This is a genomic window from Streptomyces sp. NPDC043853 (assembly GCF_056436025.1).
This window is the reverse complement of the sequence record NZ_JBWKDJ010000008.1, coordinates 331,864-383,446: the sequence shown is the minus strand read 5'-3', so window position 1 is coordinate 383,446 and position 51,583 is coordinate 331,864. Positions and strand designations below refer to the sequence as shown.

General features: G+C 72.0%; 52 protein-coding genes, 1 rRNA gene and 3 pseudogenes. 32 read left to right on the top strand and 24 right to left on the bottom strand.

Features of this window, described 5'->3' with window-relative positions:
* The 9 genes from rrf to AC067U_RS23155 all read left to right on the top strand — a co-directional run.
* Positions 1–75, top strand: a 5S ribosomal RNA gene (rrf, locus tag AC067U_RS23195); the annotation flags it as partial.
* 72 nt (positions 76–147) lie between these two features.
* Positions 148–801, top strand: coding sequence for an HAD family hydrolase (locus AC067U_RS23190; RefSeq protein WP_478831627.1), 654 nt, complete (start codon positions 148–150; stop codon positions 799–801).
* A gap of 51 nt (positions 802–852) precedes the next feature.
* Complete coding sequence (locus AC067U_RS23185) at positions 853–2,082, top strand: MFS transporter (RefSeq protein ID WP_478831657.1); 1,230 nt, start codon at positions 853–855, stop codon at positions 2,080–2,082.
* The gene (locus AC067U_RS23180) at positions 2,033–3,202 is read left to right on the top strand and encodes an acetoin utilization protein AcuC (RefSeq protein ID WP_478831626.1); all 1,170 of its coding nucleotides are present in this window, start codon (positions 2,033–2,035) and stop codon (positions 3,200–3,202) included. Before AC067U_RS23185 ends, AC067U_RS23180 begins: the two co-directional genes overlap by 50 nt.
* Positions 3,203–3,327: 125 nt before the next feature.
* Positions 3,328–4,140, top strand: a complete 813-nt coding sequence (locus AC067U_RS23175) for a phosphatase (RefSeq protein ID WP_478831625.1) — start codon at positions 3,328–3,330, stop codon at positions 4,138–4,140.
* Between the two features lie 141 nt (positions 4,141–4,281).
* Positions 4,282–4,494 (top strand): helix-turn-helix domain-containing protein, encoded by a 213-nt coding sequence (locus tag AC067U_RS23170; RefSeq protein ID WP_365117787.1) that lies wholly within the window; start codon positions 4,282–4,284, stop codon positions 4,492–4,494.
* Between the two features lie 121 nt (positions 4,495–4,615).
* Positions 4,616–4,714, top strand: coding sequence for a 30S ribosomal protein bS22 (locus AC067U_RS23165; protein WP_003948845.1), 99 nt, complete (start codon positions 4,616–4,618; stop codon positions 4,712–4,714).
* A 92-nt stretch (positions 4,715–4,806) separates the two neighbouring features.
* Positions 4,807–5,931: an NAD-dependent epimerase/dehydratase family protein gene (locus tag AC067U_RS23160; protein ID WP_478831624.1), complete on the top strand. Its 1,125-nt coding sequence runs from the start codon at positions 4,807–4,809 to the stop codon at positions 5,929–5,931.
* The gene (locus tag AC067U_RS23155) at positions 5,931–6,935 is read left to right on the top strand and encodes a lysophospholipid acyltransferase family protein (protein WP_478831623.1); all 1,005 of its coding nucleotides are present in this window, start codon (positions 5,931–5,933) and stop codon (positions 6,933–6,935) included. The genes AC067U_RS23160 and AC067U_RS23155 overlap by 1 nt, the downstream gene beginning before the upstream one ends.
* 158 nt (positions 6,936–7,093) lie before the next feature.
* On the opposite strand, the gene AC067U_RS23150 is transcribed toward AC067U_RS23155, so the two are convergent.
* From AC067U_RS23150 to AC067U_RS23140, 3 genes are all read right to left on the bottom strand, one after another.
* A complete protein-coding gene (locus tag AC067U_RS23150; RefSeq protein WP_478831622.1) occupies positions 7,094–8,302 on the bottom strand; it encodes a DUF5667 domain-containing protein in 1,209 nt (402 codons plus the stop codon).
* A gap of 196 nt (positions 8,303–8,498) precedes the next feature.
* Entirely contained in the window at positions 8,499–9,311 is an 813-nt protein-coding gene (locus AC067U_RS23145) for an ECF subfamily RNA polymerase sigma factor, BldN family (protein WP_478831621.1), read from the bottom strand.
* A 308-nt stretch (positions 9,312–9,619) separates the two neighbouring features.
* Positions 9,620–10,570, bottom strand: a complete 951-nt coding sequence (locus AC067U_RS23140) for an HAD family hydrolase (RefSeq protein ID WP_478831620.1) — start codon at positions 10,568–10,570, stop codon at positions 9,620–9,622.
* A 127-nt stretch (positions 10,571–10,697) separates the two neighbouring features.
* Here AC067U_RS23140 and AC067U_RS23135 point away from each other — a divergent pair, with 127 nt between their 5' ends.
* The 7 genes from AC067U_RS23135 to AC067U_RS23105 all read left to right on the top strand — a co-directional run bounded on the left by AC067U_RS23135 (position 10,698) and on the right by AC067U_RS23105 (position 19,450).
* Positions 10,698–10,976, top strand: coding sequence for a glutaredoxin family protein (locus AC067U_RS23135; protein ID WP_478831619.1), 279 nt, complete (start codon positions 10,698–10,700; stop codon positions 10,974–10,976).
* Positions 10,977–11,250: 274 nt separating this feature from the next.
* Entirely contained in the window at positions 11,251–12,093 is an 843-nt protein-coding gene (locus tag AC067U_RS23130) for a redox-sensing transcriptional repressor Rex (RefSeq protein ID WP_478831618.1), read from the top strand.
* Entirely contained in the window at positions 12,090–13,811 is a 1,722-nt protein-coding gene (locus AC067U_RS23125) for a glutamyl-tRNA reductase (RefSeq protein ID WP_478831617.1), read from the top strand. The genes AC067U_RS23130 and AC067U_RS23125 overlap by 4 nt, the downstream gene beginning before the upstream one ends.
* Positions 13,808–14,776, top strand: coding sequence for a hydroxymethylbilane synthase (gene hemC / locus AC067U_RS23120; RefSeq protein ID WP_478831616.1), 969 nt, complete (start codon positions 13,808–13,810; stop codon positions 14,774–14,776). Before AC067U_RS23125 ends, hemC begins: the two co-directional genes overlap by 4 nt.
* A complete protein-coding gene (locus AC067U_RS23115) occupies positions 14,773–16,440 on the top strand; it encodes a bifunctional uroporphyrinogen-III C-methyltransferase/uroporphyrinogen-III synthase (protein WP_478831615.1) in 1,668 nt (555 codons plus the stop codon). The genes hemC and AC067U_RS23115 overlap by 4 nt, the downstream gene beginning before the upstream one ends.
* A 169-nt stretch (positions 16,441–16,609) precedes the next feature.
* A complete protein-coding gene (locus AC067U_RS23110; RefSeq protein ID WP_478831614.1) occupies positions 16,610–17,647 on the top strand; it encodes an alpha/beta fold hydrolase in 1,038 nt (345 codons plus the stop codon).
* 141 nt (positions 17,648–17,788) lie between these two features.
* A complete protein-coding gene (locus AC067U_RS23105; protein WP_478831613.1) occupies positions 17,789–19,450 on the top strand; it encodes an FG-GAP repeat domain-containing protein in 1,662 nt (553 codons plus the stop codon).
* 1 nt (position 19,451) lies between these two features.
* Here AC067U_RS23105 and AC067U_RS23100 read toward each other — a convergent pair whose 3' ends face one another.
* Positions 19,452–19,736, bottom strand: a complete 285-nt coding sequence (locus AC067U_RS23100; RefSeq protein ID WP_478831656.1) for a DUF397 domain-containing protein — start codon at positions 19,734–19,736, stop codon at positions 19,452–19,454.
* Between the two features lie 45 nt (positions 19,737–19,781).
* Positions 19,782–19,946: pseudogene (locus AC067U_RS23095) on the bottom strand (helix-turn-helix domain-containing protein); the annotation flags it as partial.
* Between the two features lie 203 nt (positions 19,947–20,149).
* On the opposite strand from AC067U_RS23095, the gene hemB reads away from it, so the two are divergent.
* Together hemB and AC067U_RS23085 are read left to right on the top strand one after the other, a co-directional pair.
* Positions 20,150–21,151: a porphobilinogen synthase gene (hemB, locus tag AC067U_RS23090; RefSeq protein ID WP_478831612.1), complete on the top strand. Its 1,002-nt coding sequence runs from the start codon at positions 20,150–20,152 to the stop codon at positions 21,149–21,151.
* Positions 21,152–21,327: 176 nt separating this feature from the next.
* The gene (locus AC067U_RS23085) at positions 21,328–22,029 is read left to right on the top strand and encodes a TetR/AcrR family transcriptional regulator (protein WP_478831611.1); all 702 of its coding nucleotides are present in this window, start codon (positions 21,328–21,330) and stop codon (positions 22,027–22,029) included.
* A gap of 18 nt (positions 22,030–22,047) precedes the next feature.
* Here AC067U_RS23085 and AC067U_RS23080 read toward each other — a convergent pair whose 3' ends face one another.
* The gene (locus AC067U_RS23080; RefSeq protein ID WP_478831610.1) at positions 22,048–23,070 is read right to left on the bottom strand and encodes a hypothetical protein; all 1,023 of its coding nucleotides are present in this window, start codon (positions 23,068–23,070) and stop codon (positions 22,048–22,050) included.
* Between the two features lie 144 nt (positions 23,071–23,214).
* Between AC067U_RS23080 and AC067U_RS23075 the strand changes: the two genes are divergently transcribed.
* The 4 genes and pseudogenes from AC067U_RS23075 to AC067U_RS23060 all read left to right on the top strand — a co-directional run.
* Positions 23,215–23,757, top strand: coding sequence for a DinB family protein (locus AC067U_RS23075; protein WP_478831609.1), 543 nt, complete (start codon positions 23,215–23,217; stop codon positions 23,755–23,757).
* 97 nt (positions 23,758–23,854) lie between these two features.
* Positions 23,855–24,151, top strand: coding sequence for a hypothetical protein (locus AC067U_RS23070; RefSeq protein ID WP_478831608.1), 297 nt, complete (start codon positions 23,855–23,857; stop codon positions 24,149–24,151).
* Between the two features lie 124 nt (positions 24,152–24,275).
* Positions 24,276–24,548, top strand: coding sequence for a DUF1876 domain-containing protein (locus tag AC067U_RS23065; RefSeq protein WP_478831607.1), 273 nt, complete (start codon positions 24,276–24,278; stop codon positions 24,546–24,548).
* Positions 24,549–24,704: 156 nt separating this feature from the next.
* Positions 24,705–25,604, top strand: a pseudogene (locus AC067U_RS23060) (lipase family protein); the annotation flags it as partial.
* Here the strand turns inward: AC067U_RS23060 and AC067U_RS23055 are convergent.
* The 6 genes from AC067U_RS23055 to AC067U_RS23030 form a co-directional block, all read right to left on the bottom strand.
* Entirely contained in the window at positions 25,601–26,062 is a 462-nt protein-coding gene (locus AC067U_RS23055; protein WP_478831606.1) for a hypothetical protein, read from the bottom strand. The pseudogene AC067U_RS23060 and the gene AC067U_RS23055 sit on opposite strands and share 4 nt — an antisense overlap.
* Positions 26,059–26,601 carry an RNA polymerase sigma factor gene (locus AC067U_RS23050; RefSeq protein WP_478831605.1) on the bottom strand — a complete coding sequence of 181 codons (543 nt, stop codon included), beginning with the start codon at positions 26,599–26,601 and terminating at the stop codon, positions 26,059–26,061. The genes AC067U_RS23055 and AC067U_RS23050 overlap by 4 nt, the downstream gene beginning before the upstream one ends.
* Positions 26,598–27,947, bottom strand: coding sequence for an alpha/beta fold hydrolase (locus tag AC067U_RS23045; RefSeq protein WP_478831604.1), 1,350 nt, complete (start codon positions 27,945–27,947; stop codon positions 26,598–26,600). The genes AC067U_RS23050 and AC067U_RS23045 overlap by 4 nt, the downstream gene beginning before the upstream one ends.
* Before the next feature lie 101 nt (positions 27,948–28,048).
* Complete coding sequence (locus tag AC067U_RS23040) at positions 28,049–28,855, bottom strand: VOC family protein (RefSeq protein ID WP_478831603.1); 807 nt, start codon at positions 28,853–28,855, stop codon at positions 28,049–28,051.
* Positions 28,856–28,948: 93 nt separating this feature from the next.
* A complete protein-coding gene (locus tag AC067U_RS23035; protein WP_478831602.1) occupies positions 28,949–29,194 on the bottom strand; it encodes a DUF397 domain-containing protein in 246 nt (81 codons plus the stop codon).
* Positions 29,191–29,970: a helix-turn-helix domain-containing protein gene (locus AC067U_RS23030; RefSeq protein ID WP_478831601.1), complete on the bottom strand. Its 780-nt coding sequence runs from the start codon at positions 29,968–29,970 to the stop codon at positions 29,191–29,193. The genes AC067U_RS23035 and AC067U_RS23030 overlap by 4 nt, the downstream gene beginning before the upstream one ends.
* 158 nt (positions 29,971–30,128) lie before the next feature.
* On the opposite strand from AC067U_RS23030, the gene AC067U_RS23025 reads away from it, so the two are divergent.
* Complete coding sequence (locus AC067U_RS23025) at positions 30,129–30,542, top strand: ATP-binding protein (protein ID WP_478831600.1); 414 nt, start codon at positions 30,129–30,131, stop codon at positions 30,540–30,542.
* Between the two features lie 68 nt (positions 30,543–30,610).
* Here AC067U_RS23025 and AC067U_RS23020 read toward each other — a convergent pair whose 3' ends face one another.
* Entirely contained in the window at positions 30,611–32,149 is a 1,539-nt protein-coding gene (locus AC067U_RS23020; RefSeq protein WP_478831599.1) for a hypothetical protein, read from the bottom strand.
* A gap of 261 nt (positions 32,150–32,410) precedes the next feature.
* On the opposite strand from AC067U_RS23020, the gene AC067U_RS23015 reads away from it, so the two are divergent.
* From AC067U_RS23015 to AC067U_RS23005, 3 genes are all read left to right on the top strand, one after another.
* Positions 32,411–32,653 (top strand): type II toxin-antitoxin system VapB family antitoxin, encoded by a 243-nt coding sequence (locus AC067U_RS23015; RefSeq protein WP_478831598.1) that lies wholly within the window; start codon positions 32,411–32,413, stop codon positions 32,651–32,653.
* Positions 32,650–33,054, top strand: a complete 405-nt coding sequence (locus AC067U_RS23010; protein ID WP_478831597.1) for a PIN domain-containing protein — start codon at positions 32,650–32,652, stop codon at positions 33,052–33,054. The genes AC067U_RS23015 and AC067U_RS23010 overlap by 4 nt, the downstream gene beginning before the upstream one ends.
* A 753-nt stretch (positions 33,055–33,807) precedes the next feature.
* The gene (locus AC067U_RS23005) at positions 33,808–33,969 is read left to right on the top strand and encodes a hypothetical protein (protein WP_478831596.1); all 162 of its coding nucleotides are present in this window, start codon (positions 33,808–33,810) and stop codon (positions 33,967–33,969) included.
* A gap of 839 nt (positions 33,970–34,808) precedes the next feature.
* Here AC067U_RS23005 and argS read toward each other — a convergent pair.
* Positions 34,809–36,584, bottom strand: a complete 1,776-nt coding sequence (gene argS, locus AC067U_RS23000) for an arginine--tRNA ligase (RefSeq protein ID WP_478831595.1) — start codon at positions 36,582–36,584, stop codon at positions 34,809–34,811.
* Between the two features lie 240 nt (positions 36,585–36,824).
* Between argS and lysS the strand changes: the two genes are divergently transcribed.
* Positions 36,825–38,558 carry a lysine--tRNA ligase gene (lysS, locus tag AC067U_RS22995; RefSeq protein ID WP_478831594.1) on the top strand — a complete coding sequence of 578 codons (1,734 nt, stop codon included), beginning with the start codon at positions 36,825–36,827 and terminating at the stop codon, positions 38,556–38,558.
* Between the two features lie 224 nt (positions 38,559–38,782).
* Here the strand turns inward: lysS and AC067U_RS22990 are convergent, their stop codons facing one another.
* The 4 genes from AC067U_RS22990 to AC067U_RS22975 form a co-directional block, all read right to left on the bottom strand.
* Positions 38,783–38,977 (bottom strand): DUF1918 domain-containing protein, encoded by a 195-nt coding sequence (locus tag AC067U_RS22990; RefSeq protein ID WP_478831593.1) that lies wholly within the window; start codon positions 38,975–38,977, stop codon positions 38,783–38,785.
* A gap of 122 nt (positions 38,978–39,099) precedes the next feature.
* Positions 39,100–40,728, bottom strand: coding sequence for a DUF2637 domain-containing protein (locus AC067U_RS22985; RefSeq protein ID WP_478831592.1), 1,629 nt, complete (start codon positions 40,726–40,728; stop codon positions 39,100–39,102).
* Positions 40,729–40,797: 69 nt separating this feature from the next.
* A complete protein-coding gene (locus AC067U_RS22980) occupies positions 40,798–41,556 on the bottom strand; it encodes a DUF3558 domain-containing protein (protein WP_478831591.1) in 759 nt (252 codons plus the stop codon).
* A 100-nt stretch (positions 41,557–41,656) separates the two neighbouring features.
* A complete protein-coding gene (locus AC067U_RS22975; RefSeq protein WP_478831590.1) occupies positions 41,657–42,571 on the bottom strand; it encodes a DUF3558 domain-containing protein in 915 nt (304 codons plus the stop codon).
* Between the two features lie 181 nt (positions 42,572–42,752).
* Between AC067U_RS22975 and AC067U_RS22970 the strand changes: the two genes are divergently transcribed.
* Positions 42,753–43,946: an RtcB family protein gene (locus AC067U_RS22970; protein WP_478831589.1), complete on the top strand. Its 1,194-nt coding sequence runs from the start codon at positions 42,753–42,755 to the stop codon at positions 43,944–43,946.
* A 103-nt stretch (positions 43,947–44,049) separates the two neighbouring features.
* Here AC067U_RS22970 and AC067U_RS22965 read toward each other — a convergent pair whose 3' ends face one another.
* Entirely contained in the window at positions 44,050–44,883 is an 834-nt protein-coding gene (locus AC067U_RS22965; RefSeq protein ID WP_478831588.1) for a hypothetical protein, read from the bottom strand.
* 156 nt (positions 44,884–45,039) lie between these two features.
* Positions 45,040–45,609, bottom strand: coding sequence for a Uma2 family endonuclease (locus AC067U_RS22960; RefSeq protein WP_478831587.1), 570 nt, complete (start codon positions 45,607–45,609; stop codon positions 45,040–45,042).
* 275 nt (positions 45,610–45,884) lie between these two features.
* Between AC067U_RS22960 and AC067U_RS22955 the strand changes: the two genes are divergently transcribed.
* Positions 45,885–46,430 carry a polysaccharide deacetylase family protein gene (locus AC067U_RS22955; RefSeq protein WP_478831586.1) on the top strand — a complete coding sequence of 182 codons (546 nt, stop codon included), beginning with the start codon at positions 45,885–45,887 and terminating at the stop codon, positions 46,428–46,430.
* A 176-nt stretch (positions 46,431–46,606) separates the two neighbouring features.
* On the opposite strand, the gene AC067U_RS22950 is transcribed toward AC067U_RS22955, so the two are convergent.
* On the bottom strand, positions 46,607–47,368 hold the full coding sequence (locus AC067U_RS22950; RefSeq protein WP_478831585.1) for an SDR family NAD(P)-dependent oxidoreductase: 762 nt from the start codon (positions 47,366–47,368) through the stop codon (positions 46,607–46,609).
* Positions 47,369–47,485: 117 nt separating this feature from the next.
* Positions 47,486–47,821 carry a YnfA family protein gene (locus AC067U_RS22945; RefSeq protein ID WP_478831584.1) on the bottom strand — a complete coding sequence of 112 codons (336 nt, stop codon included), beginning with the start codon at positions 47,819–47,821 and terminating at the stop codon, positions 47,486–47,488.
* Between the two features lie 182 nt (positions 47,822–48,003).
* On the opposite strand from AC067U_RS22945, the gene AC067U_RS22940 reads away from it, so the two are divergent.
* Positions 48,004–48,528 (top strand): hypothetical protein, encoded by a 525-nt coding sequence (locus tag AC067U_RS22940; RefSeq protein ID WP_478831583.1) that lies wholly within the window; start codon positions 48,004–48,006, stop codon positions 48,526–48,528.
* A gap of 76 nt (positions 48,529–48,604) precedes the next feature.
* Here AC067U_RS22940 and AC067U_RS22935 read toward each other — a convergent pair whose 3' ends face one another.
* Positions 48,605–49,357: a Mut7-C RNAse domain-containing protein gene (locus tag AC067U_RS22935; protein WP_478831582.1), complete on the bottom strand. Its 753-nt coding sequence runs from the start codon at positions 49,355–49,357 to the stop codon at positions 48,605–48,607.
* An 85-nt stretch (positions 49,358–49,442) separates the two neighbouring features.
* Positions 49,443–49,871: a winged helix-turn-helix transcriptional regulator gene (locus AC067U_RS22930; RefSeq protein WP_478831581.1), complete on the bottom strand. Its 429-nt coding sequence runs from the start codon at positions 49,869–49,871 to the stop codon at positions 49,443–49,445.
* Between the two features lie 181 nt (positions 49,872–50,052).
* On the opposite strand from AC067U_RS22930, the gene AC067U_RS22925 reads away from it, so the two are divergent.
* Positions 50,053–50,949: an NADP-dependent oxidoreductase gene (locus AC067U_RS22925; protein ID WP_478831655.1), complete on the top strand. Its 897-nt coding sequence runs from the start codon at positions 50,053–50,055 to the stop codon at positions 50,947–50,949.
* Between the two features lie 214 nt (positions 50,950–51,163).
* Positions 51,164–51,583, top strand: a pseudogene (locus AC067U_RS22920) (collagen-like protein); the annotation flags it as partial.

The following is a 51,583-nucleotide window of genomic DNA, read 5'->3' as shown; positions in this document are numbered from 1 at the left end:
AACCCGGAAGCTAAGCCTTTCAGCGCCGATGGTACTGCAGGGGGGACCCTGTGGGAGAGTAGGACGCCGCCGAACAATCATTGCGGGAAGCCCCGGACCTTATGGTCCGGGGCTTTTCTGCGTTCAGGGTCCGTTTAGGGTCAGGGCATGGAATATGAGCTGGTCATCTTCGACAACGACGGTGTGCTCGTGGACAGCGAGCCGGTCGCCAACAGCATCCTCGCCGGCTACCTGACCGAACTGGGGCATCCGACGTCCTACGAGGACTCCCTGCGCGACTACATGGGATCCGCGGTGCACCGGGTGCACGACCTCGTGTACGAGCGGTACGGGCAGCGGCTGCCCGAGGAGTTCGACGAGACGCTCCTGGCGCGGACGCTCGCCGCGTTCGAGCGGGAGTTGGAGGCCGTGGCCGGGATCGAGGACGTGCTCGCCGGGCTGCGAGGGGCCGGCCTGCCGTACTGCGTGGCCTCCTCGTCCGGGCACGCGCGGATCCGGGCCGGGCACCGGGCCGCCGGGCTGAGCCAGTGGTTCGAGGACCGGATCCTCTTCAGTGCCGAGGACGTGGGCAAGGGGAAGCCCGCGCCGGACCTGTTCCTGCACGCCGCACGGGAGATGGGCGTGGAGCCGGCCCGGTGCGTGGTCGTCGAGGACAGCCCGCTCGGGGTGCGGGCCGCCCTCGCGGCCGGGATGGACGTCTACGGGTACACCGCGATGACCGGGCCCGCGAAACTCGCCGGGTCCACCGGGCTGTTCGGAGAGATGAAGGAACTTCTCGGTCTGATCTCTACCCACCGGTAGTCACCGGCCCTACGCTGTGCCGCCATGACCATGGCCATGACCACCACGGAGATGCGGCGCGGGCGCGGGGCGCTCGGGTTCAGCTTCTTCGTGCAAGGGGTCACCTTCGCCCTGCTCGTCACCCGGATCCCGGCCATCCAGGACCGGTACGGGATATCCGACGGGCTGCTGCCGCTCTTCCTGGCCGCCGTGCCCGTCCTGGCGGGCGTCTCCAGCGTGGTGACGGAACGGGTGGTGAAACGGGTGCCGCCCAGCGCCGTCCTGCGCTGGTCGCAGCCGGTGGTGCTGCTCGCGCTCCTCGGTGTCGGGGCCGGGAGCGAGCTCTGGCACGTGGCCGTGGCACTCGGCGCCTTCGGGCTGGCCGTCGGCGCGCTGGACGCGTCCATGAACATGCTCGGGGTCAGCCTGCAGCGGGCCTACGGGCGGAGCATCATGCTCGGCTTCCACGCCGCCTACAGCCTGGGCGGGATCGTCGGCGCCTCCGCCGCCTGGCTCGGGGCGCACTGGCACCTGGGGCTGGGGGTGTCCTACCTGCCGGCCGTGGCGCTGCTGCTGCCCCTGGCGGCCGCGGGGAGCCGGTTCTACGTCGACCAGGACGCGGCGGCCGGATCCCCGTCCGCGGCCGATGCCGCCGGCGGTACCGGGGCGGTGAAGTTCGCGCTGCTGTGGCCGCTGTGTCTGGTGATGGCCTGCGCGTACATCGGGGACTCGACGGTGGCGAACTGGAGCGCCAAGTACCTGCAGGACATGCTCGGGAGTTCCGAGCAGCTGGCCACCGTTCCGTACAACGTCTACATGGTGACCACGCTGCTGGGGCGCGCCGTCGGGGACCTCGGGGTGCGGCGCTTCGGGGCCGCGGGCGTCGTGCGGGGCGGGACGCTGGTCGCGGCCGGCGGGTTCGCCGTGGTGGCGGTCGCGCCCGGGGCCTGGGTGGGGATGGCCGGGTTCACGCTCCTCGGGTTCGGGCTGTGCGTGATCGTGCCGCAGACCTTCGCCGCCGCCGGGCGGCTCGCTTTCGAGAATTACGGCCCCGGGTCTTCCGACAGCGCGATCGCCCGGCTGAACATCTTCAACTACGTGGGCTTCCTCGTGGGTTCGCCGCTGGTCGGGGCGCTCGGTGACGCCTGGAGCTACCGCGGGGCCATGCTGGTGCCGATGCTCCTCGTCCTGGTGACCCTGCTCCAGGCCCGCTCGTTCGGCACCGCGGAAGGCGCCCGCTACGGTGGCGGGCATGAGCGGGCGCGGATTGCTGATGTGGGACGAGGCGGTCACGGGGTATGACTTCGGGCCGAGCCACCCGATGGACCCGGTGCGGCTGGCACTGACCATGGGACTGGTCCGGGCCTTCGGGCTGGACCGGGAGATCGAGGTGCGGGCCGCCAGGGCTGCCGGGGACTCCACCCTGCGGCTGGTCCACCGCGAGGACTACGTGGCCGCCGTACGCGCGGTCTCGGCCGATCCCGGTTCTGCGGACGGCTCGTACGGGCTCGGGACGCTCGACGACCCCGCGTTCGCCGGGATGCACGAGGCGTCCGCGCTGATCGCCGGGCAGTCCGTCGCTGGGGCGGAGGCCGTCTGGCGGGGCGAGGCCGGGCACGCGGTGAACTTCGCCGGCGGCCTGCACCACGCCATGCCGGGCGGGGCCGCCGGGTTCTGCGTCTACAACGACGCCTCCGTCGCCATCGCGCGGCTGCTGGAGCTGGGCGCCGAGCGGGTCGCGTACGTGGACGTGGACGTGCACCACGGCGACGGCGTGCAGGCCGCGTTCTGGGACGACCCCCGGGTGCTGACCGTCTCCCTGCACGAGCACCCGCGCACGCTGTTCCCGCAGACCGGCTGGCCGGAGGAGACCGGCGGGCCGGCCGCCGAAGGCGGCGCGGTCAACGTGGCCCTGCCGGCCGGGACCGGTGACGAGGGCTGGCTGCGGGCCTTCCACGCCACCGTGCCGGAGCTGCTCGCCGACTTCCGGCCGCAGGTGCTGGTGACCCAGCACGGGGCCGACACGCACTTCGAGGACCCGCTCGCGCACCTCGCGGTGTCGCTGGACGCGCAGCGGGCCGTACAGGAGGCCTGCCACGCCCTGGCGCACGAGTACGCGGACGGGCGCTGGCTGGCGCTCGGGGGCGGCGGGTACGCCGTGGTGGACGTCGTACCGCGGTCGTGGACGCATCTGGTGGCGATCGCCGCGCACCGGCCGGTGGATCCCGGGGCGATGGTGCCGGACTCCTGGCGGGACGAGGTGTACGCGCGGACCCGGCAGTCGGCCCCGCTCCGGATGACGGACGGCCGGAGCCCCGAGTGGCGGGACTGGGAGGCCGGGTACGACCCGGCGGACCGGCTCGACCAGGCGGTGCTGGCGACCCGGCGGGCGGTGTTCCCGCTGCGCGGCCTGCTGGTCTGAGAGCCGGCACCCCAGCCGTGGCCCGTTCACCTGACGGCCCGTCCGGTAAAGGCGTTGTTAGGCCAACTGTGGGGCTGTTCCCGGGAATTGGTGTTCGCCGGAGCGGGCTGCGGCAGCATCGGAGGGTGTTGAGCACCGGCGCCCTGCGTGCGCATCTGCTGGCGGCCCGGCTGGCCGGGCCCGTGGCCACGTCCCGGGAGGAGAGCCTGCGGAGCTACCGGCTGTTCGCGGCCCGGGACCCGAGGGTGCTGCTGGGGCTGGACCCGGAGGACTGGGCGGTGCCCGACGTGTTGCGCCTGATGGCGGACAAGTGCGGGGTATCGGCGAACCCGTTGCAGGTGAGCGGACCGGACGTGATCGATCCGGAGCGGACCCTGGACCGGCTGGAGGCCTTTGCGGCGCGGCTGCGGGGGGCGGTCGAGACGCGGGCACCCGTGTTGTTCGGCACGGGTCATCCGCACCGTCTCCTGGCGTTCTACGCCAGTTTGGCCGGGGCGCTGTCGGCGGCGGGCTGCGCCGTGCTCACTCCGGCGCAGGGGTGCGGGGTCGACGTGGCGACGAGGTTCGGCGTACGCACCCACACCCTCGACTACGTACGGGGGGTCGCCATGGTGCGGGAGCCCGGCGCGCGAGCGCGCGGGGATACCACCGGCGCACACTCCCATTCGCCGCTGCCGGTGAGGGTGGCGCTGGGGGCGCTCGCGGAGGCCGGCGGGCCGCTGCCGGAGCTGGTGGTGGGGGACCACGGGTGGGTCTGCGGGGCAGGTCAGCTGGGTATCGATGCCATCGGGCTGGCCGATACGGATGATCCGGCGCTGTTCGTCGGCGAGGCCGAGGGGACGGTGGCGGTGGCGGTTCCGCTGGATGATGCGGTGCGATCGGACTACTACCTGCCGTTGATCCGGTATGTACTCGATCGGGCGCGTCTGTCCGGGTAGCGGAGGGGGGACCTCGGTGGCTGCAACACCTCTTCCCCACTCGCACCACCCGCCCCTAGTCTGGGGAGTGAGCGTGCGACGACGTGGAGTAACCGGAGGGGAAGCCGGTGCCCCGTCATGCGCGGAAGGTCAAGGTGTGTCATGGCTGCAGGCGAGAGGAAGCCTCTCAGCGAGGTTCAGTTCCTGACCGTGGCGGAGGTCGCCTCGGTGATGCGAGTGTCGAAGATGACCGTGTACCGCCTGGTGCACAACGGCCATCTGCCCGCCATCCGGGTGGGCCGGTCCTTCCGGGTCCCCGAGAACGCGGTTCACGAATACCTACGCGAGTCCTATGTGGGGGTGGAGTCAGCCTGAGAGCGGACTCCCGATGGCCCTCGGATTACTAGCAGGATGCTCTGGGCGGTATCGTAGGCCGACGTAGGTCGTGTGGGCCCAACGCCCCGCACCGAGTGAATCGAAGTGAGCGAGGGTAGTCGTGGGCTCTGTTATCAAGAAGCGGCGCAAGCGGATGGCCAAGAAGAAGCACCGCAAGCTGCTCAAGCGCACCCGCGTTCAGCGCCGTAACAAGAAGTAAGCGGCAGCTGTACGTGTTCTCCGCAGCCCCTCCACCATCATGGTGGGGGGGCTGCGGTGTCATCGGGTGCGGATCGAGGGAGGCGCGGGGCTGTGGGGAAGGTCGTGCTGGTGACCGGGGCTGCCCGGCAGCTGGGAGCCCGTTTCGTCCGCCGGGTGCAGAGGGACCCCGGGGTGGAGCGGGTGATCGCGGTGGACTCGGTGCGGCCGCCGTACCGGCTGGGTGCCGCCGAGTTCGTCCGTACGGACATCAGACAGTCGGCCATCGCCCGGGTCCTCGCGGAGCACGCGGTGGACACGGTGGTCCACCTGGCGGTCACCGGGGGGAGCGCCGGGGCGGGCGGCGGGACGCGCAGCACCGTCAAGGAGACCAACGTCATCGGCACCATGCAGCTGCTGGGGGCGTGCCAGAAGTCGCCCACCGTACGGCGGCTGGTGGTGAAGTCGAGCACCGCCGTGTACGGGGGCACGGCCCGGGACCCGGCGGTGTTCCCGGAGACCGCGCAGCCGAAGGCGCTGCCGTCGGGCGGTTTCGCGAAGGACGCCGCCGAGGTCGAGGGCTATGTGCGGGGTTTCGCGCGGCGCCGACCGGACGTGGCGGTGTGCGTGCTGCGGTTCGCGAACATCCTTGGTCCGTTCGCGGACTCGCCGCTGGCGGAGTACTTCTCGATGCCGGTGCTGCCGACGGTCCTGGGCTACGACCCGCGGCTGCAGTTCGTGCACGAGGACGACGTCCTGGACGTGCTGGCCCTGGCGGCACAGGAGCCCCGCCGGGGCACGCTGAACAGCGGGACCTTCAACATCGCCGGTGACGGCGTGCTGCTGCTTTCGCAGTGCTCGCGGCGGCTGGGACGGCCCACCGTGCCGCTGCTGCTGCCGGCCGTCACCTGGGTGGGGTCGGCGTTGCGGGCGGTGGGGGTGACGGAGTTCTCCCCGGAGCAGATCCGGCTGATGACCCACGGGCGGGTCGTGGAGACCGCGCAGATGCGGGAGGTGCTGGGGTTCGAACCGCTCTACACCACCGCCGAGGCGTTCGCGGACTTCGCGCGGAGCCGTGGGAGCGGGCTGCTGCCGCCGGAGCTGATGGGGCGGGCGGTGGACGGGGTGGCCCGGCTGCTGGACGTGCAGGCGGGCCGTACGGGCGCCAGGGGCGCGGCGGGCGACGCGGAGGACGTGTACGCCGGCTACGGCGCGGACGACGAGGGAGCGAACCGATAGTGGCGGACGCCAAGGTCATTCCGTTCGACGAGGACCGGCCCCGCCGGCGGGTGCGGGTGGTACCGGAGCCGGCGGTCTCGCCGGAGGCGGCGGGTCCGGGGCCGGCCCCCGCGGAACAGCCGGCAGGCGCCGCGGAGACGGCGCAGGCCGGTGCGGCCGCCCGGGGCGACTGGGACCGCCGGATCGCGGGCGGGCTGGCCTTCCTGCGGCGGCGGATCACCGGCGACTACGAGGTCGACGAGTTCGGGTACGACAAGGAGCTCACCGACCAGGTCCTGATGTCGCTGCTGCGGCCGCTGTACGACGGGTACTTCCGGGTCGAGGTCAAGGGCATCGAGAACATCCCGGCCGAGGGCGGCGCGCTGATCGTGGCGAACCACTCCGGGACGCTGCCGCTGGACGGGCTGATGCTGCAGGTGGCGGTGCACGACCGGCACCCGGCACAGCGCCACCTTCGGCTGCTGGCCGCGGACCTCGTCTTCATGCTGCCGGTGGTCAACGAGCTGGCCCGCAAGGCGGGGCACACCCTGGCGTGCGCGGAGGACGCGCAGCGGCTGCTGGAGGCCGGGGAGTTGGTCGGGGTGATGCCGGAGGGCTTCAAGGGGATAGGGAAGCCGTTCGGCGAGCGGTACAAGCTGCAGCGCTTCGGGCGGGGCGGCTTCGTGTCCACGGCGCTGCGGGCGGGGACGCCGATCGTGCCCTGTTCGATCGTCGGGGCCGAGGAGATCTACCCGATGATCGGCAACGCGAAGACGCTGGCGCGGCTGCTGGGGGTTCCGTACTTCCCGATCACGCCGACGTTCCCGTGGCTGGGCCCGCTGGGGGCGGTGCCGCTGCCGACGAAGTGGACGATCCAGTTCGGGGAGCCGATCCCGACGGACGGGTACGCACCGGAGGCGGCGGAGGACCCCATGCTGATGTTCAACCTCACGGACCAGGTGCGGGAGCAGATCCAGCACACCCTCTACAAGCTGCTGGTGCAGCGGCGGTCCGTGTTCTTCTGAGTCGTGTTCTGAACCCGTGTTGTCCTGAACCGTGCTGTTAGGACCCGTCTTGTCCTGACCCGTTCTGCTCTGGCTCGTTTTGTTCGGGGTCGGTGTGGGTCGTTTTCTGACATGCCGATGGGGCGGACCGCCACACGCGGTCCGCCCCATCGGTGTGCTCAGCCCGCGTCCTCCTGGTTGATGCCCAGGCCAGGGAGCAGGCCGGGGATCAGCGGCGGGAGGGTGATGTCCGGGTTCGCCTCCGTGGAGGGGGCGGCCGGGGACGGGCTGGTCTGCTCGGCGGGCGGCTTGAGCAGGTCGCCGGTGCCGGGCAGCAGGCCGGGCTTCGAGCCCGGGGTCCGGCCGGCCGACGGTGCCGCCGGTGCCGGGGTGCCGCCGCCTGGCTTGGCAGCGGGCGCGCCGGACGGCGTACGGCCGGTGCTGTGGCCTGGCCTGGGCTGGCCGGCCGAGGGGGCGGTGCCGCCGCGGGTCTGCTCGGGAGGCTTCGGGAGCAGGCTCTGCAGCGGTTCCACGTCGTCCTCTATGGCCTGGAAGACCGTGGAGACCTCGTCGCCCACATCGGTGAGCTGGGGCGGGAGGTTCGACCGGAGCTTGGTCCAGCCGTCCCGGTGCGAGCGGGAGAAGGAGGTCAGGTCCTGGATCGGGCCGATCTCTCCGTCCCGTTCGTAGGCCGACTGGAGCAGCCGGTGGGCCTCCGCCGCGTCGTGCCTGACGCCGGCGAGGGCACGCCGGATCTCGCCGAGCGACTCGTGGTCCAGGTCGCCGGCCTTGCCGCGCTCCATCAGCCGACGGGCCTCGGAGAGCCGGGTGGAGGCCTGGTCGAGGTAGAGCCTGCCCTTGTCGGCGTCGTCGTCGGCCATGCCGAGTTTGAGGTCCTCCATGCCCAGTTTCACGGGGTAGAGGGAGTCACCCGGCAGGGCGTTGGTACTGGCAGCGGCCACTCCGCCGAAGGCCCCCGCGGCCACACCCACGGTGAGGCCTCCCGCTGCGATGCCCTTGGACCAGCGGGAGCGCGGTCGCAATTTCCGGAGCGGGGTCGCCCGGTGGGCGCCCCGCGCGGTCCGCTGTTCGGGCACCTGAGGGTCCGAGGCGGCACCGCCCCCGGCCCTCTCCTCCATCACCATGGCCTCCATGGCGGCAACGAGCTGGGCTCGCTGCACCACTTTGACGTCGGCGTCCATCTGCGGGCGCGGCAGTTCGCCGAGCGCACTCGCCAGGGCCAACAGCCGGTCGTGGTCGGCAGGTTCGGCAGGTGCCTCGGACTGCTCGGCCGCCGGCTCGGGATCCGAAAGGTCGGACTCTGTCCGATCCTCCAGGGCCTGGGCGAAGGCGTTCGCCCGCCGGTGGGGAGAAACGTTCGCGATCACTGGCGGCACCTCCTCTCGTCATGACGATCGACTCCCCAGGGTGTCCGGATGGTTGCCTTCCCTCCGCGCGTCCACCCTTTCGGGTGAGCGGCTTCGGGCATGGCGTGTCCACAGGGAGCCTGCATTCCGCACAACGAGCGGCGCGGCACTTGGGTTACGGACGAAGGATGATCGGACCACAGCCGCATGACGGAACTCAGCGGGCGTCGTCCGGAAGGAGCCGGGCCAGGGTCCGGACCGCCCGGTACTGAAGGGTCTTGATGGCGCCCTCGTTCTTCCCCATCACCCGGGCCGTCTCGGCGACCGAGAGGCCCTGCAGGAAGCGCAGGGTCACGCATTCCTGCTGCTGCGGATTGAGCTTCCGTACGGCCTCCAGCAGGGCCGCGTTGGAGAGGGACTCCAGTACGGAGTCCTCGGGGGACCGTTCCACCTCGTTCGCGTCCAGCATTTCGCCGGTGGTCACTTCCAGGCGGAAGCGGCTGGACTTGAAGTGGTCCGCGACCAGGTTGCGCGCGATCGTGACCAGCCAGGCGCCGAAGTCGCGGCCCTGCCAGGTGAAGGTGGAGATCCTGCGCAGGGCGCGCAGGAAGGTCTCGCTGGTGAGGTCCTCCGCGGTGGCCTTGCCGCCGACCCGGTAGTAGATGTAGCGGTACACCGTGTCGCTGTACTGGTCGTAGAGCCGGCCGAAGGCCTCGGCCTCGCCGGCCTGGGCGCGTTCGACCAGTTCCATCATGCGCGCGCTGTCGCTGTCCGCGGTGGGGCGGCGGGCGGCCTGGGTGCCCGTGCCGCCGGAGGTGCTCGCGGTGGTGCTCGTACGACCGCGTCTGCCCACCGTCGCCCCGCCGTCGGTCAGGGCATAGCAGGGCCCGGCCGGGCCGAGGCCGGCGGGGACCGCGGTGGCGAAGGCGGGGACCGGGTACGCGGTGGGGACGAACCGGCGCAGGTGGTCCAGGACCGTTGCGCGCAGCGTAGCCAGGCCCGAGGCGTCAACCCCGACAGGTGGGTACACGGGACTCCCAGAGGCAGAGCTTCCATCACGTGCAGTGCGTGACCGTTCACCCGTCGTGGCGACAGATGGGCGGTGGCATGCGTCTGAGGAGAATAACGCTTCGTACAGGCAGCACTACACCCAGTTGCGAAAACAATCGCTTCCGACACTTCTGTTGCGTGTCGAGGGCATATTCGGTCGCAGGCGGTGATCGATTGGTGATCGAAATCGCACCCGGAATGGATGCTTCCACGGCCTGTTGTGGCCGAGTCGGGCATGCCGGAGTGCCGTCCGGCAAGGCCGGGTAGGGCTGCGGGAATGCGCCTGGGCTACCGGCGGCGGCGGTGCAGCGCGATCGCGGCGGCCGCGCCGCCCGCCAGTGCGCCGACCCCGGCGGCGGCCGGTACGCCGACCTTCACGGCCTTGCGACCGGTCCGGTAGTCGCGCAGCCGCCAGTCGTTCGCCCGGGCATGCTTGCGCAGTTTTGTGTCGGGATTGATCGCGTACGGGTGCCCGACCAGCGACAGCATCGGAATGTCGTTGTGCGAATCGCTGTACGCCGCGCAGCGCGAGAGGTCCAGCCCCTCGGCGGCGGCCAGCGCGCGCACCGCCTCGGCCTTGGCCGGGCCGTGCAGCGGCTCGCCGACCAGGCGGCCGGTGTAGACCCCGTCGAGGGACTCGGCGACGGTGCCCAGGGCTCCGGTCAGGCCGAGCCGCCGGGCGATGATCGTGGCGGTCTCCACGGGTGCGGCGGTGACCAGCCAGACCTTCTGGCCGGCGTCCAGGTGGGCCTGGGCCAGGGCGCGGGTGCCGGGCCAGATGCGCTCCGCCATGTACTCGTCGTAGATCTCCTCGCCGATCGCCATCAGGTCGGACACCTGGTGGCCCTTGACGATGGAGAGGGCGCTGTCGCGGGCGTCCTGCATGTGTTCGGGGTCCTCGACCCCGGCCAGCCGGAACCAGGCCTGCTGCCAGGCGAAGCGGGCGAGCTCGCGGCGCTGGAAGAACTCCCGCTTGTAGAGGCCGCGGCCGAAGTGGAAGATCGCGGCGCCCTGCATGACGGTGTTGTCGAGGTCGAAGAAGGCGGCGGCGAGGTCGTCGCCGGCGACCGGGAAATCCTCCGGCGCGGTCTCCGCGGCCGCTTCCGCGATGCTTTCGACGGCCTCCGGTTCCGCGGCCTGCGCGGTCTTCCGGGCGGCCTCGGCCGAGGCTTCGCCCGCGAGCACGCTGCGCGCGGTCGCCGAACGCCTGCGAGGGGTGAGCCATCCGAGAGCGGCCATGACGCGAGCATAGCCACTGTGTTCGGTCCACCCCGAACCGCGGGGAAACGGCTGTGTGAACTTCTCGGTCGGGGCCCGTGGCCGAGAGGGGCGCGGCCGGTGCGGGGCGGCGCGGGAGAATGGGGGCATGAGCCCTTTGCTGCGCCGCAAGGAAAAGAAGAGTCCCCGTGAGCGGATGGTCACGCTCATCGGGAAGCCGGGCTGCCACCTCTGTGACGACGCCCAGGAAGTGATCGAGAAGGTGTGCGCCGAAACGGGCGCACAGTGGGAAAAAAAGGATATTTCGCAGGACGAGGAGCTCTACCGCTCGTACTGGGAGCAGATCCCGGTGGTGCTGGTGGACGGCGAACAGCACACCTTCTGGCGGGTGAACCCGGACCGGCTGCGGCGGGCGTTGGAGGGCTGATCCCTTCGGGCGCTACCATTCGTGGGCGATTTGCGGGGACTCGGGGGCATAGCGTTGAGGAGAGTGTGCGGTTTTGCCCCCTTCGGGATTTGAACGGGTTCGGCGTGTGCCGGGTTCCGCCCTTCGGCACCCGGACCGCGTGACCCCGATCACTTTGCTCGGACAAAGCGGACACAATCTTTGTGCACGCGTTCACAAAGGCATAGCCTGCTTTCGACGGGGCGGTCCTGGGACAAGGTGCCGCCTGCAGCCCCGCTCATCCCGCAGGAGCATCGTGGCAACTGGCCGAAATCACCGACCGGCGACCCGCAGCCGAGGCATCCCCGAGGCCACCGTCGCCCGGCTCCCGCTGTATCTGCGGGCCCTCACCGCGCTCTCCGAGCGATCGGTCCCCACGGTGTCCTCGGAGGAGCTCGCCGCGGCCGCCGGAGTGAACTCCGCGAAGCTGCGCAAGGACTTCTCGTACCTCGGCTCCTACGGCACCCGCGGCGTCGGCTACGACGTCGAATACCTCGTCTACCAGATCTCCCGCGAGCTGGGCCTGACCCAGGACTGGCCGGTCGTCATCGTCGGCATCGGTAACCTCGGCGCCGCCCTCGCGAACTACGGCGGCTTCGCCTCGCGCGGCTTCCGCGTCGCGGCACTGATCGACGCGGACCCGGCGATGGCCGGGAAGCCGGTGGCCGGCATGCCCGTCCAGCACACCGACGAGCTGGAGAAGATCATCGAGGACCAGGGCGTCTCGATCGGTGTCATCGCGACTCCGGCGGGCGCCGCGCAGCAGGTCTGCGACCGGCTGGTCGCCGCGGGCGTGACCTCCATCCTGAACTTCGCGCCGACCGTGCTCTCCGTGCCGGAGGGCGTGGACGTGCGGAAGGTCGACCTGTCCATCGAGCTGCAGATCCTGGCGTTCCACGAGCAGCGGAAGGCCGGGGAGGAAGCGGCGAGCGGTGCCGCGGGCGCGTCCCCGGCCGCGGCTGCCGGCGGTCCGGCCGCCGGAGACACGGGCGCCTCGGGTGCGCCCGGCGCCGGTGCCCCCGTGCCGCCGACGGCGCGCGGCGCCGTGCAGCGCAAGGGCGGCCCCGAGGGAGACGTCCCGGCGGTGATGCCGGCATGAGCCTGCTCGTCGTAGGACTGAGCCACCGCAGCGCGCCCGTGAGCGTGCTGGAGCGGGCCGCGCTGACCGCGGACGCCAAGGTGAAGCTGCTGCACGACACCCTCGCCGCGGAGCCGGCGACCGAGGCGGCGGTGCTCGCCACGTGCAACCGGATCGAGCTGTACGCGGACGTGGACAAGTTCCACGCCGGTGTGGCCGAGCTGTCCACGCTGCTCGCGCTGCACAGCGGGGTGGCGCTGGAGGAGCTCACCCCGTACCTGTACGTGCACTACGAGGACCGTGCCGTGCACCACCTGTTCTCGGTGGCGTGCGGACTGGACTCGATGGTGGTCGGCGAGGGACAGATCCTCGGCCAGATCAAGGACGCGCTGGCGCTGTCGCAGGAGCTGCACACCGCCGGGCGCCTGATGAACGACCTGTTCCAGCAGGCGCTGCGGGTCGGCAAGCGGGCGCACAGCGAGACCGGGATCGACCGGGCCGGGCAGTCGCTGGTGACCTTCGGCCTGGAGCAGCTGGCGCTGCCCGGCGGGGAGCCGGTGGAGAAGTGGGCCGCGGGCAAGCGGGCGCTGGTCATCGGTGCCGGGTCGATGTCCTCGCTGGCCGCGGCGACGCTGGCACGCGTGGGCGTGGGCGAGATCGTCGTGGCGAACCGGACCGTGGCCCGGGCGGAGCGGCTCGCGGAGATCCTCTCCGAGTCGGGCGCACGGGCGCGGGTCGTGGCGATGGGTGAGGTCGCCGACGAGCTGACACGAGTCGACGTGGTGGTCTCCTGCACCGGCGCGACCGGGCTGGTGCTCACCGCCGACGACGTGCAGGACGCGGTGGGCTGCCCTGCGGGCGCCTCCCTCCCCGCTCAGCCGCTTCCCGACGCGCCCGGTCACGCGGCCGCGCCGCGCGGGGGAGCCGCGCCCCTGGACCCGGCTGCGCAGGCGGCGGCCGGGCTCGTGGGTGCCGAGGTCATCGCCCGGCTCGCGCAGGCAGCCGAGAAGCTCGGGCGGATCGCCGACGGCGGGGCCGCCCGGACGCTCGTCCCCGTCGAGGAGCCGGAAGCGTGTCCGGTCGGACTGGACACGCCCGCCGCCGGGCGGGCCGCGCTCACCGGCGTGGACGCGAACTCGCTGGAGCTGCACGGCGCCTGGGCCGACCAGGGCGAGGCCGTGGCGCAGCGGCAGCCCAAGCGGGCCGGCCGGGCGGCGGTCGACGGCGCGGTGCCGGTACGCCTGGCGCTGCTCGACCTCGCCATGCCCAGGGACATCGACGCGGCCGTGCACCGCATCCCCGGGGTGCGCCTGGTCGACATCGAGAGCCTGGCGGAAGCCAGCGCGGACGCGCCGATGGCTGCCGATGTGGACGCCGTGCGTGGGATCGTGGCGGATGAGGTGGCGGCTTTCGGCGCCGCACAGCGTGCCGCGCACATCACGCCCACAGTGGTCGCACTGCGGGCGATGGCCGCCGAGGTCGTCACCGCCGAGGTGGCGCGCCTCAACGGCCGGCTCCCCGAACTGGACGACCGGCAGCGGGCCGAGATGACCCAGACCGTACGCAGGGTCGTCGACAAGCTGCTGCACGCGCCCACGGTGCGGGTGAAACAGCTCGCCAGCGAACCCGGCGGCGCCGGTTACGCGGACGCGCTGCGCGAACTCTTCGACCTCGACCCGCAGACGGTTGCCTCCGTCAGCCGGGCCGACCAGACCGATGACTCAGGACGGGCATCATGAACACACGTCTCGACCAGCCGCTCCGGCTCGGCACGCGGCGCAGCAAGCTGGCCATGTCCCAGTCCGGGCACGTCGCCGAGGCCGTACGCGGGATCACCGGCCGCCCGGTGGAGCTCGTGGAGATCACCACGTACGGCGACGTCTCGCGCGAGCACCTCGCGCAGATCGGCGGCACGGGTGTCTTCGTGACGGCGCTGCGCGACGCGCTGCTGCGCGGCGAGGTCGACTTCGCCGTGCACTCGCTGAAGGACCTGCCGACCGCCCAGCCCGAGGAGCTCGTGATCGCGGCCATGCCGCCGCGCGAGGACGCCCGGGACGCCCTGGTGGCCCGGGACGGCCTGACCTTCGAGCAGCTCCCGGACGGGGCCCGGGTCGGTACCGGTTCGCCGCGCCGCATGGCGCAGCTGAACGCCTACGCCCGCAACCTCGGCAAGACCATCGAAACCGTGCCGATCCGGGGCAACGTAGACACCCGTATCGGATTCGTGCACGCCGGTGAGCTGGACGCCGTCGTCCTGGCCGCCGCCGGTCTGAACCGGATCGGACGCGCGGACGAGGCGACCGACTTCCTCTCCGTCGACCACGTACTGCCCGCTCCCGGCCAGGGGGCGCTGGCGGTCGAGTGCCTCGCGTCCAACGCGGAGCTCATCGCTTCCCTCGGCAAGCTCGACGACCCGCACACCCGGGCCGCCGTGACCGCCGAGCGGTCCCTTCTCGCCGCCCTCGAGGCCGGCTGCAGCGCACCCGTGGGCGCGTTCGCCGACCTCCTGGCCGACGGGCAGGCTGTCAACGAAATGCGCCTGCGCGGCGTCGTCGGAACCCTCGACGGCTCGACGCTGGTGCAGCTGTCCACCACCGGTCCCGTGCCCCAGTCGTACGACGAGGCGATGGCGCTCGGCCGCGAACTCGCGGACGAGATGCTGGCCAAGGGCGCGGCCGGTCTGATGGGGGAGCGATCGCTTTGAACCCCTCAAGTCCCAGCCCTTCCGCGTTTCCGGCTGTCGCCGCCCACGGGCACGTCACCTTCCTCGGTGCCGGCCCCGGTGACCCGGGCCTGCTCACGCTGCGCGCCGTCGAGGCCCTGGCGGCCGCGGACGTACTGATCGCGGAGCCCGAGGTGCTCGACGTCGTACGGACGCATGCGCGCGTGGGAGTGGACACGCCGCAGCTGACGGTGGCTGACGAGGTGTCAGCAGCCGCCGGGGTCCCGGTGATCCGGGACGCGGCCAATCTTGTCATGGAGGCTGCGCGCTCCGGCAGGCGGGTCGTCCGTGCGGTGACCGGCGACCCCGGCCTGGACGGCAGCGCCACCGACGAGATGCTCGCCTGCGCGGGCGAGGGCATCCCCTTCGAGGTGGTGCCCGGGGTCGCGACGGCGGTGGGTGTCCCGGCGTACGCCGGTGTGCCGCTGCGCGACAAGGCCGGTGCGGACGTCCGCTTCGTGGACGCGCGCACGGCCACCGCCCGGTGCTGGATCGAGGCGGGCAGCAGCGACGGCACCCTCGTGGTGTCGGCGACCCTGGAGACGGTGGCGGCGGCCGCCGCGGAGCTGGTGACCTCCGGGCGGAAGCCCGACACCCCGCTCACGGTGACCGTGGCCGGCACGACGACCCGGCAGCGGACCTGGAGCGCCACGCTCGGGACCATCGCGCAGGTGTTCAAGCAGGGCAAGGTGCTCCCGTCGCCCGAGGGCGCCCGGCCGGTCATAGCCGTGGTCGGCGAGCACGGGGCGGCCGCGCGCCGCGAGGACCTGTCGTGGTTCGAGTCGAAGCCGCTGTTCGGCTGGCGGGTGCTCGTGCCGCGGACCAAGGAGCAGGCGGCCTCGCTCTCCGACCAGCTGCGTTCCTACGGCGCGGTGCCGCACGAGGTGCCGACCATCGCCGTGGAGCCGCCGCGCACCCCGCAGCAGATGGAGCGCGCGGTGAAGGGCCTGGTGACGGGCCGGTACGAGTGGATCGCCTTCACCTCGGTCAACGCCGTGAAGGCGGTGCGGGAGAAGTTCGAGGAGTACGGGCTCGACGCGCGTGCCTTCGCGGGCATCAAGGTCGCGGCCGTCGGCGAGCAGACCGCGGCGGCGCTGGTGGAGTTCGGTGTGAAGCCGGACCTGGTGCCCAGCGGCGAGCAGTCCGCGGCCGGGCTGCTGGAGGACTGGCCGCCCTACGACCCGGTCTTCGACCCGATCGACCGCGTCTTCCTGCCGCGTGCCGACATCGCGACGGAGACGCTGGTCGCGGGCCTGATAGAGCTGGGCTGGGAGGTCGACGACGTCACGGCCTACCGGACCGTGCGGGCCTCGCCGCCGCCGGCGGACACCCGTGAGGCGATCAAGGGCGGCGGCTTCGACGCCGTTCTCTTCACGTCCTCCTCGACGGTGCGGAACCTGGTCGGCATCGCGGGCAAGCCGCACAACGTGACGGTGATCGCGTGCATCGGCCCGGCCACGGCGAAGACGGCGGAGGAGCACGGCCTGCGGGTCGACGTGCTCTCGCCGGAGCCGTCGGTCTCGAAGCTGGCCGAGGCCCTCGCCGAGTACGGCGCGGCCCGCCGCGAGGCGGCGAAGGCGGCCGGCGAGACGGTGGCCCGCCCGAGCGAGCGCCGTCCGGGTGCGCGCAGGCGTCGTACGACGTGAGCGGGTTAGGCCGGCACCGGACCGGCAGAACGGGTGGAGGGCCCGGGCGCTTCGGCGCCCGGGCCCTCACGCGTACGAGGGCGGGGCCGCCGGGCCGGGCACCCCGGGCACGCCCTGGGGCGGGGGAGCGGGAGAGGCGGGAGGCGGCCGCCCGGCCGAGACTGGAGGCATGCGGGCGGAGCGCGGGGCCCCGGCGGTGGGGAAGAAACCTGCGGGGGCGGTCAGGGCGCGCCGGGGCCCGGCCGGCCGGCGGCGGCTGCCGACGGCTGCCGTCGCCGTCGCCACCGTGATCGCCGGGGTTGCCGTGACCGCCGGGGTCACCGTCGGCCGGGCCCCGGCCGACGCCGCCGACGGAGCGGAGCCGGCACCCGTGGCCACGGCCTCCCCGGGGGACTCCGTTCGCCCGGTGAGCATCGGCGGCGGCCGCCGCGTGTACCTGGAGTGCCGCGGCACCGGATCCCCGACCGTGGTCCTGGTGTCCGGCACGGGAGGCGCCGCGGACGAGTGGACCCACCTGTCCGATCCCGGCGATCCCAAGGCCGCGCCGAAGCCGAGTACCTCGGCGGTCCTGCCGCGGATCGCCTCGTTCACGCGGGTGTGCGCCTACGACCGGCCCGGCACCACGCGGGCGGACGGATCGCCGACCCCTTCGACCCCGGTCCGGCAGCCCACTTCGGCACGGGCGGGCGCCCAGGATCTGCGGGCGGCGCTCGCCGCGGCCGGTGAGCACGGGCCGTACGTGCTGGTCGGCGCCTCGTGGGGAGCGATGATCACCGGCCTGTTCGCCCGCACCGACGCCCCTAAGGTGGCCGGCCTGGTCACCGTCGACGGAGCCTCCGTGCACCTGCGCGACACCCTGGCACCGGCGCAGTGGTCGGCCTGGATGCGCAAGATCGAGGCCATGGGCTCGAACGACGGCGCCGAGGTGCCCGACTACGAGACCGCCGTCCGTGAGATCCGCACCGCACCCCCGCTGCGGCACCCGCCGCCCGCCGTCGTGCTCACCTCCGACCGGCCGTGGGACCTGGAGGTCGGACACGGCGGATCGACCTGGCCCGGATGGCTGGCCGCCCAGCAGCGCCTCGCCGCCGAACTCCACGCCCGCCAGGTGGAGGACACCCGCAGCGGACACGGCATCGCCGTCGAGCAGCCCCACCTGGTCTCGGAGGCCGTGCGGGAGGTCGTCGACCGGGCACGCGGCCGCTGACCCGCGGGCCGATCTGGCAGCGCTAAGCGGAATCGTTTTTTCCACCCGGGAAAAGGTTGTACGGCGAACCACTTCTGTCTCGGTCGCCCCGTCAGTAGTGTCCGACTGATCGCCGTCCCACCAGCCCCAGTCAAGGACCACATGTTCTCGTCCGCGCGCCGCCGGCCCCTGCGCCGGCTCGCGGTCTGCGCCGCCGCCCTCGCCCTCTCCGCCACCGGTCTCACCACGGTCGCCACCACCCCGGCCGTGGCCGCGGGGACCGGAAAGACCCGACTCGACATCGACGGCGACGGGTGGACCGAGTACGTCTACCGGACCCCCTCCGGCCACGGCTTCTGGTGGTCGAACAAGACGCTCGCCTGGCAGGACTACCGGTTCCACGGCGAGCCGCAGACGCGCCCCATGGACGTCATCACGCTGGGCAACGTGCGCGGCGACTGGCGGCCCGAGCTGCTCCAGCTCACCCACGACGGCAGGCTGTCCCTGCACACCGCGACCACCACCGGGACGCAGGCCCCGACCTGGACGGGCAGCGGCTGGCAGATCTACAACCGGGTCACCGCCACCGGCGACCTGACCGGGGACGGCCGCCCCGACGTACTCGCCCGCACCTTCGCCGGCGACCTCTACCTCTACCGGGCCACCGGCAGCGCCACCGGCGAGCCCTTCGCCTCCCGGGTGAAGATCGGCCCCGGCTGGCAGATCTACGACCAGCTGCTCGGCGCCGGCGACCTGGACCGGGACGGCAAGGGAGACCTGCTGGCCCGCGACCGGACCGGCAAGCTCTACTACTACAAGGGGAGCGGATCCGCCGCCGCCCCCTTCGCGGCCCGCAAGCTCGTGGGCAGCGGCTGGAACATCTACACCAAGCTCGTCGCGGAGGGCGACAAGGACTACGGCCCCGAGGACGACATCCTGGCCTTCGCCGACCGGACCGCCCGCCCCTACGAGTACGCCTCCAAGGGCAACGGCGCCTTCTACCCCCGCGAGGAGTGGCACGAGAACTGGTACTCCGCCGCCCTCGTGGTCGGCCAGGCCACCACGCCCGTGTACGGCAAGACCGGCGTCACCGGCGTGGACGCCGAGGGCCGGATCTGGACGCACTACAACCGCACCGACGGCTTCGACCCGTCCTACGACCACCCCGAAGACGGCGCGCCCGTGCTGCCGCAGGGCTCTCGCCTGGTCGTCGCGACCGGCGTGGACGGCACCGGCCTGGCCACCGCGTACGCCTTCCGCAACGGCACCCTGACGCACCTCACCAAGAAGACGAACGTCACCGGGGACTTCGCCTCGACGAACCTGGTCGCCGGCCCCGGCGACCTCACCGGCGACGGCAAGGGCGACCTCCTCACCCGCGACACCACCGGCAAGCTGTGGCTGCGCGCGGGCCGCGGCGACGGCCTGGGCTTCAACGCCCCGACCGCCGTCGGCACCGGCTGGCAGGGCTACACGGCCGTGACCGGTGGCGGCGACATCACCGGCGACGGCCGCCCCGACCTGGTCGCCAAGGACGGCAGCGGCAACCTCTACCTCTACCCCGGCACGGGCAGCGCGGCCCAGCCGTTCGGGGCACGGCAGTGGGTCGGCGGCGGCTGGAACACCTACAACGCCATCGCCGTGGTGGGCGACCAGAGCGGTGACGGCCGGGCCGACCTCGTCGGCCGCGACAGCGCCGGGACGATGTACGTCTACCGGGGCACGGGCGGCTCCGGCACCGCCGCCTTCGCCGCCCGCCAGAACATCGGCAAGGGCTGGAACACCTACGGCGAGGCGTGGAAGGCGTACTCCCAGATCGGCTGAGCTAGCGGCGGACCCAGCGGGTGAGGCCGGCCCAGGCGGCGGGGGCGAGGGCGAGGACCGGGCCGTGCGGGACCTTGGAGTCCCGCACGTGGACGGTGTCGGCGCAGGGGCAGGAGGCGACCTCGACGCACTGGCCGCCTTCGTCGCCGCTGTGGGATGACTTCCGCCAGGCGACGGCCACTTCCAGGCACTGACCGCCCTCACTGCCGCTGTAGCTGGACTTGACCCACAGAACGATGGCCTGGGCCTCGCACTCGACGTACTCCTCGGCCCAGGCCGGTGCCATGTCCACCTGAGGCATTCGTGTCGCTGCGATCGCCAGGACGCCCGGTAAGCCGAGAACACGGTCCAGGTTCTCTGCGATATCGGGCATGAGGGCGCGTCGGCCCTGCTCGATCGAAGCGAGCGTTTCGGGGTCCAGGCCCAGTTCCTCGGCGAGGGCACGCTGAGTCATTCCTTTGGCAGCGCGACCGGCGGCGACTTGTTCACCGACCATCTTCATAGCCGTCGAGTTGGGGCGCGTCCGTTTCCGTGGTGGCATGGACCGAACCTCCCCGCTCACGACCGGGTGACACCCGTACCGACCCGTACTCATCGAGGAGTACGGGTCGGAACGGGGGCGCGGCCCCGCGCGGACGCGCCCCCGGCGGGCTCTAGGCTGGAGGCGACTGCTGACCGAGCTCGAAGAGGCGACTGAAGATGAGCGCGTACGGATCCTTCCCCGGTTCGCGGCCCCGCCGGCTGCGGACCACCCCGGCGATGCGGCGCATGGTGGCCGAGACCCGGCTGCACCCGTCGGACCTGATCCTCCCGGCGTTCGTCCGCGAGGGCATCAGCGAGCCGGTCGCGATCTCGGCGATGCCGGGCGTGGTCCAGCACACCCGGGACACGCTGCGGAAGGCCGCCGTGGAGGCGGTCGAGGCGGGCGTCGCGGGCATCATGCTCTTCGGCGTCCCGACGGACGAGAACAAGGACGCGCTGGGCACCGCCGGCACCGAGCCCGACGGCATCCTCCAGGTCGCCATCCGCGACGTGAAGTCCGAGGTGGGCGACGACCTCGTGATCATGTCGGACCTCTGCCTCGACGAGTACACCGACCACGGGCACTGCGGGGTCCTGGACGCCCAGGGGCGGGTCGACAACGACGCCACGCTGGAGCGGTACGCGGAGATGGCCCAGGTGCAGGCCGACGCGGGCGTCCACGTGGTCGGCCCGAGCGGCATGATGGACGGCCAGGTCGGCGTGATCCGGGACGCGCTGGACGAGACCGGCCACGAGGACGTGTCGATCCTGGCCTACACGGCGAAGTACTCGTCCGCGTTCTACGGGCCGTTCCGGGAGGCCGTCGCCTCCTCCCTGCAGGGTGACCGGAAGTCGTACCAGCAGGACCCGGCGAACGCCCGCGAGTCGATGCGGGAGCTGGCCCTGGACCTGGAGGAGGGCGCCGACATGGTGATGGTCAAGCCGGCCGGCCCCTACCTGGACATCCTCTACCGGGTGTCGCAGGCCGTGGACGTGCCGGTGTCCGCGTACCAGATCAGCGGCGAGTACGCGATGATCGAGGCGGCCGCGGAGAAGGGCTGGGTGGAGCGCGACCGCGCCATCCTGGAGACCCTGCTCGGCATCAAGCGGGCGGGCGCCGACACGATCCTGACCTACTGGGCGACCGAGGTCGCCGGCTGGCTGCGCAACGAGCGCTGAGCCGCCGTCCACGCAGGCGTTCGTGCCCGGCCCGCGCCGCCCCGGGGGTCCCCTGTGCCCCCGGGGCGGCGCGTTCCGGTGCCACGAGTGTGACGGATTCTGCCGCCGGGTTGAAGCGATTTTCTAGAAGATACTTCTAGAGAGCCTGGCTCACCGTTCTGCTCTACGCTCGGGGCATGGTGAAGCAGCAGCGTGGCGAGGCCACCATCGACCAACTCCTGACCGCCGCCCTGCGCGTGTACGCCGACAAGGGCCAGCAGGGTTTCACGGTCAGCGCGGTCACCAAGGAGAGCGGGGTCAGCCTCGGCAGCCTCTACCACCACTTCGGCAACTTCGACGGTCTGGCCGCCGCCCTCTACATCCGGTGCATGGGACGGCTCTTCGAGGACCTGACCGCCGCGGTGCAGCGCGCCCGGACCGCCCGGACCGGCGTCCGCGCCCTGGTCCACGCGTACTTCCGGTTCACCAAGGAACAGCGGGACGCCGCCCTGTTCCTGCACGCCTCCGCCTACTCCGGCTATCTGGCCGGGCACGCCGAGGAGATCCAGGCGGCGAAGCTGGTCCAGCTGGCGCCGATGATGGAATGGCTGGGGACCAGGATGGCGAAGGGCGAGATCGCGCCGCTGCCGGTGCCGCTGGTGGAGATCATGGTGATGGGGCCGGTCACCGAGGCCGCGCGCCGCTGGCTGTCCAGCACGTACTGCATGGACATCGACGAGGCCGCCCGGTACCTCCCGGACAGCATCTGGCGGTCGCTGAGCCCGGACCCGGACGGGCCCGCCGCCGGATTCGCCGGATCCGCCGGGGCGGCCGGATCCGCCGGGGCCACGTCGACCGTCCCGCCCGTCACCGGGCGGAACTGCCGGCCGGCCGTCTAGGGTCCCCGGGCGGGCCCGCTACGGGGTCGCGAGTGCCCGGAACAGCCCACCGATCTCGTCCTGCGTACGGATCACCGGCATGGTGTCGAAGTACAGCTCCCACTCGCCCTTCGGCCCGATGCGCTCGACGATGCCGAACGGGATGTCCTCGCCCTTGCCCGTCTTGCTGGTCATCGTGCCGTGCCACTCGACGTAGGTGACGGTCCGGCCGAAGGCGACCTGGCCGGCCTTGAACTCGACGTCCGCGTTCTCGAACAGCCGCCGCAGGTAGGCGGTCTTGCCCTCCTGGGTGGTGAGCGGCCGGTCCAGGCCGGGCCCGGCCAGCCCGGCGTTTCCGGTACGGGCGGCCAGCGCGGCGGCGTCCCCGGCGTTCCAGTCGGCGAGGCGGGAGGGGATCTCCTGGGCGCGGAACCGGTCGGGGGCGTGTCCGGCCGCCGTGCCGCGGCCGGCGGTTCCCGCGGGGGCGGCCGGGTCGGCGATGCCCGCGAAGAGCGGGCGCGGCCGCTGCGCTTCGGGCAGGACCCGGAACAGTTCGTGGCGGTCGTAGTAGCGGCGGGCCTGGATGGTCTTGCCGTCGTCGCCGAGGACGTTACGGGCGATCTGCGGGTAGCTGACCTTCCGGCCCCTGAGCGTGACCGTGTTCTGCTGGCCGAACATCATCACCGAACCCTCTGTGACCACATCGGTGCCGCGGTAGCGCAGGTCCGGGGCCAGGGCGAGCGAGCGGGCGATCGAGGTGCCGATCACGTCGTGGCCGCGCTGGGGGGCGCTGCCCGCCTCCCAGAGGCTGGCGTCCTCGTCGAAGACGTCCAGGTAGGTCCGCACGCTCGGGGTCTCACCGAAGGCGATCTGCCGCTTCATGAAGGCGCAGGCGTTCGGGGTGATCCGCCCTTCGAGCCGGTCCACCTTCCCGGCGACCTCGGCACACTCGCCGCCCTCGGCGGTCGCGGTGGCGGTGCCGGCCGGCGCACCGATGGTGAGGCCGGCCAGGAGGGTGGCCACGGCGAGCAGTCCGGTGCGGGTGCGGCGGTGCGCGTTCATGTCTGGATCCCCGTTCTTGATGGTTCGACCGGCGGCTCGGCGGCCCGGCCGCTGATCGCTCGATCGCTCGATGGATCAAGGTTCTCCGCCGGGGCCGGGGAAATCGATTACCTGCCGGGTAATGCGGGGCAGTTGACTGGGTGCATGACTGTGCGCATGACGACCGACGCGGTGGAGAACGGCTGGCAGGGCCTGGCGCTGACGATGTTCCGGCAGGTACGGGCGGAGCTCGTGCGGACGTTGGCGGAGGCCGGGGAAACCGGGCTCGCCCGGGTCGCGGCGGGCGGCAACCGGGTGGGCTGGCTCATCTGGCACATCGCCCGCGGCCAGGACCGCAACCTCTCCGAAGTGGCGGGCACCGAGCAGGTGTGGCTGGCCGGCGGCTGGGCCGGACGGTCCGGCCGGCCCGCCGACCCCGCGGACACCGGGTACGGGCACACGGAGGCGGAGGCGGAGGCCGGGGCGGCGGCCTTCGCAGGCCCCGTCGGGGCCGCGCTCCTGACCGGCTACCTGGACGCCGTACACGCGATGATCGAGGAGTACCTGGCGGCCGCACCGGACGCGGACCTGGCCCGGGTCGCGCCGTCCCCGACCCTGGGCACCGCCGACACCGTCGCGCAGCGGCTCTCCGGCCAGCTCGCGGACTCCTTCGCCCACCTCGGCCAGCTCGCCTCGGGCACGACCTAGCACCCGTGCCGCGGGCCGCGGCGCCGGGGGAGCCGTCAACCCGGACGCCCCGCGCCGCGTCTTCCGGCAGGACGCGACCACGAGAAGGGGGAAACGGGTGGAGAAGGGAACGGCCGTCGAGGAGACCGGACAGAAGGAGCCGGTGGGCGGGTACGTGTGGCCGGTGGTGCCGCTGGCGGTCGGACTCCTGATGCTCAGGGTGCTGCCCGACCGGACCTGGGTGTCCGTGGCGGCCGCGGTGATCGGCGGCTTCGGGGCGCTGGCCGCGTTCCACGGCATCGGGGAGTGCGTGAAGGCGGCCCGGCGCCACCGGGACCTCCGCTGGTCCGCGGCCGGGGTCGTGTTGCTGCTGCTGCTCGCCGTGGGCAACTGGCTCAACGCCCTCCTCCCCTGAGCCCGCGCCGTCCGAGCCCGCGCCGTCCGAGCCCGCGCCGTCCGAGCCCGCGCCGTCTGAGGTCGCGTTCCCGGGGCGCGGGGAGCACCCTGGGAGGAAAGGGTGACCCTGGAGGTGATGCATCATGGCCACGCTCGCCGGGATGCACGTGGAACTGGAGTTCTCCGAGGAGGGCCACCGCACCAGTGCGGCGGCCTTGGTCCGGCTTCCGGACGGTGCCGAGCTCAGAGCGCGCGGCTACGCCATGCGCCACCCCTCCGACCCGGAGCAGCTGCGGGTCGGTGAGGAGATCTCCGCGGCGCGGGCGCTGATGGACCTCGCGTCCCAGCTGCTCTCGAAGGCGCACGGCGAAATCGACGAGGCGACGGGCAGGCACTCCTACCCGCTGACCCGCTGAGCCGTAGCGCCCCCTGGACGGGGAGAGGAAGGGGAGTGGGGTGAGGGCGGTGCGCGTGCGGGACCCCGCGTCCCGCACGCGCACCTGCTGCTGCCCCGCACGGGGGAGCAGCGGGGGAACGTGCCCGACCACGACGCCGCGTAGATCGCCGGGTACGTCTCGGACACCCACGGCACCGTCGTCACCCGTGACGACGCCCCCTCCGGGGGCCCCGGATACAACAGGCTCACCCCCTACCTGCACGCCTCCGCCGGGCGCGCGGTCGCCGCCCCCGACTACCTGGGCCTCGGCGGCGGCCCCGGCCCGCACCCCTACATGGACACCGGCTCGTCCGTCACCGCCTCCGTCGACATGCTGAAGGCGGCCCGGACCGCCGCCCACCGGCTGGGCCGGCCCGTCACCCGCGACGTGTACGCCACCGGCTTCTCCCAGGGCGGCCAGGTCGCCATGGCGGTGGGCCGCGAGCTCTCCCGCGGCCGTGACGGCCTGCGGCTGCGCGCCCTCGCCCCGATGGCCGGCCCGTACGACCTGACCGGGACCGAGATACCCGCGATCAGTGACGGCCGGGTCGCACCGGTCTCCGGCGTCTTCTACCTCTCCTACTTCCTCACCGCCCAGAACCGGCTGCACCCGCTCTACCGGGACCCCGCGGAGGTGTTCCGGGCCCCGTACGCACAGACGGTCGAGGGCCTCTTCGACGGCAACCACTCCTTCGAGGAGATCCTCCAGGGCCTCCCGCAGACCCCGGAGGAGCTGCTCACCCCCGCCTGGGCCGAGAACGTCCGCCACCCCCGGGGCGCCCTGCTCACGGCGCTGAAGGCCAACGACGACGCCTGCGACTGGAAGCCCGCCGTCCCGGTACGGCTCTACGCGGGCGCCGCCGACACCGACGTACCCATCGGCAACGCCCGGGCCTGCGCCGCAGACCTGGCCCCCCACGGGGTCCGGGCGAAGACCGTCGACCAGGGCGCGGACGCCGACCACACGGTGACGGCGCTGCGCTCGGCACCGCAGGCGGTCCGCTGGTTCGACTCCCTGAGCCGCCCGGCCCGTTAGGAACCGCCGCCCACCCGGGCGGCCAGACGGCGGGCCGCCTCGTCCAGTTCGCGGAGGGTGCCGAAGGGCACCACCGCCGCGCGGGTGGGGATGCGGACGCCGCCGGTCAGGGCGATCCGGGTGGCGGTGCCGTCCGCGGTCGGGGCGGCCGCCACGCCCGCGATCAGGAACCGGCTCTGCAGCCAGCACCAGCCGGGCCGCCGGTAGCCCCGCAGATGAGCGCGGAAGCCGTACTTGCTGCGTGCCAGTGCCTCGATCCGGTCCCCGTCGGCGCGGAGGATCCGGATGCGCTCCAGGTCGGGGAGGAAGTCCAGGCCGGACATGGCCTCCCAGGCCTCCTCGAAGGGCGCGGGCAGCACGTGTTCGGCGACGCGCGCACCGCGCACCCCGGCCGCCATCACGTGCAGCCGGCGCACGGGGTCGAGGCCGGCCGTCGGGATCATCGGATCGTCGGTCATGCGGACCATGCCTTTCGGAAACTCATCCTGGCCCGGTGCAGCCGGGACTTGGCGGTGCCGGTCGGAATGCGGAGGACGGCCGCCGCGGCCTCCTCGTCCAGGCCCTCCACGTCCCGCAGGACGAGTACGGCCCGGTGTTCGGGCGAGAGCCGGTCCAGCACGTCCGCGATGTCCGCGGCCAGCTGCGGATCCCCGCGCCCCGGTACGTCGGCCGGCTCGGCCGGCCGGTCCCGCGCCGCCCGCCGGGCGACCCGCACCGCCTCCCGTACCGCGATGGCCCGCACCCACCCGTAGAGCGCCTGCGGGTCCTTCAGCGACCGCAGCGACCGGAACACCGCCAGCAGCGTCTCCTGCGAGGCGTCCGGACCGTCGGCGAGGGCGATGGGACCACAGATCCGGGCGACGTACGGGGCGAGGTGGTCGAGCAGCTCGTGCAGCGCGAGCGTGTCCCCGCCCCGCGCCGCCCGGGCCAGCGCCACCCCCCGGTCCCGTCTGGCAGTTCCCCCGCCGTCACTGCCATTGCCGCTCTCACTGGTCACTTCAGGAACTCTTCCATCTCCGCCCCCACCCGGTCCGGGCAGTCCAGGGTCAGCGCGTGCCCGCAGCCGTCCAGGACCTTCACCCGCGCGTCCGGGAGGAGTTCACCGAACCGGCCCGCGTGCCACGCCGGCAGCACCGAGTCCTGACGCCCCCACAGGACCAGCACGGGCAGCCGCGTCGACCGCAGCCCGGCCTCCGTCTCCCGCCAGTCCAGCCCGCGCTCCAGCCGGTACACCGCCCGCCGGTTCACCTCCCGCGTACCCGGCGCCCACGCCGCGTCCACCACCTCCTCGGTGACCCGGTCCCCGTTCACGAACAGCCCCCGTACGGAGGACTCGGTGACCGAACGCCCCGCCCCCAGCCCCGTCAGCAGCTCACCGGCGAGCGGCAGCTTCAGCGCCTCCCAGAACTCCGGATCCCGCTCGTCCAGCCCGGACGACGCCAGCAGCGCCAGCCGGGACACCCGCTCCGGGTGCCGCTGCGCGTAGGCCAGCGCCCAGCCGCCGCTCCAGGAGTTCCCGGCGAGCGCGGCCCGCTCGATCCCGGCACCGTCCAGGAAGCTCCCGACGGCCTTCGTCATCCCGTCCAGGTCCCAGGTCAGCGACCGGTCCCTGACCTCGGTGAACCCCTGCCCCGGCAGGTCCACCACGTACACCGTGTGCGTCCGGGACAGTACGGCGACCTGCTCGCGCCACGCGAAGGTCCACGACGCCCCCGGCGACAGCAGCACCACCGGCGAGCCGCCCGAACCCCGCCGGACGTAGTGGAAGCGCGCCACCGGCGTCTCCAGCCACTGCGAGTCCGCCGGCGCCGCGTAGCCGCGCGCCTCCGGCGGCTCGTACCCGTACGCCGTCCCCGCGAGCAGCGCCACCACCGCCAGCGGCACCGCCAGCAACCGCCGCGGCACCGGCCCGAGCAGCCCGGCCGCGGCCACCCAGCCGAAGCCCAGGCACAGCGGGGTGTACAGCACCAGGTTCAGCCAGTGGAAGGCCGGCCCGGCGAACGGGTCCCCGACCCCGAACGCCCACAGCAGCCCGAGCGCCCCGCGCCCCAGCAGCCCCGCCGTCACCACCCACGCGGCCACGGCACCGAACCACCCGCCGCGCCCCCGCCCCCGGAGGTACAGCGTGACGGCGGTGACCAGCCCGAGCAGGGCGAGCGGCAGCACCACGCGCGGGGCGAAGGACACCTCCCCGCCGAGCACGGCGAGCGACAGCGCCCGCTCGTCGGGCGCGGGCCAGGTCAGCCCGGTCGCCCAGTACAGGTGGACGAGCCCGTCCACGGCGAACAGTCCGGCCAGCGCCCGCCCGGCCCGCCGCGAACGCCGTCTGTTGATGTCAACCACGAGTGCTCCCCGGGGTGTTGGTGAAGAACCGACACCCCGAGGAGGAGGCCCACAGGGAGAACGTTCCCTGTGGTCCGCGTCACACCACTACGCTCGCACCACTACAGCGGGTCGGGCTGATCGGGGGCGTCGTTCGTCTTGATCACGGCGAACGGGGCACCCTGCGGGTCCGCGAGCACCGCCATCCGCCCGACCGGCATGTCGAAGGCCGGCGCGAGCACGGTCGCTCCGGCCCGCACCGCCGCCGCCTGGACGGAGTCCGCGTCGTCCACCAGGAAATACGTCAGCCAGTGCGGCGGGGTCCCCTCGGGGTGCTGGTCCAGGCCCATCATCCCGCCCACGTGGCGGTCGTTGACCTTGAACTCCGTGTAGCCCTCGGCACCCGGGATCGAGGACGGGGCGGGTGTGATCGGGAGGATCGACCCGTAGTAGCGGGCCGCCGCCTCGGTGTCGTTGGTGGCCAGCTCGTTCCAGGTCACCGCGCCGTTCTCGTTGACGATCCCGGCACCCTGGAACTCCTTGGGCTGCCAGATCCCGAACACCGCCCCGGTCGGGTCGGCCAGCACGGCCATCCGCCCGAGGTCGCCGACGTCCTGCGCCCCCATGACCGTCTTCCCGCCGGCCGCCGTGCCGGCCTTGACCGTGGCGTCGGCGTCCGGGGTGCTCAGGTACGTCGTCCACACGGCGGGCGGCATCGGGTCGGGCGTGCTCCCGTCCGGGTTCATCGCCTTCATGATCCCGGCGACGGGCTGCCCCTTGAGCGAGCAGACGGCGTAGCCGCCGAACTCGGGCGGGCCGACCTCGCCCTGCCAGCCGAACAGGTCGGAGTAGAAGTCGATGGCTGCCTGCTGGTCGGGAACCATCAGGTCGATCCAGCAGGGCGTGCCGGGTCGGTACTGGCCGGACATGACGGCCACGGTGCCTCCAGGGGGTGGGGAGGGGGATTGGACGGGCCCTCCCCTACCCGGGCCTGGAGGCCGAAATCGGGCCGAACGGGTGAGTCAGCTGTCGGCGGCCCAGCTGGTGAGCGCGGCCCAGGCGGCGGGGGCGAGGTCCAGGACGGGGCCGCCGGTGACCTTGGAGTCGCGGACGTGGATGGTGGTGGGGCAGGTGGCGACCTCGACGCAGGCGCCACCTTGCTCACTGCTGTAGCTGGACTTCCGCCAGGCGAAGGCGACTTCGATGCAGTTACCGCCCTCGCTGCCGCTATAGCTGGACTTGAACCACTTCAGTGCGGTGCTGCTCATAGCTCTCCTAGCAGGCGGTCCAACAGGCCCTTTGTTTCCTCGGGATTGAGGGCCTGAGTCCGCAGCATCGCATACTTGCGCTCCAGGATGCTTACCTCATCCATGTCGGAGATGAGCTGACTGCCGCGCTGGCTCTCCGTATAACCGAGGCGCTGGTAATCGGGGGTCTCCATGAGCACAAAGGGTCCGTCGAGGGCCGGATGCAGGGTGTGCTCCAAGGGATAGACCTGGAGGGTCACTCCCACCAGTTCCGAGCATTCACGCAGGTGTGCAATCTGTGCCCGATGAACCTGCGGACCGCCGATCCTGACGTGCAGCACTGGCTCCCACACGATGAAGCTGAGCGTGACAGGCGCCTTGCGGCGCAGTATTTCCCTCCGCTGGGAGCGCACTGCGGATCGGCCGACGATCTCATCCTCATCCAAAGCGGGCACGCGATTGCGGAAGACCGCCTCGGCGTAGGTGTCGGTCTGGAGCAGTCCGGGCATGACTTGGTTCTCGTAGGAAGAGATTGCGATGGCCTCACGCTCGCAGGCCATGTACTGCTCGGCCCACGCTGGGATCCTGTCCACCGCAGGCATCTCGGCGACTGCCGCCGCGAGAACGCCGCCTGAGTCGAGTACCACGTCCATCCGCCTGGCCACGTCCGGCATCAGGGCACGCCTGCCCTGCTCGATCGACGCGACGGTCTCTTCGTCCAACCTCACCTCTTGGGCGAGTTGGCGCTGTGTCAGGTTCTTCCGACTCCGGAGGACGGCCACCTGTACCCCGATCATCTTCAGGGCGGTGCCGTTCCTCGGTACGCGTTTCCTCGGCGGCATGTTCCAGCACTCCCCACCTGCGCCGCAGCTGTACCTCGTACCGACCCGTACCAATCGATTGGTACGGGTCGGGTCACTGTCCGACGCTAGTGACGGAACGCAACGATCCGGTCGTGATCCTGCGAACTGAACCCGCATTGATGAGGGAGCGGCTGTTCCCGCGCTGCCGTCAGACCGTCCGCTCGGCCAGGGAGTTCACCGCCGAGACCCTCGACGTGTGGGACGCGGCCGACCGCCGGGACGACATGTTGCTCTGCGTGAGCGAACTGGCCACGAACGCGCTCCGGTACGGCGTCCCGCCCGGCCGCGGCTACCTGGTCCGGCTGCTCGCGTACGAAGGCGGCGTACGCGCGGAGGTCCACGACAGCGGTCCGGGTCTGTCCCGGATCCGCCTCGGTGCCGGGCGCGGGCTGGTGATCGTCGCGGCGCTCGCGGACCGCTGGGGGGCCGTGCCGAGGTCCCCGGGGAAGGTGGTGTGGTGCGAAGCTGTTCCAGGTCCTCCTGGGATCGGACGCGTCCCACGATAGTTGCCTGGCTGCCGCTTGTAGGGAGAACGGGAGGCCCCGCCACCCGGGCGGGTGGCGGGGCCGGTGCGTCAGGCGGTGGTGCGGCGGCGGTGGCGGCCGGTGCCGGCGACCAGGGCGACGCCGAGCGCGACGGCGACGCCCGCACCGCCGAGGGCCCAGCTGGTGGCCGGGTCGGCGCCGGTGGCGGCGAGCTGTCCGCCGTTGTCGTCGTTCGTGTCGGGGCCGCCGCCGTTGGGGACGGGGTCGTTGCCGTCGGTGTCGGTGTCGGTGTCGGTGTCGGTGTCGGTGTCGGTGTCGGTGTCCGGGTCCGGGTTGGGCTGCGGGTCCGGGTTCGGGTCCGGGTTCGGGTCGGTGTCCGTGCCCGCCGGAAGGAGCTTTGCCAGCACGCCCTTGGACTCGGACTGCACCCAGGTGTTGGAGTCCGGGTCGTCCTCCGCGAAACCGAAGGCGCGGAAGGTCAGGTCACCGGGCTTGGTGTTCGCGGCGAACTTGACCCGGACCTGGATGTCGAAAGCCTTGCCCGCTGGGATGGCGCCGCCGGCCAGGTCGATTCCGAAGAAGTAGCCCTCTTCCTCGGAGTGGACCTCGGCCTTGTGCCAGGCCTTCTTGCCCTGCTTGTCGGTGCTGAAGACCTCGACGCTGATCTGCGAGGGCTTCATCTGCACCCAGTCCGGGCGCGCGATGAGGAGACCGGCGTCGAAGCGCTTGAGCGCGTCCTTGCCGGAGTTGTCGACACGGACCGAGAGATTCGTCCAGCCGCCGCCCGCGACGATGTTCTTCGGGACGCCGTTGACGGTCAGGCCGGGACCCTCGATGACCGTGGGGGTCTCGGGGTCCCCCTTGGCGCCGATGATCCGGGTCTCGTACCAGGAGGCGGGGGAGTGGTTGGTCTTGCCGCCGTTGCGGCTGGTGCCGTCGGTGTAGAGCTGGAACAGCTCCACCGGGATGTCAGCGGTGAACTTGATCCGCACGTCGACGGTGTAGACCTGGTTCGCCGCGACGGACGCGGTGGTGCCCAGCGGGTACTGGAAGCCCGGGCCCATCTCCTCGCTGGTGACCGCCTTGACCGGCGTCCAGCCGTCCTTGGTGAGCCGCTCGACCTTGACCTGCGAGGCCTTGAACGTGCCGTCCCACTGCACGACGTTCAGGCTCGGCGTGAACTTGGGTACGGCGATGTGGCCGCCGTTGTCGACCTCGACGGTCAGCCGGGTCCAGTCCCCTCCGGGCTTGAACCCCTCCTTCGGGACGCCCCGGACCGAGACCTCGGGGCCCATGATCATGCCCTGGTCGGACAGGTCCGGGCCGTCCTCGGCGTCCAGCCGCTCCTTCTCGGGCTTGTCCGCCTTGGGCGCGGACTTCGCGGCGGGCTTCGTGCCGGCGGGCTTCGTCGCGGCGGGCGTCTCCGCCGTCGGGACCTCCGGCTTGGCCGGGGCGCTGGGCTTTGCCGACGCCGCGGGCGCGGTGCCGTTGCCTGCTGCATCGTCCTGCGGAGCCGCGTCCGGAACCACGACGGCCGGCTGGTCGACCGCCATCGCCGGCGAAGACATGAGGACCGTGGGACCGGCCACGGCAGCCGCGGCCACCAGGGCCACGCGCTTGAACTTCACTTGGGTTTCCCTCCCATAACGTGCATCACTGTGGGCCCACAGGCCCACCCCACCCCAGTGTTTTGAACGCGGTCAGATTATGCGGAAGGAGTGGCACCGCATAGGGGACCCTGGATCACGAATCGCAAACGGCGGGCGGCGGGCGGCGGGCGGTGCGCGGTGCATGGTGCGTGGCCGGGGTACAGGAGGGGTGCAGACGGGGGAGTCGGCGTTGAGATATCCTATTTCGAAATCGTATATACGAGCAGGCTGGAGGCGGCCGTGACCAGAACCGTGATCGATCTGGACGACGAAGCACTCGCTGAGGCAGCCCGCCATCTCGGGACCACCACGAAGAAGGACACCGTCAACGCCGCCCTTCGAGAGATCGCCGACCGCCGGCGCAGGGCTGCGGCCGTGGAGCGCATGCGCGAGATGGTTGCCAACGGTGAGATCGACTTCGGCGCGATCGGATACGACGCGGACGAATCGCCGGGTGTACAGAAAGGGCCATCCGCTGCGTGAGCGAGAGCTTCCTGATCGACACAAGCGCACTGGTGCGCTTCTACCGGGGGCAGGCCGGATCTGAATGGGATCAGCTTGTGGCGGCCGGACTCGTGGGGCTGTGTGAGCCGGTGCGGCAGGAGTTTCTGCGGGCTGCGGGCGGGCGTCCTGCCTACTACGAGGCAGACAACCTGCTTCGGGAGACGTTCCCGTACTGGACAGCGCGTGATTCGGCGTGGCAGGACACAGCCGCGCTTCAGCGAAAGCTCGCTGATGTGGGGGCGCACCAGTGCGCCAGTCCCGTCGACCTGCTCGTCGCCGTGACGGCGCAGCACCATCGTTTGACTGTTCTCCACCAGGACGCCGACTTCGAGACGATCGCCAGGGTCACCGGACAGCCAGTGCGCCGCATTCTCGACTGAACGGGGCTGGGCCGCCAGGAGGATGAGGCGGCGAGCGGGCTTCGCCTGAAGCGGATCGGCCTGCGGAGCGGGGGTGGGGTCGGGGTTTCCGGGGCTTCGCCTGGACGGAATCAGGGAGGTGCCCGGGGGCTGCCCGTCAGTCCCAGTGTCATTACGTGCCGGCCGCCGGCGTCAAGGGCGCTCCCGTTGGTCGCGTCGGCAAGCCGATGGCCCTTCGGGCCCCCCTTGACCCCGACGACCGTCACGCAACGACAAGGACTGTCGGGCCGCCCCCGGGGGATGGCATGGGAGGAGCCTTCGGATCCTTGCGCTGTGGCGTTGGCGGGTACGGGCAGCGGCTCGCGCTCGGTCAGCCGCCCTCCGGGCGGGAAGCCGGATCGAAGTCGATCAGATCTACGTAATCCGAGCCGATCCGCGCGCACCAAATCGCTACGCGCTCCTCTTTCTCGGCGGATGCGGGCCGCCGGTGGCCGGACATAGACCGCCACCGATCGCTACGCGCTTCGGTATGCCGGCGGGTGCGGGTGGTCGGCGGCCGGGCGGAAGCGCCGCCCGCGTGCGCTACGTGTTCCTGGCTTCTCGCCGGCTGACCGGCCCATGGGGCTGATAGGTGGGGAGGGCGGGTGACGCCGGCGGCGACGGGGCTGCTGCGTGCAGCGGAAGCTCTGGTGTTGCTCAAAATGCGCTTGGGGCGACGGGCGGGTGGGGCATCCCCCTCACAGAACCGAACCGAGCCGAACGGAGGCTGAAGAAATGGAACACTTCGCGTTCTTGGGGGTCGTCTTCGTCGTGATCCTCGTGCAGGTGTTGCGCGGACACGGCAAGCCTGCGAAGAAGCGGCGGCGCTCCATCTCGTGGGACATCGGCGACGGTGGTTCGTCGTGCGGCTCGTCCTGCGGCGGCGGAGGCGACTGATCCGACGGCCTGTCCCGCCGTCCGCACTCCTCTGCCTGCATCAGCCCCGTCGGCCTGACGGCCGCCGTTCCGGCGGGAGCGCGTAGCGATCGGTGGCGGCCTATGTCCGGCCACCGGCGGCCCGCACCCGCCGTCGGGCAGAAGCGCGTAGCGATTTGGTGCGCCCGGACCGGCTCGGATTACGTAGATCTGATCCACTTCACTTCCGCGTCCCGCCCGGAGGGCGGCTGACCGAGCGCGAGCCGCTGCCCGTGCCCGCCAACGCCAGAGCGAATGTGGCCTCGGTCCCTCCATGCCATCCCCCGGGGGCGGCCCGACAGTCCTTGTCGTTGCGTGACGGTCGTCGGTGTCAAGGGTGGCCCGAAGGGCCATCGGCTTGCCGACGCGACGAAGGAGCGCCCTTGACGCCGGCGGGCGGCACGTAATGACACTGGGACTGCCGGGCAGCCCCCGGAGCTCCTCGCTCCCGCTTCGCCGGAGCGGGCTGCGTGCGCGCGGCAGAGATCCCTGCGGGGCGATTTCCCCACCCCGCCCCTTCCCGAGACTGGGGCTTCGCCCCAGTCCCCGTTCCGGGGCTTCGCCCCAGTCCCCGTTCCGGGGCTTCGCCCCAGTCCCCGTTCCGGGGCTTCGCCCCAGTCCCCGTTCCGGGGCTCCGCCCCATCCCCCTCCCCGGGCTCCGCCCCAGCCCCCTCCCCGGGGCTCCGCCCCAGCCCCCTCCCCGGGCTCCGCCCCAGCCCCGTGGGGGCTCCGCCCCAACCCCTCCCCCCAACCCCGAAAGACCCCGGCAGCCGTGCTGCCGGGGTCTTTCGCGTCGATGTGCCGCTGTGCGCGGCGGCTCGTCAGAGGCGCTCGGGGGTGCGGATGCCCAGGAGGGACATGCCCTTGCTCAGGGTGCGGGCGGTCAGGTCGATCAGGAAGAGGCGGTTCTCCTGGAGCTCCGCCGTCTCGGCCTGGGCGACCGGGCACTGGTCGTAGAACGCGGTGAGGTGCGAGGCCAGCTGGTACAGGTACGCGGCCAGCTTGTGCGGCGCGTACTCCTTGGCCGCGTCCGCGATCAGCTCGCCGAAGCCGTCCAGGTGCAGGCCCATCGCACGCTCGGCCGGGGCCAGCGGGAGCTCCGGGTGCGCCACCGGCGTCACCTCGGCCAGCCGGCGCTGGATCGACCGGATCCGGGCGTACGCGTACTGCAGGTACACGGACGTGTCGCCGTTCAGCGAGACCATCTGGTCCAGGTCGAACTTGTAGTCGCGGGCCGCGGACGTGGACAGGTCGGCGTACTTCACCGCGCCGATGCCGACGTACTGGCCGTTCTCCACGATCTCCTGCTCGGTCAGCCCCACCTTCCCGGCCTTCTCGCGGACCACGGCCGTCGCCCGGTCGACCGCCTCGTCCAGCAGGTCCACCAGCCGGACCGTCTCGCCCTCACGGGTCTTGAACGGCTTGCCGTCGGCGCCCAGCACCGTGCCGAACGCCAGCTGGTAGGCGTGGGTGTCCTCGTTCAGCCAGCCGGCCCGGCGGGCCGTCTCGAAGACCATCTTGAAGTGCAGGGACTGGCGCGCGTCCACCACGTACACCAGGCTGTTCGCCTTCAGGTTCCCCACGCGGTCGCGGATCGCCGACAGGTCCGTGGCCGCGTAGCCGAAACCGCCGTCCGACTTCTGCACGATCAGCGGGGTCGGCTGGCCGTCCGGGCCCTTGTACTCGTCGAAGAACACGCACAGCGCGCCGTTGGAGCGGACGGCCACGCCCGACTCCTCCAGCAGCCGGCAGGTCTCCACCAGCATGTCGTTGTAGCCGGACTCGCCGACGATGTCCGGGTCCTGGATGTCCATGTCCAGCTTGTCGAAGACCGAGTAGAAGTAGATCTTCGACTCGTCCACGAACCGCTGCCACAGCGCGAGCGTCTGCTCCTCGCCCGCCTGGAGCTCGACCACCCGGGCCCGCGCTCGGGTCTTGAACTCCTCGTCGGCGTCGAAGAGCGCGCGCGAGGCCTTGTAGAGGCGGTTGAGGTTGGACATCGCCGCCTCGCCCGACTCCTCCACCGACTCCTCGGCGGACTTGTGGTCCAGCTCGTGCGGGTGCTCCATCAGGTACTGGATGAGCATGCCGAACTGGGTGCCCCAGTCGCCGATGTGGTGCCGGCGGACCACCTGCTCGCCGGTGAACTCCAGGATCTCCACCATCGCGGCACCGATCACCGCGGACCGCAGGTGGCCGACGTGCATCTCCTTGGCCACGTTCGGCTGCGCGTAGTCGATCACCGTGACGCCGGCGTCCTCGTTCACCGGGACGCCGAGGCGGGCGTCCGCGGCGCGCGCCGCAAGCGTCTCGACGATCGCCCGGTCGGAGACCGTGATGTTGAGGAAGCCGGGGCCGGAGACCTCGACCTCCTCGATGACCCCGCCCTTGTCCAGACCCTCGACCACCGTGGTCGCCAGCTCGCGCGGGTTGGCCTTGGCCTTCTTCGCGAGCGCCAGGATGCCGTTGGCCTGGAAGTCGGCCCGGTCGCTTCGTCGCAGCAGCGGGTCGGCAGCACCGGCCTCCGGCAGCGCGGAGACGAGGGCGGCGGCGACGCGCTGATTGACGGACGAAGCGAGGGAAGGGACCGAGGCCATGGGCTGCCGTTCCTGTGAGGTCGGTACGCGGGTCAGCGGGCGGACCCGGACCTTGTTTGTTCTGACGAAAGACGAGTATCCCACGCGGAGGCCCCCGCCCCCGCGGGATAAACCCGAAGCCCCCCGCGAGGCAAAGCCCGAAGCACCCGAGGCGTAAAGAAGCAGCGGGGAGCAACCCCCGACCGGCACCATCCGTCTGGGAGAATGCTTGAAGCAGCATTCGAGATAGAAGGACGTGTCGTGGCTCAGAGCGCCCAGAGCACCACCGAGACCGACTGGGTCTCCCGTTTCGCGGACGAGGTCATCGCCGAGGCGGAGCGGCGTGCGCCGGGCAAACCTGTCGTCGTCGCGTCCGGCCTCTCCCCGTCCGGACCCATCCACCTGGGCAACCTCCGCGAGGTCATGACCCCGCACCTGGTCGCGGACGAGATCCGCCGCCGCGGGTACGAGGTCCGGCACGTGCTGTCCTGGGACGACTACGACCGCTACCGGAAGGTGCCGAAGGGCATCCCCGGCGTGACGGAGGAGTCGCACGCCCAGCACATCGGCCGTCCGCTGACCGCCGTCCCGGCGCCCGAGGGCTCCGAGTACGCCAGCTGGGCCGAGCACTTCAAGGCCGCCATGGTCGAGTCCCTGGCCGAGCTGGGCGTCGAGTACGACCCGATCAGCCAGACCGAGCAGTACACCACCGGCGCCTACCGCGAGCAGGTCCTGTTCGCGATGAAGCACCGCGGCGACATCGACGCGGTCCTCGCCCAGTACCGGACCAAGCCCAAGGCCGGGAAGAAGTCGCAGAAGCCGGTCGACGAGGCCGAGCTGGAGGCCGCCGAGGGCTCCGGCGCCGCGTCCGAGGACGACGGCAGCGCCGAGGGCACCGAGTACTTCCCGTACAAGCCGTACTGCAGCGCGTGCAACAAGGACTTCACCCAGGTCACGTCCTACGACGACGAGACCACGGAGATGACCTACGTCTGCACCGAGGACGGCAACACCGAGACGGTCAAGCTGTCCGAGTTCAACCGCGGCAAGCTCGTCTGGAAGGTCGACTGGCCGATGCGCTGGGCCTTCGAGGGCGTGGTCTTCGAGCCGTCCGGCGTGGACCACTCCTCGCCCGGCTCGTCCTTCCAGGTCGGCGGCCAGATCGTGCACATCTTCGGCGGAGAGCAGCCGATCGGCCCGATGTACGCCTTCGTCGGCATCAGCGGCATGGCCAAGATGTCCTCCAGCAAGGGTGGGGTCCCCACCCCGGCCGACGCGCTGAAGATCATGGAGCCGCAGCTGCTGCGCTGGCTGTACGCCCGCCGCCGGCCCAACCAGTCCTTCAAGATCGCCTTCGACCAGGAGATCCAGCGGCTCTACGACGAGTGGGACAAGCTGGAGGCCAAGGTCGCCGACGGCAGCGTGCTGCCGGCCGACGCCGCCGCGCACTCCCGCGCCGTACGCGTCGCCTCGCACGAGCTGCCCCGCACGCCGCGCCCGATGCCGTACCGGACCCTGGCGTCCGTCGTCGACATCACCGCCGGTGCCGAGGACCAGACCCTGCGCATCCTCTCTGACCTGGAGCCGGACCGCCCGCTGGCCTCCCTCGACGAGGTCCGGCCGCGCCTGGACCGCGCCGAGAACTGGATCACCACCCAGGTCCCGGCCGACCAGCGCACCCTGGTCCGCGCGGAGCCCGACACCGAGCTGCTCGCCTCGCTCGACGAGGACGGCCGCCGCTCCCTGGAGCTGCTGGTCGACGGACTGGACTCGCACTGGTCCCTGGACGGCCTCACCACGCTGGTCTACGGCGTACCGAAGGTCATGGCCGGCCTGGAGCCCGACGCCAAGCCGACGCCGGAGCTGAAGGTCGCCCAGCGCGAGTTCTTCGCCCTGCTCTACCGGCTGCTGGTGACCCGGGAGACCGGGCCGCGCCTGCCCACGCTGCTGCTGGCCGTGGGCGCGGACCGGGTACGCAAGCTCCTGGCCGCGTAACCGCGGCCGGAGGGCCGGGCCGGTCGGACCGGCCGGAGCGGTCCGACCGTTCGGCCTGCTGCGCATGAGGGCCCGCACCCGGACGGGGGTGCGGGTCCTCACCGCGTTCGGCGGTCGGTCGCCGGCGGTCAGTGGCCGGCGGTCGGTCGCCGGGGGGTCGGTCGCCGGTGGCCGGTCGCCGGTGGTCGGTGGCGCGCGTCGGCTGTCGGCGGCGCGCGTCGGCGTCAGCCGTCGTCGGAGAAGTGGCGGACGACCGTGTCCGGACCCGGCGACATCAACGTCTCGTGGCCGTCCTCGAACCGCACCCGGTACGGCGGGCCGCCGTCCGCGCCGAGCACCTCGATTACCTCGGCCGTCCGGTCGTGCTGTCCGACGATCCGGCCGTGCACCAACAGCCGGTCGCCCACGCTTGCCTGCACCTGTCTGCCCTCTTTCCCGCGCTTCCGCGCTTGGCTGCGCTGTCCGGGAACGGACTCCCCGGGGCGGCGCGCAGGTATGCGCGAGGTCGCCGGAATGGCCGTAGGGCGCGCCCGGCCCGGCGTCAGGCGATGTGCTCGGCCTCGGCCTCGCGCTCGTAGCGGTGGCGCAGCTCCGGCATCATCCGGCGGAGCAGCGAAGAGCTCCGCGGGTGGGTGACCCCGTAGCCGTCCGCGAGGTGTATTTCGAGCGCCTCGGGGGTCGGGAAGTTGCCGTGCTCGGCGAGGAACGTGCGGAGCACCTTGTACGCCGCCTCCCCGAACTCCCGCTCGCTGATCGCACCCGGCTCGTCCTCGGCGCGGGGGCCGGGGATGGGCAGCTGCTGCTGCTCGCCCGTGGCCGCCCCGGCGGCCTGGACCGGCTGCGGGGCCGCCGGCACTCCTTCCGGCTCCTCGGCCGGGCCGGCCGGAGGCGCCACCGGGATGGGCTCCAGGCCCTCGACGTACTGCGGGTTGTAGCCCCCCTGGTACCCCGCCTGCGGGGCCTTCGGCCCGGCGAACCACGCGCTGTCGTGGGCCGCGGGCATGGCGGTCGGGTCGACGGCGAACGGGGCCGGGTGGGGGTGCTGGCTCTGCTGGCCCTGCTGGGGCTGGGCAGCCTGGGGAGCCTGGGGAGCCTGGGGAGCGCCGGGGACCCCCTGAACGCCCTGGACTGCCTGGGCTTCCTGAGCTCCCTGGGCCTGCTGGGCCTGCTGGGCCGCCTGCGCGGCCACCGCCTGCTGAGCCGCGGACGCGGCCGCGGACGCGGCCTGCGGGTCCTGGGCGCCCTGGTACGGGCCCTGCGGGCCGGACTGTGCGCCCTGCGTTCCCTGCCCGCTCTGCCCGCCCTGAGCCGCCTGCCCGCCCTGCGCACCCGGGTGCGCTGCCGCCGGGCCACCCTGGGCCACCTGGTTCGACGTCCCCGACGCCTGCACCTCGGCCACAGCCAGGGCCTCGGCCCCGCCGGCCTCGGGCACCCCGCCCGACGGCAGACCCGGACGGGTCGGGGCCGGGGGCAGCAGCACCGGATCGATGCCGGCCGCCGCCAGGCCCTCGGGGGCGGTCTGGGACAGCGGGACGCCGATCCGGGCCAGCCGCAGCGGCATCAGCGCCTCCACCGGGGCCTTGCGCCGCCAGGCCCGGCCGTACCGGGCCTGCAGACGCGCCTGGTAGATCAGCCGGTCCTGCTCCATGCCGACCGCCTGCTCGTACGAGCGCAGCTCCCACAGCTTCATCCGGCGCCACAGCTTGAAGGTCGGGACCGGGGACAGCAGCCAGCGGGTGATCCGCACCCCCTCCATGTGCCGGTCCGCGGTGATGTCCGCGATCCGGCCCACCGCGTGCCGGGCCGCCTCCACCGTGACCACGAACAGCACCGGGATCACCGCGTGCATACCGACGCCCAACGGGTCCGGCCAGGCCGCCGCACCGTTGAACGCGATCGTCGCGGCCGTCAGCAGCCACGCGGTCTGGCGCAGCAGCGGGAACGGGATCCGGATCCACGTCAGCAGCAGGTCCAGCGCGAGCAGCACACAGATGCCCGCGTCGATGCCGATCGGGAAGACCAGCGAGAAGGCGCCGAAGCCCTTCTTCAACGCCAGCGCGCGGACCGCGGCGTAGGAACCGGCGAAACCGATCCCCGCGATGACGACCGCACCGGCGATCACCACACCGATGAGTATTCGGTGGGTCCGAGTCAGTTGCATCGCGGCCACCCGCGCTCCCCTTCCCTATCCGCTGAAACGAGCTCTGGCAGGGGCCAGAGTACGGGTGACCGCCAGGAGTTACTGCTGGGGCTGCTGGTTCGCGCTGCCGACCGTGCCCACGGCCTCCTTCGCCGCGGTCACCGCGCCCTCCAGCAGCTTCGCGTGCTCGGGAGCCTTCGCGCCCTCGTACGAGGCGCCGTTGTAGTCGAGGGAGATCACCACGTTCTGGGTGCGCACCACCACGGTGGTGTTGAAGAAGTCCACCCCGTCCTTCTTCGTGGTGTAGATGACGCTCGTCGCCTGGTCGCCGACACCGGCGGCCGCCTCGGCCTTGACGTTCTGCGCGCCCTCGGACGCCTTCGCCGCCTCGACCTGCTTCCCGTACTGCTCCTCGGCGCGCTTGTTGCCGCTGCCGAGGGTGGCCTGGGAGTCGTAGCGGACCAGCGAGACCGCGAGCCAGCGGTAGTCCGAGCCCTTCAGACCGTCCTCGTCGAGGCCGTTCCAGGAGCAGCCGCCGCGGCTGGCGAGGTCGTTGGACTTGGTCGCCGCGCCGTTCTTGTCCTTGACCTCGGGGACCAGGGTCTCGATGGTCTTCGCCTGGACCACCTTGCAGGGCTCGGGCAGCTTGTCGAACGCCGCCTTCTCCAGCTTCGGCTCGGCGGAGGCCTTGGCGCCGCCCGGAGCGGCGGAGGAGGAAGCGGACGAACCGGACTTCTTCTTCTCGTCGCCGGAGCCCGAACCCTTGTCGGAATCGGAGGAACAGCCTGCCACGGTGAGGATCACCGGGACGGCTGCGCAGGCGAGAACGCGAGTGAGGCGCGAGGCTGATCGGTGCATGTTTCCTTCAATGACTCGTCGGCGGGACCCCGCAACGGTAGCCCGACCGGGTGACCGCATGCTGTGCGCGCCGTCACGCCGGGGGCTGCCGGAGGGGTCGTCAGTCGCTGAACCGGTCGGCCAGGGCGTCCGCCAACTCCCTTGCCAGTTCCTGGGTTTCCTCGCTCGACGGGACGGCGCCGGGGGTCGTCGGCTGGACGCTGTAGTCGAGCGTGACGATGACGTTCGCGGTGCGGAAAACGATCCGCACGGTACGGGACTGCGGGGTCGCGGCGCCCGTGGCCGGGGCCAGCCGGTCGTCGAGGAAGGCCTCGCCGGCGAGGTCGTCGAGGCGGCGGGATCCGGGAGCCGCGCCGGTGCCGGGCGTGGCGCCGGGCGTGGCGGGAGTGCCGGCGCCCGGGGCCGTGCCCGTGGCGGACCCGGGGGCGGGGGCGCCGGTGGCGGGCGGCGTTTTCGTGCCGGGGGACGTGCCCGCGGCGCTGCCGGCCGCCGTCCCCGTCGCGCCCGTCGGGGCGGTCGGCGCGGGGGCGCTCGGGGTCGGTGCGCCCGGGGTCGGGGTGGAAGCGGCCGGCAGGCCGGCTCCCACGAGCAGGCGCTCGTAGACCTGGTGCGCCTTGTCGTCGTCGCTGTGGGTGGCGCGGTCATAGGAGACGACCCGCTCGAAGCCGACGAACAGCAGCCGGGTGGTGTCGGCGTCCTCCGCCTTCCAGCGGCAGCCGACGCGCCGGTCGCTGTCGTAGGAGGTGTCGGCGACCCCGGCGTAGAGCTGGTCCTTCTCCTCCTGGGTGAGGGTGGGCGCCGGGGGCAGCATGACCTTCAGGCGCTTGCCGTCGACGGCCTTGCACGGCATCGGCAGCATCCGGTACTTGCCGGGTGGCGCGGGCGCCGGGGCCTTGGCGCCGCTCTTCGCGTCCCCGCTGCCGGACTTGCTCCCGCCGTCCCCGGTGCACCCGGCGGTGAGCAGGGTGAGCATCGCGAGGCCCGGCAGGGCCAGCCGTACTGCCTTGCGCTGCACGTCCTGTGGCTCCCTCGGTCGGAAAATCCGTTGCCGCGGTGAGGCGGCGGCTGGACACAATGTCTACCGCACGCGCTGGCGCTGACGCCGGTCCCCTGTCTCTTTTGGGGCCAAGAGCGAGGCTTTTTGCGTAATCAGATCTATCTTTGATTCATGGGGATTTAAGGGCTGTGGGGACGATATGTCGTATGTAGAGGTGCCTGGGGCGAAGGTTCCGATCCGGATGTGGGCGGACCCGGCCACGGTCGAGGACCAGGCCATGCAGCAGCTCCGCAACACGGCCACCCTCCCGTGGATCAAGGGCCTGGCGGTCATGCCGGACGTCCATTACGGCAAGGGTGCGACGGTCGGCTCGGTGATCGCCATGAAGGACGCGATCTGCCCGGCGGCGGTGGGCGTGGACATCGGCTGCGGCATGTCGGCGGTGAAGACCTCGCTGACCGCGAACGACCTCCCGGGCGACCTGTCCAAGCTCCGCTCGAAGATCGAGCAGGCGATCCCGGTCGGCACCGGCATGCACCGCGAGGCGGTGGACCCGGCGCGGCTGTACGGCTTCGGGCCGGCGGCTTTCGACGACCTGTGGACGCGGTTCGACTACCTGGCGGAGGAGGTCAAGTTCCGGCGGGATCGGGCGCTGAGGCAGCTGGGAACTCTCGGGCAGGGCAACCATTTTGTGGAGCTTTGTGTCGATATGTCCGATTCGGTGTGGCTCATGCTGCACTCGGGATCCCGGGGCATCGGGAACCAACTCGCCTCGCACCACATCTCGGTGGCCCGCGGCCTCTCGCACAACCAGGGCCTGATCGACCGGGACCTGGCGGTGTTCCTCGCCGCCACGCCGGAGATGGACGCGTACCGCAGCGACCTCTTCTGGGCGCAGGAGTACGCGAAGTACAACCGTGCGGTGATGATGAGCCTGTTCAAGGAGGTCGTCCGGCGGGAGTTCCGCAAGGCGAAGGTGGCCTTCACGCAGGAGATCAACTGCCATCACAACTACGTGGCGGAGGAGCGCTACGACGGGATGGACCTGCTGGTTACCCGTAAGGGCGCGATCCGGGCCGGCAGTGGTGATTACGGGATCATCCCGGGCTCGATGGGCACGGGGTCCTACATCGTGAAGGGCCTCGGGAACGAGAAGTCGTTCAACTCGGCCTCGCACGGGGCGGGCCGGAGGATGAGCCGGACCGCGGCGAAGAAGAGGTTCTCCGCGCGGGACCTCGCGGAGCAGACGCGGGGCGTGGAGTGCCGCAAGGACGCGGGCGTCGTGGACGAGATCCCCGGCGCGTACAAGTCGATCGACCAGGTCATCGACCAGCAGACGGATCTGGTGCAGGTGGTGGCCAAGCTCAAGCAGGTCATCTGCGTGAAGGGCTGACAGGCAGGGCGTACCTGTCGGGGGAGCGGAGGAGCCCGGACCATCACGCGGTCCGGGCTCCTCCGCGAGCGCACTCGGGCGCTGCCTGTCTGCGGCCTATGAGCTACAGCGTGGGAGCGCCCAGATACCCGCTTCGAATTCGCCAAAGACGCATTTGACAGCTCTGCTTTGTCCGCCCGAGCGCTACGGATGCCGCGCCCGGATCACCGATGCGTGCCAGCTGGAGGTCTTCGGCAGGTGTCCAGCGCCGACGTGGTGGGGCAACCTTCATCTCCGCCGGGCGCACCCAAGTTTGGAGCGCTTCGGCGTTTGCCTGCTTGTGCGCGAGCGCGAGGCAGCCCTCGGTGTAGAGGTGGACCGCAAGCCGCTGCGCTGTCTCCTTGAAGTAGACGACGTTGTAGACGCGGTCGCGCTGGTTCCGTGACGGCTGCCGGACAGTCCCCGTGAGGTTCTCTGCGTAGGCGCAGAGAAAGGCGGTAATGGCCGTGCTGGCCGAGGTCAGTGCCAGGAAAGGCCAGCCCTGGGCGGTCCAACCGAGCGAACCATCCGCGTCGATGATTCCGCGCAGGTAGTCGCGACGTGAGAACTCTCCTTTGGGAGGTTCGATACGCAATGACTTCTTGCCGTATGGGACCCCCAACTCATTGATGATGGTCCGGGCCTCCAGTGAGCACACCGTCCAGGTCGCAGAGTGAGCCCGCTCTGCGAAGTTTGTTGCGCGCACACGCTCTGTGATGGAGCTGTTGTACGGAGTGAGTTGCTGAAACCTGTTCAGGATGTCGATGTCGCGGACGTTGAGCTCGACAGAGAGCTTGCCCTTTTGGCCCGCACCTTTAGCGAGGTGTCCATCGGCCTGGATGAAGCCGAACATGTACGCGTAGTTCGGGTCCCGGAGGTCCATGAAGCGAGTTGGCTCGCTAGGGTCGTGCACAGCCATGAGGAAGCTCCTCTTCCTTCGCTGATGAGGCCCGCGCCGGGACTGCCATCCCGGCGCGGGCCGTTCTTGTGCTCGACGTTAGGTCTGATGTGCGGCTCATATGGGCGTTCGTGGGCAGTTCACCCGAGTGAGTGAGGGTGTGCGCCGTTCCGCGGCTCAGTCGTCCTCGCCTTCGCCCAGGAGGCGGTCGACCGGGAGGTCGAGGGTGACGCCGATGTGCTTGGGGAGTGGGACGGATGTCCCGCGTCGGTAGGTCAGGCGGGATCGGTACGCGCCGTGGACGGGGTCGGTGTAGAGGACGACTTCGTCGTGGTGCCGGTCGGCGATCAGGTAGGCCGGGATGATTGCTCGGGCGTAGCACTCGACCTTCGTGCCCAGGTCGTCGGACCAGTTGGAACCCGTGACCTCGGCGACCAGGCGGAAGGCGTGTGGTGCGTGGCAGTTCCGCTCGATGTGGGCGTTCTTGAAGTCGGCCTCGACGAGTGAGAAGTCCGGGACGGCGTAGTCATGCGGTCCGGTCGGCAGCCAGAGGCCAATGGCCTGGAGGTATTTCAGGCCTGCGGTGCGGGCGCCGGCTCTGTGGAAGTCGACGATGAGCCTGGTCAGCACGAGTGCGTGCGTTCCGTCGGCGTGTGGGGCCGCGGTGAGTCTGCCCTGGAGGATCTCCACTCGGTACCCGGGGAGTTCATTGGACAGGCGGTCTGCGGCTTCCGTGATCGTAGTCACGGCTACTCACGCTTTCGGCGGCGTAGCCGTGGCCGCCGGCATTTCGCGCGCATTCACCCATACCGGCTTGAGGTGGTGCGGAGTGGCAACTTCCTCTTGAAGTACGGGGGTTGACCGGCCGATTGGTCTAGACAATGGTGTGGCACATGCGGAGATCACGTGTGGTTGTTGCTGTGCTCGCGTCCGGGGCGCTGAGCTTGGGGATGGTTGGGTCCGCGCAGGCCGGGGTGGGGTTGCCGCCGGCGGTGTCGCAGGTGCCGACTCAGGAGAAGGTCGTGTTCATCACGATCGATGACGGGTGGTATCACGATCCGGCTGTGGCACAGACGTTGGTCGAGAAGCGGGTGCCGGTTTCGTTGTTCCTGCTGCCCGGCGCTACCTCGTACGACACTCAGTACTTCACTCGGCTGACGGAGGAGGGGCGGGCGACGGTGGAGAACCACACCGTCAACCATCCGGATCTGACCACACTGGACGCGGCCGGAAAGGATGCCGAGGTGTGTGGGGCGGGGGAGCAGTTGCAGCAGACCTTCGGGCGGGCGCCGAAGCTGCTGCGCCCGCCGTACGGGGCGGTGAACGACGAGGTGAGGCTGGCCGCCAAGGCGTGCGGGGTGAAGGCGCTGGTGACCTGGACGCACGACTTCACGACTTGGGGCGATGTCCCGCCGCCCACGCCGGAGTTGAAGGCGGGGGACGTGGTGCTGCTGCACTTCACGCCCACGCTGGGCGCCGACCTCCAGCGCGCCCTGGACGCAGCGAAGGCTGCCGGGCTGAAGCCGGCCGCGCTGATGCCGCACCTGAAGGCGGCCGGGCTGGTCTGACCGCGCGCCCGCCCGCGACACCGCGGCTCGGACCGATCCAGGGGGTCGGTCCGGGCCGCGGCCATGCTCCGCGCGGAAGCCCTGGGGGCGAGTGGCCGGCCCGGGCGGCGGGCTCGGGCGCAGGGCCCCCGGCCTCGGGCTCAGGGCCCGGCCCCGGCTTCCGCCCCGGAAGGGGTCTACAGCTCGCGGTGGACCTTGGTGTTGGAGGCCTGGGCGCGGGGGCGGACGACCAGGAGGTCGATGTTGACGTGGCTGGGGCGGGTGACCGCCCAGGTGATGGTGTCGGCGACGTCGTCGGCGCTGAGCGGCTCGGCGACGCCCTCGTAGACCTTGGCTGCCTTGGTGGTGTCGCCGCGGAAGCGGGTGGTCGCGAATTCTTCGGTCTTGACCATGCCGGGGGCGATCTCGATGACCCGGACCGGGCGGCCGACGATCTCCAGGCGGAGGGTTTCGGCGAGGACGCGGGCGCCGTTCTTCGCGGCGACGTAGCCGGCGCCGCCTTCGTAGGTGGCGTGGCCGGCGGTGGAGGACAGGATGACCACGGTGCCGTCGCCGGAGGCGTCCAGGGCGGGGAGCAGGGCCTGGGTGACGTTGAGGGTGCCGATGACGTTGGTCTCGTACATGGTGCGCCAGTCGGCGGGGTCGCCGGTGGCGACGGGCTCGGCGCCGATGGCGCCGCCGGCGTTGTTGATCAGGACGTCGCAGCGGTCGAGGGAGGCGGCGAGGGCGTCGACGGCGGCGCGGTCGGTGACGTCGAGGGGGTGGGCGGCGGCGGAGTGGCCGGCGGTGCGGAGCTCCTCGGCGAGGGCCTCGATGCGGTCCTTGCGGCGGGCGGTGAGGACGACGTGGTAGCCGGCGGCGGCGAGCTGCCGGGCGGTGGCCGCGCCGATGCCGCTGCTCGCGCCGGTGACTACTGCGGTCCGGGTGGCCGTGCTCATGTGCTCGCTCCTCGGTGGTGGCCGTGGCCGTGCCGCGCGGCCTTGTGGGCCCCGTACGCGTGTGCGGTCCTGGTGTGTCTGTCCCGGCCAGGATAGGCGCGCGGTACGGGCCGGGCGTCAGCGGCCGCGGGGCATGTACATGATCACCGTCACGCCGGCCAGGCAGATCAGGGCGCCGGTCACGTCCCAGCGGTCGGGGCGGTAGCCGTCGGCGACCGCGCCCCAGGCGAGGGAGCCGGCGATGAAGACCCCGCCGTACGCGGCGAGGACGCGGGCGAAGTCGCCCTGCGGCTGGAGGGTGGCGGCGAAGCCGTAGAGGCCGAGGGCGATGACGCCGGCGCCGATCCAGGCCCAGCCGCGGTGTTCCCGTACGCCCTGCCAGACGAGCCAGGCGCCGCCGATCTCCAGGAGGGCGGCGAGCAGGAACAGGGCGGCGGAGCGGAGGATCAGCATGGCGGAAACACTGCCATGGCCGCGGTGGCGCGACGGGTGCGAGGGGTGTCCGGATGGTGCAACGGCCTGCCCTCGTTCGTGTGACGGTCCGATGAGACGACCGGAGCGGTGGTTAGCGTCCGCGGGTGGAGGTGGTCGCGGTGGGCGTTCGTCGAGCCGTACGGAGGGCCGTACGCAGGGTCGTGCGCAGTGCAGTGGTGGCCGGGGCGGTGGCCGTGACGGCCATGGCGCTCCCGGCCGGGGCGGCGGCAGCGGCGTCCGGGCCCGACGGTGCCGGGCGTGACGGCGCCGGGCCCGCGCGCGCCGGGGCCGCCGGGGCGGCGCCCGAGGCCGATGTGGCGTACCACGGGCGGGTCTCGCTCGCCGAGGGCAGGCTGGCGGTGCTGCTGATCCCGGAGAACGAGGGGCCCGCCGCGGTGCCCGCGGCCACGCTCCGACTGCGCCTGTCGGCCGACCTGGCCGCCGAGCAGGCCTTCGCCGAGGGCTGCGCGCGGTCGGGGCCGCGCGTGGTGGTGTGCGAGACGGGCGCCCTGCCCCCGCACGGTCGGGGCCGGCACATCGCGCTGGTGCTGGGGCTCAAGGAGCGCCCGTCGGAGGTCACCGTGCGGGTCGACACCTGGTGGAACGGCGGTGCGACCGACCGGAACCTGGCCAACAACGAGCACGCCGTGCTGGCCCTGGACACGGGCGACGTCTACGCCTTCTGACGTCCGCGGCGTCTGACACCGAAGAATTCTGACGCCTACGACTTCCGACGCCTACGACTTCTGAGGCGGCGCGGCGCTACGGCGTGGGCTGGCGGGTGATGCCCAGGCCGCCGAACTCCTCGACGGCCTCGGAGACGATGCGCTCCAGGCGGGCGTGGTGCGCGCCGCGCCAGTAGACGCGTTCGCACTCCGAGCACTGGGCGAAGACCTCGTATGAGCGGTGCGTGCCGCTCTCCAGGCGGTCGCCGACGCTCGCCTTGTCCGCGGAGTGCAGCGGCCCGTTGCAGGCCGTGCAGCGGGTCCAGGGGGCGAGCTGGGGCGCGAACCGGCCCAGCACGTCCCGGAGTTGCTCGTCGGGCCGGTCGCTGTAGACGTACGCGCCGGCCCAGATCTCGCGGCGGCGCAGCAGCCCGCGGTCCCGGGAGAGCAGCACGCGGCGCTCGGCGGCCGAGCGGGTGGCGAGGGCGGGGTCGCCGATGTCCTCGTTCTCGTACGCTGCGTCCACGCCGAGCAGGCGGAGCCGGCGGGCGAGCGTGCCGAGGTGTACGTCGAGCAGGAAGCGGAGCGGGGCGCCGGGGACCTCCTGGGGCCGGGTGACCCCGCAGACCTCGACGTGCTGTCCGGCCCGGGGAACGTACGAGACGGACACCTCCTCGCCGTCCACGAGTAGCCGGCCGACCTCGGTGAGCGGCACGCCGGCGGATTCCACGACGTGGCCGAGGCTGGAGGAGCCGTCGGTGGGCGTCGGGATGCGGTCGGACCGCCGGGCCGGCGGGGCGAAGAGCCGCAGCTCGGGGGCGAGGGTGAGGTGGATGTCGGGTCCGTTCACGGGCCCAGCATGCCATCGCTCGGGGCGCGGGCGGGACGGGTTTTCGGCGTCCTGCGGGTGCCGGCCCGCGGCGGCCCGCCGCGGGCTACGCGGGCTCGTGCGACGCCGCTGCCGCTTCGTCGTAGGCGGTGCGGGCCGCGTGGACCTCGTCGAAGTGGTTCTCGGCCCAGGTCCGCACGTTGCCGAGGAGGCAGGCGAGGTTGTCGCCGAGCGGGGTCAGGGCGTAGTCGACGCGGGCGGGAACGGAGGGGGTGACGGTGCGGGTCACCAGGCCGTCGCGCTCCAGGGAGCGCAGGGTCTGGGTGAGCATCTTCTGGCTCACGCCGGGGATGGCGCGGCCGAGGTCGCTGTAGCGGAGGCCGCCGGACCCGCTGTCGCGCAGGACGCCGACGACGATGCCGACCCACTTGTCGCTGATCCGCGCGAGGAGGTGGCTGGTCGGGCACTCCTGGAGGAACGCGTCGTAGGCGGCGCGGGCGTCGGCGCGGCGGGCGGCGGCGGTCTGCGTGGCCATGGGTCCTCACTTCCGGGTGGGGTACGCACTTCCGAGTGCGTCCTTACGAAAGGAAAGTAACTCTCCCTAAGTTAGTGCTCGTCGGCAGGACGAGACGGCCGAAAGTGACAAACCGATGTCACGAACCGAAGTCACGAATCGAAGTGACGAACCGAGGGAGGGTCCGATGGGCAACGAGACGATGCGCGCGGTGGTGGTGGAGGGCTTCGGCGGTCCCGAGGTCGTGAAGGTCGCTGAGGTGCCGGTGCCGAGGCCGGCGGCCGGCCAGGTCCGGGTCCGGGTCCGGGCGGCGGGTCTCAACCCGGTCGACGGGGCGACCCGCGTCGGCGTCTTCGGCGGTGAGGGGGAGCGGCTCGGCCTCGGCTGGGACGTCGCCGGGGAGATCGACGCGCTCGGCGAGGGCGTCGAGGGCTGGACCGCCGGCGAGCGGGTGATAGCCCTGCACTACGGGCCGGTGAAGGTGCTGGGCACGCACGCCGAGTACGTCGTCCTGGACGCGGACGCGCTGGCGGCGGCCCCGGCCACCGTGGACGACGTGGCGGCGGCGGTCCTGCCGCTGGGCGGGCTGACGGCCGCCCGGGCGCTGGACCTGCTGGAGCTCAAGGCCGGGGCCTCGGTGCTGATCACCGGCGCGGCCGGAGTGGTGGGCGGGTTCGCGGTGCAGCTCGCGGCACGGGCCGGCCTGGTGGTGACCGCGCTGGCGGGCGCGGCCGACGAGGAGCTCGTACGCGGCCTGGGGGCGGCGCACTTCGTGCCGCGCGGGTCGGAACCGGCCGGGCAGGTGGACGGTGTCCTGGACGCGGCGCGGCTCGGCGAGGCGGCGCTGGCGTTCGCCCGGGACGGCGGCTCGTACGTCGGCCTGCACCCGGGCGTCGGCCCGGCGCCGGTCCGGGGTGTCCGGGTGGTCGACCAGGAGGTGGCGGCGGACGGCGCGCTCCTGGTCCGGCTGGCGGCGCTGGTGGACGAGGGCGTGCTGACGCTCCGGGTGGGCGAGACGTACGCACTGTCCGACGCGGCCAAGGCGCACGCCCGGCTGGCGGAGGGCGGCTTGCGGGGCCGTGTCGTCCTGACGCCCTGACCGGCGTGGATTGTGTCCCCCAGGCTGCCAGGGGGACGGACGGCGCGCCGGGTTTCGTACGCATGGACGAGCCCGGGGTGCGCCGAAGGTTGGAAGCCGTTGCGTGCCTGGCGGGCTCGGGCTTGGGCGGGGCCGAATGATTCCGGTGGAAGTTTGAACGTTTTACACCGAATCATCCCTGTCTGGATTTCGGTCCGGCGTAAGGAGCACGTGTATGAGTCCTGAGTTCGGGACACGATCGCAGCTCGGTCCGCTGCCCCGCCGGAGGGCGGTGGCGGTGTCCGGGGCGTTCGCCTCGCTGGCCCTCGTCCTGACGGGCGTGGCCGGCCCCGCGGTCGCCCAGGCGCAGGCGGTCAAGGAGGCGGCGGCGGTCGGCGAGGTCACCCCGTCGGGCGGCGGTGAGGACTGCAAGGACGACCACGGCCGTCCCGACCGGCCGCGTCCCGACCGGCCGCACGGCTCGCCTGCGGCGAAGGCCGGCGAGCCGGGCCGGGCGGTCTCGCACCTCAAGCCGGGCGACGGTCACGACGACCACGGCAAGTGCAAGGACGGGAAGGGCAAGGGCGCCACCGGCCCGACGGGTCCCACCGGCCCGACGGGTGACACCGGTCCGACGGGTCCGCAGGGCGGCACA

Coding starts and splice junctions, on each gene's coding strand:
- AC067U_RS23190 (WP_478831627.1), top strand. CDS start 148: ATGGAATATGAGCTGGTCATCTTCGACAACGACGGTGTGCTCGTGGAC.
- AC067U_RS23185 (WP_478831657.1), top strand. CDS start 853: ATGCGGCGCGGGCGCGGGGCGCTCGGGTTCAGCTTCTTCGTGCAAGGG.
- AC067U_RS23180 (WP_478831626.1), top strand. CDS start 2,033: ATGAGCGGGCGCGGATTGCTGATGTGGGACGAGGCGGTCACGGGGTAT.
- AC067U_RS23170 (WP_365117787.1), top strand. CDS start 4,282: ATGGCTGCAGGCGAGAGGAAGCCTCTCAGCGAGGTTCAGTTCCTGACC.
- AC067U_RS23140 (WP_478831620.1), bottom strand. CDS start 10,570: ATGGCCGCTCTCGGATGGCTCACCCCTCGCAGGCGTTCGGCGACCGCG.
- AC067U_RS23135 (WP_478831619.1), top strand. CDS start 10,698: ATGAGCCCTTTGCTGCGCCGCAAGGAAAAGAAGAGTCCCCGTGAGCGG.
- AC067U_RS23125 (WP_478831617.1), top strand. CDS start 12,090: ATGAGCCTGCTCGTCGTAGGACTGAGCCACCGCAGCGCGCCCGTGAGC.
- hemC (WP_478831616.1), top strand. CDS start 13,808: ATGAACACACGTCTCGACCAGCCGCTCCGGCTCGGCACGCGGCGCAGC.
- AC067U_RS23110 (WP_478831614.1), top strand. CDS start 16,610: ATGCGGGCGGAGCGCGGGGCCCCGGCGGTGGGGAAGAAACCTGCGGGG.
- AC067U_RS23105 (WP_478831613.1), top strand. CDS start 17,789: ATGTTCTCGTCCGCGCGCCGCCGGCCCCTGCGCCGGCTCGCGGTCTGC.
- AC067U_RS23100 (WP_478831656.1), bottom strand. CDS start 19,736: ATGGCACCGGCCTGGGCCGAGGAGTACGTCGAGTGCGAGGCCCAGGCC.
- hemB (WP_478831612.1), top strand. CDS start 20,150: ATGAGCGCGTACGGATCCTTCCCCGGTTCGCGGCCCCGCCGGCTGCGG.
- AC067U_RS23085 (WP_478831611.1), top strand. CDS start 21,328: ATGGTGAAGCAGCAGCGTGGCGAGGCCACCATCGACCAACTCCTGACC.
- AC067U_RS23080 (WP_478831610.1), bottom strand. CDS start 23,070: ATGAACGCGCACCGCCGCACCCGCACCGGACTGCTCGCCGTGGCCACC.
- AC067U_RS23075 (WP_478831609.1), top strand. CDS start 23,215: ATGACTGTGCGCATGACGACCGACGCGGTGGAGAACGGCTGGCAGGGC.
- AC067U_RS23065 (WP_478831607.1), top strand. CDS start 24,276: ATGGCCACGCTCGCCGGGATGCACGTGGAACTGGAGTTCTCCGAGGAG.
- AC067U_RS23055 (WP_478831606.1), bottom strand. CDS start 26,062: ATGACCGACGATCCGATGATCCCGACGGCCGGCCTCGACCCCGTGCGC.
- AC067U_RS23040 (WP_478831603.1), bottom strand. CDS start 28,855: ATGTCCGGCCAGTACCGACCCGGCACGCCCTGCTGGATCGACCTGATG.
- AC067U_RS23035 (WP_478831602.1), bottom strand. CDS start 29,194: ATGAGCAGCACCGCACTGAAGTGGTTCAAGTCCAGCTATAGCGGCAGC.
- AC067U_RS23030 (WP_478831601.1), bottom strand. CDS start 29,970: ATGATCGGGGTACAGGTGGCCGTCCTCCGGAGTCGGAAGAACCTGACA.
- AC067U_RS23005 (WP_478831596.1), top strand. CDS start 33,808: ATGGAACACTTCGCGTTCTTGGGGGTCGTCTTCGTCGTGATCCTCGTG.
- argS (WP_478831595.1), bottom strand. CDS start 36,584: ATGGCCTCGGTCCCTTCCCTCGCTTCGTCCGTCAATCAGCGCGTCGCC.
- AC067U_RS22980 (WP_478831591.1), bottom strand. CDS start 41,556: ATGCACCGATCAGCCTCGCGCCTCACTCGCGTTCTCGCCTGCGCAGCC.
- AC067U_RS22970 (WP_478831589.1), top strand. CDS start 42,753: ATGTCGTATGTAGAGGTGCCTGGGGCGAAGGTTCCGATCCGGATGTGG.
- AC067U_RS22965 (WP_478831588.1), bottom strand. CDS start 44,883: ATGGCTGTGCACGACCCTAGCGAGCCAACTCGCTTCATGGACCTCCGG.
- AC067U_RS22950 (WP_478831585.1), bottom strand. CDS start 47,368: ATGAGCACGGCCACCCGGACCGCAGTAGTCACCGGCGCGAGCAGCGGC.
- AC067U_RS22945 (WP_478831584.1), bottom strand. CDS start 47,821: ATGCTGATCCTCCGCTCCGCCGCCCTGTTCCTGCTCGCCGCCCTCCTG.
- AC067U_RS22930 (WP_478831581.1), bottom strand. CDS start 49,871: ATGGCCACGCAGACCGCCGCCGCCCGCCGCGCCGACGCCCGCGCCGCC.
- AC067U_RS22925 (WP_478831655.1), top strand. CDS start 50,053: ATGCGCGCGGTGGTGGTGGAGGGCTTCGGCGGTCCCGAGGTCGTGAAG.